The organism is Nocardiopsis sp. MG754419 (assembly GCF_018207095.1).
In the GTDB taxonomy this organism is placed as follows: Bacteria; Actinomycetota; Actinomycetes; order Streptosporangiales; family Streptosporangiaceae; genus Nocardiopsis.
Genome location: NZ_QOCZ01000018.1, coordinates 1 through 57,478 on the forward strand (window position 1 = coordinate 1; position 57,478 = coordinate 57,478).

Below are 57,478 nucleotides of genomic sequence, written 5' to 3' on the forward strand. Positions count from 1 at the left end.
GCCACTGGTTCTCCGAGCAGTTCCTGGAACTGCTCGGAGAACCAGTGGCCGGAGATCGGGGCGTTCGGCAGGGCCCCGCTCATGTTGTGACCATTGCGGGGGTTGCCCTCATAGGTCGGGTCGCACATCCGGTCGAACCCCTTGCCCTCGTCGTTGGGGATCTCCTCGCTGGAGCCGTCGGACTCACCCGGCGGCTTCATCCACACGTAGGCGTGGATGCCGGGCTCGGGTGCCGCGGTGGGCCGTTCGCCCAGGCCCGCGCCGGACTGGTTGCACCAGTTGCCGGACTGGATGCGCTGGTCGTAGCGGCCACCGTCGACGTAGGCGTCGACGTCGCTCTGTGGGCCCGGGCCGGTGGGCCGGTCGGAACCGCCCCAGCCGTTACGGGAGGTGTCGATGAGCATGCCGAGGTCGGAGTCGAACCCGAGGGAGACCAGCTCCGTACGCAGGGCCTGGGTGAAGGAGAGTTCGTCGACGTAATGGTTCCAGTCGACCCACTGCGACTGGCGCACACTGGTGCCGTTGACCTGGTCGGTGATGGAGAAGTGGTCCTCCCTCAGCGCCGAGTAGTTGGCCGTGTTGGAGATGAACCCGTGCACGTCGTCGGGGGAGGCCCCGTTGGCGTTGGCGGCCTCAAGGAACAGCCGGGCCGAGGGACCGAAGTTGTCCTCCCAGCCGATCCAGCCGTGGTGCCCGGCGTCCACGTAGTTGTAGACGTTCTCGATGGCCCCCAACCGTCCCAGGGCGTAGCCCACCCCGTCGACGTAGTTGCCGTTGGCGAGCATCTCGTCGCACTCGGGGGTGGCGGTCTCCCTGGGCGAGATGTTGGTGATCAGGTTGGGCAGGGAGTCGATCTCGATCGTGGTCACCACACGTAAGGAGGTGTCCTCGTAGTCGGCGAGGATGTCCGCGATCGGGTCGATGTACTCGGACTCGTATCGGTCGATCTCGTCCGGCCCCAGCTCACCGTTGGACGCCAGGGCGGCGCAGTCGCGGCCGGGCAGGTTGTAGACGACGAGTTGGAACACCAGCGGTTCGCCACCGGCCTGCTCCACCGCCTCGTCCAGGTGGTCACGGAGGCCCATGTCGCCCGTGGTGGGGCTGTCGTTGCCCTCGATGGCGCCGATGCGGTCCATCCACACACCGGTGGGTTGGTCGGCGATGGCCGCGCCGCCGGGTTCGGCGGCCGCGTTGGCCGACCAGATGGGGTTCACGTAGACGTCGGCGCCCACGTACGGATTCGCGACGCGTGCGGCGGCCGAGGCCTCGTCGGTGGTGGAGGCGGGATCGGCCAGTGCGGGAGAGGAGAGTGCGGTGAGGCCGGAGAGCACCAGTCCCATTCCGGTGGTCGCGGCCAGTGCGCCGCGGACGCGGGGTGTCATTTTCACGCGAGGGTCTTTTGTCATTTCTATTCTTCCTCAGGGTGAGCGGGACGCATTCACCAAGGAGCGATCGGAGCGTCGTGTCGACGACGCGGCGGGTCGCGGACGGCGCCGGGGTGATCCGGGAATGCAGGCGCCTGAACTGGGTGAATGCGAAGGTGGGAAGGGGGGATGGGCGGGATGAAGCGACTGGGAGCGCTCCCAGTCAGGGGATGGAACACTCGGTTCGGATAGGGGTGCGAGGTGTGCGTCCGGGTCGTCCCGCCGTTGTCGGGGGTCGATCCCGAGCGCTTTCCAGAACGTTAACCATCCAATAGTGATATGTAAACACCATGTGACGAACGTGTTTTTCGGCGATCAGCGCGTACTCGAATAGCACCAGGTGAATGCCCGATTGATGACTGTTCAGTAATAACGTGGAGTCGCCGGTCGGGCACACGGAGCTTCCGGGGCGTGCCCGGTCCGTTCGTCCGACCGGCGCGGGCTCAGGCCCGGCCCGCGGCGTCCAGGGGTCGCCACACCAGCACCGTCAGACCGTCTACGCACACCGCCGCGATCCGGAACGGCACCAGAAGCCCCCGACGAGAACAGCGGCGCGGGCAGGCGTTGGGCGGCGCTCGCGCCGGCCACCACGACGGCCGATCCGGTGAGGGAGGCGACCAGCAGAGGGCCCGCCGCGAGCAGGACACCATCCCCAGGTCGGTGACGGCCGAGGACCGCCACAGGCGGACGACGTCGGGTCCGAGTCGGTTCGGACCATCGGGGAAGGGTGCGCCGTGGTCCGGCGCGGGCGAGGACGACATGGGAGAACGCTCCTGAGGGCAGGGCGACGGCACCGATCGGCGCCCGGACGTGGCGGCGTGAGGCCGCCCGGCCCGCCTCGGCGGAGGGTTCTCGGTGATGGGTCCGTAGGGTCACGTGGGCCCGAGGACGAGGAAGGGTGTTGCCGAAGGCCCTGCGGGGAGGCGGGGGCGACGATCGGTCGCACGGTGGTTCTGTTCATGGGGTCCTCTCGGCAGGGGCGTCGAGGCACCGGGGGGTGGAGGCCGGCGGGTCGGCCGGTGCGCGCACGCCACACGTCGACGGGCCCCGGAACGAGTGGTCCTCGTCCCGGGGCCCGTCCCGAGGCGGTCACCTCTCGTGGTCGCACCCCTCGATCATGAGGGACAGTCCCGCGCCGAGCAGCCACAGGTCCTTGGACAGGCCGATGCCCTCGGGGGTCGGGGCCAGGCTGCGGGGTTTGTGCATGCCGGGGGTGCGCAGGTACAGCCCGACCAGACCGCCGGCGAACGCGCTCAGGCCTGCCCCCGCCACCTTGTTCGGGACGAACGGGATGAGGAGGGCGGCGCCCAAGGCGATCTCTCCGGCCGACAGCAGGCGCGTGAAGGTGACCGGATCCATCTTGTCCAGGAAGGGGTAGGTGCCGACCGCCATGCCGTGCAGGCCCACGGCGGTGTCCTCGTCGGCCCCGCGCTTGTCCAGGCCGGAGTTGAGGATCGAGGCGCCGGTTGCCAGGCGCAGGACCAGTTGGTGTGGGCGGACGGGCGACTTCATCGTGGCTCCCTGCCTGGTCGGTGGCCTCATGTCACGGCGGGTGATGAGAATGCTACGCACATGGGGCTCGGAAAGTCGCTCGTGCGCGCCGGGTGTCGGAGGTCGCGACTCTCCGTGAGTGCCTGGCGGGGCCGATCCGGGTGTGGTTTCCTACGCCCGCACCCATCGGACACACCCACAAGGGAAGCAGAACATGCGCAGAGTCATCGTCACCGGCGGCGGCAGCGGTATGGGTCGGGCCATCGCGGAACGGTTCGCCCGCGAGGGCGACGAGGTGCACATCCTGGGCCGCCGCGCGGAGAACCTGGAGCGGGTCGTCGCGGATCACCCCGCGCTTCGGATCGTTCCCCTGTCGGTGGACCTCACCGACGAGGACGCCGTGCTGGCGGCGGTCGAACGGCTCTCCGTCGAGCCCGTCGACGTGCTGGTCAACAACGCGGGAGGCATTCTCAAGGAGACCCCCGTCGACCTCAAGGGCACCTTCGACATCTACCGCCGCACCATCGACGCCAACCTCCTGTCGGCGATGATGCTCACCCAGGCGCTCTGGCCGCACCTGCGCCGACCGGGTGGCCGGGTCGTGAACATCAGCTCCATCGCCGCCCACCGGGGCGGTGGTGACGCCTACGCCGCGGCCAAGGCCGGTCTCTGCGGCTGGGGTCTGGACCTGGCGCGACGCGGTGGGCCTGACGGCATCACCGTCAACACCCTGACGCCCGGCTACGTCCAGGAGACCGAGTTCTTCACCAAGGAGGGGCGTTCCGCCCGCCACGACCGTCTCGCCGCCGAGACCATGGTCGGCCGCGCCGGTACCCCCGACGACATCGCCGCGGCGGTGGGCTTCCTCGCCTCACCCGAGGCGGGCTGGACCACCGGCCAGGTGATCGGGGTCAACGGTGGTGCCCTGCCCGGCCACTGACCGAGGCCCGGGGTGCGGGCACGCGGCGAGCGGTGAGGGCTTCGGGGGATTCTCGGGGGCGAGGGCGCGCGTGCACCCAGACCCGTTCGACGGGACCGTACGCAGTGATCGGAAGTCGCGCCGGCCCGGTCGTGTTCTCTGTGTCCGAAAGCCCGTGAAAGGAGCATGCCCGGCACCCCGACAGTACCGGATCGAGTCACGGATGCCATCGTCCACAGCGAGCGCATACCGGTACGGAACCTCCCATTCCACCCTCGGCCGTGCCGGTTTCTCGCCTGTCGGCGCGCGTGGAAAATCCATTTTTGAGCATGGGAAAGGAACGAACCGCGCCTATTGAGGAATGCATAACGAATGCGTTTCCTCGAGCTCTGTTGCTCCTTTTCCGTTGCTAGTGTTCCCGGAGCTGAAGAGCTGGGAGGCGATATGGAGTTCGACGAACGCGTGGCCGCGGTTGCGGCGAAGGTTCGACAGCAGCAGGCGCTGATCGAAACGGAGGAGGCCACGAAGAACGCCTTCGTGATGCCGTTCATTTCGACGGTCCTCGGTTATGACGTCTTCGACCCCCGTGAGGTTGTCCCGGAGTTCACCGCGGACGTGGGGGTGAAGAAGGGCGAGAAGGTCGACTACGCCGTCAAGCACGACGGTGAGGTGCGGATCATCATCGAGTGCAAGAAATCCAGGGGCGAGCTCACGGTGGAGAGCGCCTCGCAGCTGTACCGCTACTTCGCGGTCACCAACGCTCGGATCGCGGTCCTGACCAACGGTGTGGTCTACCGGTTCTACACCGACCTGGAGGCCCCCAACCGGATGGACTCCACACCCTTCCTGGTGCTGGACCTCAACGACATCGACGAGTCGCTTCTGCCGGAGTTGCGCAAGCTCGCCAAGGACGCGTTCGACCTCGACTCCGTGATCAACGCCGCCGAGAAGCTCAAGTACGTCGGGGAGCTCAAGCGGGCCTTCGCCACCCAGTTCAGCGAACCCGAGGACGAGTGGATCAGGTTCTTCACCACCAGGGTGTACAACGGTCAGTTCACGCGCCGGGTCCGGGAGCAGTTCACCCCGTTCGTCCGTGAAGCGGCCACCCAGTTCCTCAACGACCAGGTGAACAGTCGGCTCAAGACGGCGCTCAACACGAGCTTCGTCGCCACCGAGATCGATGACGAACCCGACGAGGAGGTCGTGGAGGAGGAGAACGTTCCCGACGACGGCATCACCACCACTCTGGAGGAGCTCGAGGGATATCGCATCGTCAAGGCCATCGCGTGTAGTGAGGTCAAGCCGCATAGAGTCGCTCATCGCGATTCCAAGTCCTACTTCGCGGTTCTTTTGGATGACAACAACCGCAAGCCCATCGCGCGACTGCACTTCAATGGTCGGCGACGCAAGTATTTGGGGACTTTCGATGACGACAAGCGGGAGACGAGGCATCTGCTCGGTTCGCTCGACGATATCTACCTGCACTCCGAACTCATTCGGCGAGCGGTGAGGACGCACAGCTCCTGAACGCGGCGCCCCGGCCGGTGAGGAACCGGCCGGGGCGCTCCGTCTTCGGGGGATCAGCTTTCGTCGGTGATCTGACCGCGGATCCCGTCCGCGGCGGTGCCCATCGGGTCCTCCACGACCCCGCCCAGTGTCTCGGCCTGGTCCTGGAACCCCTGCGCGGTCTCGGTCACCTCGCCGAGAGCGCCCTCCTGGGCCTCCTGGGCCAGGGTGTCCAACCCACTGTCCTGGGCGAACTCACCGACAGCCCCTTCGCCCAGACCCTCCACCGCGGCACCGGCCTGGTCGGCGGCCCCGCTCATCCCGTCCACCAGGTCGCCGGCGGTGTCGCCGAACAACCCCTTGAACCACTCGAACACGTCAGAGAGCATCGTCATCGTTCCGTCCCCGGGGGAGTGCGCTTCCCCCGCCCCTGTGCTGTCATCGCAAAGTGTGCTCACTCCGGGTAAGTAGGCGGTAAGGGGCGCTCGGTGACCGTGGGGTGGGAGGGCGCCCATGGTCACTCCGGGTCACACCACCCCTCTGGAGCCCCAACTCGGAGTGGCCGACTCCGTGCGGACCAGGGCCGATCCGGTGCTCGGTCCGGGACCGCCCCCGGCCCTCGGAGCGGGTCAGGACGACGAGCCGGACCCGGGGTGACGCCTCCACGGCCGGCATGGGACCCTTTCCGTGTCGAGCCTCCCTTCGGGCTGGTCAGAGCATGTGCGCTTGGTCACGGACGCTGGACCCTCCGGTTAAGGCGCATTTAATATCGGGAAAATAGGAAATCCGGGACATCTATTCCCGGCTCCGCCCGTACACGTCACACCCGAAGGACTCCCATGCGCCGCGCCGTCTTCGCCGTCCCCGCCGCCCTGGCCCTGTTGGCGGTGGCCGCCTGTGGCGCCCCCTCGGAGAACAACACCGAGGCGGCCGAGGGCGAGGAGCCCCTGGTCGTGGGCGCCACCGCCGTCCCCGCCGGCGACATCCTCCGGTTCATCGAGACCGAGCTCGCCCCGGAGGCCGGGCTCTCCCTGGAGATCCACGAGTACTCCGACTACATCGCGCCCAACGCCGCGCTCGCCGAGGGGCAGCTCGACGCCAACCTCTATCAGCACGAGCCGTTCCTGCTGGAGTACAACGAGGGCAACGGCACCGACCTCGTCGCCGTCGAGCAGATCTACCTGCCGCCGCTGGGTCTGTACTCCAAGTCCGTGGACGATGTCGCCGACCTGGCCGAGGGTGCCGAGGTCGCGCTGCCCAACGACCCCACCAACGAGTTCCGGGCGCTCCTGCTGCTGGAGGAGGGCGGACTCATCACCCTCGCCGAGGGCATCGACGAGGCGACCTTCAGCCTCTCCGACATCGAGGAGAACCCGCGCGACCTGGAGTTCCGCGAGGTCGAGGCGGCCCAGTTGCCCCGTTCGCTGGACGACGTCGACGCCGCGATCGTCAACAACAACTACGCCCAGGAGGCCGGGCTGGACTTCGCGGAGGACTCGATCCTGCTGGAGGAGGTCGAGGGGAACCCGTACGTGAACGTCCTCGCCTCGCGCTCCGACAACGCCGACGACCCCCGCGTCGCGGAGCTGGCCGAACTGCTGACCTCCCCCGAAGCGGTCCGCTTCATCGAGGAGACCTACGAGGGCAGCGTCATTCCGGCCGCAGCCGAGTGACGGACCACCCCTGGACGCCCCGGATCCGCACGGGTCCGGGGCGTCGTCGCGCTCGACGATCCTGGCCTGGGCGCGGGTCCGGCCACGCTCAAGGTGCGGAGAGGAAGGCGTCCACCGCGCTCAGCCACGCCTGGGGTCGGTCGACGTGCGCCATGTGTCCGGCGCCCTCCAACACGACCGCCCGGGCACCGGGCAGCAGCGCCGCCGCGCGTTCGGCGAAGGACGCGGGGAAGATCATGTCCGCGCGCCCGTGCAGGAAGAGCAGGGGCGCCCCCAGGAGGCGGAGCCGTTCTGGGCCGTTCTCCGGTCGGGGCGAGTCCAAGCGCCCACTCCGCCACACGTGCGACCACTGCGCCGACCACCGGACCCCCGACAACAGCTCCAGGTAGGCGGGGATCCGCTCCCGTCGGTGCACGTTGGCGGGCGCCCCCGCCACCGCGGCCTCCCGCACGAGTTCCGCCCCGGTCGCCCCGGACCCCGACCACACCCGGGCCTCGGCGGCGCGGTGGGCCTCCCGTTCGGGCCACGGGCCGAAGTCGGCGTCGGTGACCGGCCACAAGGTGCTCGACGCCACCACGGTGCGGCGTACGCGGTCGGGGGCCGACAACAGGATGCGCTGGGCGAGCTGTCCTCCGGTGGAGAACCCCACCAGGTCGAAGCGGTCCCAGCCGCGCCGGTCCGCCAGGAGCAGCAGGTCCTCGGCGGCGGCCGCGAAGGAGTATCCGTCCGGCCCCAGGCCACGGGTCGAACGCCCGCAGCCACGCAGGTCGGGAAGGTGCACCGGACGCCCCAGCCGGTCCAGCGGCCGGCGCAGGTACGTGTGGTCCCAGTCCGGACCACCGTGCACGACCAGCAGGGGGATGCCCGCGGAGGGGCCGAACGACGCGCAGAACAACCGGACCTCGGGCCGGTCGCGGACGGTGACGTGTGCTTCCGCTGCTCTCACGCCTTGAGTGTGGCAGTCGCCCGGGGACGTGCGCCGCGTGGAGGTCGGGACCACCGGGGTTGGGGGTCGGTGACCGCCGGGCCCCTCGCCGCAGCCCTCGTCGTCCGCCCCGTCCGCCCCGGAGGGGTCGTGCGCCCGTGGTGGCCACCCACACGAGGGCGTGGGCGGTCCGGGCCTCATCGGTGTGATCGGAGCGCGGTGAGGGCGTGCTCCATGGCCAGGGGCGCATGGCAGGTCAGGTCGGGGGCCAGGCCCGTACCCTCCCAGGTCGCCCCGGTGCGCGGGTCGGAGGGGGCTCCGGTGGAGACGAACACACTGAGCCCGGACGCGGTGGCGAAGTAGTCGCCCGGGTTGGCCGCGCCGGCGGTGCGGTGCCCGACCAGGGTGGCGCGCCCCAGGGTCCGCAGGGCCAGGGCGAAGCTCTCCGCCGCCGAGGCCGTGCCGGCGTCCACCAGGACGTACACGGGCAGGTCCGGCCGACGGGTGTGGTCCGGGTCGGCCGGGGTCCACGACCGCCGCACCCGGCCCTCGCGGGTGCGGAAGGCGACCACCTCGACGGGGGTGGCGGGCATGAGGTGGTCGATGAGGAACTCCACCATGCTCGGCGCGCCTCCGGGGGTGCCGCGCAGGTCGAACACGACGGCGTCGGCGTCGGCCAGCACGCGCAGTCGCTCCCGCGCGGTGGCGGCGGACCCGCGCCCCGCCTCGGTGTCGGGGTCCAGGTCCGCGAACTCGGCGACGTCGACCACGGCCACACCGTCGGCCCCGGCGGTCACGGTGAACCCCGCACCGTCCTTTGGGGGGCGGGAGGTGCGGGTGCGGCGTCGGACTTCGGAGGTGGGCAGCACACGGAAATGACCGTCGTGCGGGCGCAGGACCTCGGTGAGGGCGACCGCCACACCGCCGAGGGAATCCGCTCCGGGGAGGGACAGGGCACGGAGCTCGGTGGCGGCCCGTCGTGCCTCCGTCGGATGCACGTAGTGCTCCTCGACCAGGTCGGCCACCTCCATCACCGCCGCGTCGATGTCGAACCCCGCGGGGCCCGAGGTCCCGGTGTCCTCTCGCGGCAGGAAGGGGCGCCGTTCCAGAACGGCGAGGGCGGCGGTGACGGTGGCGTTCAGGTCGGTGTCCAGGTCCAGGTCCAGCCGTCGGGCGGCCGCCGCGGTGTGCCGCCAACGGCGTTCGATGGCGGGCAGCAGTTCCAGGCAGAGCGGGCCGAGTCGCACGCGCCGTTCCCGCCCGTCCGGGCTCGCGGCCGGGGCGAGCAGTTCGAGCCGGCGCATCTGGGCGACGGTCTGGCTGGTGGCCGACCGGGTCATACCGGTCTCCCGTGCGAGGTCGCCGATGGACAGGGACAGGTGTCGCAGGAGCGCCCGGGTCACCGGAGTGAACGCGGCGCGGAAGGGGAGTCCGTCGGCCTCGTAAGCGCGGTCGACCGCGCCGTCCAGAGAGGAGACGAGCCGTCTCAGGTTGGTGCCGAGTGTGGGGGAGGTCATCGGAAAATCATGACAGTACTGCCGCTTCTTCGGAAGGGGTGCCGAAAAACCTCTCGCGTGACCTCTCGGGGCCGCCCTAAGCTGGTCCGATGCACAACGACGCGTTCCGGCCGGCCGCCGTGCGGGTGCGGCCCACCCAGGGCCCGGTGGAGTTCGAGGCCCTCACCGAGGTGTGGCACGGCGCGGTGGTGGCCACGCACGACTTCCTCGCCCCCGAGGACGTCGCCCACTACCGGGAGCAGGTTCGCGAGCGCCTGCTCGCCCGGTTGGAGGTCCACGTCGCAGAGGACACCGAAGGGCATCCCCTGGGGTTCGTGGGCATGGAGGGCCACCATGTGGCGATGCTCTTCGTCGCCGACCGTGCCCGAGGTCATGGGGTGGGGACCCTGTTGCTGGACCACGTCGCCGCCCACCATCCGGTCCTGGAACTCGACGTCAACGAACAGAACCCCGCGGCCCGCGGCTTCTACGAGAGTCGGGGGTTCACGGTGACCGGCCGTTCCCCGCTCGACGGGGAGGGGCGTCCGTTCCCGCTGCTGCACATGCGCCGGAGCGGTGAGCGGCCGAGGCGCCGGCACGGCCCGACACGCGCATGAGGGGCCCGGCGTCACGCCGGGCCCCTCATGCGCTCTTCCCTCCGCTCCGGTCGGCACACCGGGGCGGACCCTGGTCAGGGCAGACGGACCGGTGCGCTCGCCGGGCTCTCGTGGTGCAGCCGGTCCAGCGCGGTCACGTAGTACGTCGTGTCCGACCCCTCGGACACGTCGAAGGTCGCCGCGCCGTACTCGTCGGCGCGGACCGTTCCCAGCATGGTGCGCGGGTCCTCGATACCGCAGCGGGCCTCGTCCGGGTCGGGTTCCCCGTCGAAGGCGTACACCGCGTAGTAGGCGGGGGCCTCATCCGCTCCCGGGGCGATCTCCAACGTGCCGTCGCCGCTCACGTCCGCCTCCGGCGCCTCGGGTGCGGCGCCGCCCAGGTCGTCCTTGACCGGGATCAGCGCCGGGCTGGAGTAGTGGTCGGCGACCAGGATCTCCGTGGCCTCCTCTGCGTTGGTGCGCAGGGAGGTCGCGCTGAAGTACACGTCGCCGTGCACCCCCGGGTGGTCGCGGTTGAAGTCCAAGTGGGAGGAGAGTTCGTTCGGGTCCTCCCAGGCGCCCGCGTTGCCGACCTTGTACGCGGCCTGCCCGATGTACAGGTGCGTGTCGGTGCCCGCGGCGACCTCCTCCCACCAGGGAACTAGGACCGCGTAGTCGGCCACGGGGAGCCCGATCTCCCAGTAGATCTGCGGGTTGATGTAGTCGAGCCACCCCTCGGTGACCCACGTGCGGCTGTCGGCGTACTGCCCGTCGTAGGACTCGAAACCGCTGGTGTCGGAGCCTTCGGGGTCGGTCGAGGAGTTCCGCCAGATCCCGAACGGGCTGATACCGAACTTCACGTGCGGCTTGGCGGCGTCGACCGCCTCGCTCATCTCCCGGACCATCGTGTCGACGTTGTCCCGTCGCCAGTCCTCGATGTCGTCGAACTCCCCGCCGTGCTCGGCGAAGGTGTCCGCGTCGGGAAGCTCCACGCCCTCCACCGGATAGGGGTAGAAGTAGTCGTCGAAGTGCACGCCGTCCAGGTCGTAGTTCTCGACCGAGTGCATCATCGCCTCGATGACGAACTCTCGGGCCTCGGGGATGCCGGGGTCGTAGTAGAGCTTGCCGTCGTAGTCGAACACCCAGTCGGGGTTCTGCCGGGCCGGGTGGGCCTCGACCAGACGCGAGGGATCGTCGTGCATGGCGATGCGATAGGGGTTGTACCAGGCGTGGAACTCCAGGTTGCGGGCGTGCGCCTCCTCGACGGCGTACTCCAACGGGTCGTACCCGGGGTCCCCGCCCTGCTCGCCGGTCAGCCACTCCGACCACGGTTCGTGGGGCGAGGGCCAGAAGGCGTCGGCGGTCGGTCTGATCTGGACGAACACCGCGTTGAGCCCGTTGTCGACGGCGCCGTCGTAGAGCTCGGCCAGTTCGGACTGCTGCTCCTGCGCGCTCAGACCCTGCTCGGAGGGCCAGTCGATGTTCTCCACACCGGCGATCCACTCGGCGCGCATCTGTCGCTTGGGCGGCGCCTCCGGGTCGGTCTCACAGGTGTTCCGCTCGTCCGTGACGGGTGTGGCGGCGGCCTGGGGTGCGTACAGGAGGGCCGCGGTGAGCGCGGTCGCCAGGGCGCCGGCGAACAGCGTGCCACGTGCGGCGGGGTGGGGGATCGGAACCGTGGATGGTCCGGTGCGCGCCCTGGGGCGGTTCCGGTGCGAGTACGCCAAGGTTGCTCCTTTACGGCTTTCTGTCGGGCGGGCAGGGTCCGAAAGGTCCTGGTGGGTCCGTTCCGGATGTCCTTGTGCGACGGTCAGCTCGGGCTTAGGAGAAAACCTTCATGATTTGACCCTTGAATGCAACACTCCTACGCCAGGTTGCTGCGAATGAGTCGTATGTGGCTTAAGTGTCGTTTGGGGTGTTTGTGGCGTATCAAGGTGGTCGGGACGCCGGTACTCTCGCGCGGCGCGTCCCGGCCCGGTCAGAGGGCCTCTTGGGTGAGCAGCAGCCCCGCGCCGGTCTGCAACCCCGCGCCGATCCCCTGGAGCGAGAGCTCTCGGAGTCGCTCGCCGTCCACGACGGTGGCGAGCCCCTCGAAGTGGTAGCGGGCCGGCCTGCCGCCCAGTCGCCGCCACTCCACCGAGGTCACGTCCATCGCCCCCGCGAGTCGTCCGTCCAGCCACGCATGGAACCCGGGCTCGGCCACGGGGACGCGCTTACCGCTCCTGCCGTCCTCACCGCGTCGTTCCGTGGGGGCCGTGATCAGCTCCCACTCGACCGTCTCGCCCTCCTCGTGCAGAGGCAGCGGGTGGAAGGTGGACGAGACCGCCCCCGGTACCTTGCCCCAGGCCGGAGCCGTGTCGGAACTGACCAACAGCATGTCCGGTGACAAGCGCGACCACAGCACCCGGGCCTTCGACGCGGGGTCCGGGTCGACGGCGCCGCGCACGGCACGACCCATCACCGTCCACTCCTGCATGCCGGGGGCGCGTTCGGGGTCGAGAACGATGTTGGTCAGGTACAAGGGGATCCGTTCCGGGTCGGCCCCGCCTGCGCGGGGGAGGCTCGTGTCCTGGCGGGGCCGGTCGGCCCGGCCCGTGCCGAGCCTCCCACTCTATGATCCGCCCGCGACCCGTGCGGCGGTCGTGGCCACGAGGAACGTCCTCAGGAGAGCGCCTCGTCGATCCGCGGTACCAGGGCGTCGAGTGCGTAGGGCACCGACAGCACCGAGTTGTAGGTGACCGCGCCCCGCTCGTCCAGGCTCGTGGTGACCACGGCGTCCTCGCGCACCACGTCGAGGCCGTCGAACACGGCGGCGCCCTCGGTGATGTCGAACTCCTCGTCGTCGCTCATGACCAGCAGCAGGTCGCCGTCCAGCAGGTCGACCCGTTCGGGCGACAGCTCCACGAAGAAGCCCTCGTCGTCACCGAGGTCCTCGACCGCCTCCGGCACCCCGAACCCGAGGGAGTCCAGGAACCGGCCACGCGCGTCACCGGGCAGGTAGGCGCCGTAGCGGCCCTCATAGGGCAGGACGGCGGTGCCGACCAGGCCGTCGAAGTGCGGGTGCCGCTCCCGCGTCCGCTCCAGCAGCGCCTCCGTCTCCTCGTTGAGGGCGGCACCCTCCTCCGGCCGGCCGAGCGCGGTCGCGATCATCTCCGTGGCGTCCTCCCTGGGCACCGTGTAGGCGGCGACCCCGGTCGGGCGCGCCACCACGGGCGCGATCCGGGAGAGGGTCTCGTACACGCCCTCGTCGAAGCCGGCGGACACCCCGATGATGAGGTCCGGGGCCAGCCCGGCGACCTGCTCCACATTCGGTTCGGAGTCGGACTCCACCCGGGTGAGTTCGGCGTCGCCCACCAGTGCGTCGGTCCAGGGCCCCAGGCCGGACGCGTAGAAGGTGTAGCCGGTGTTGCCCACCGGAACCACGCCCAGGGCCAGGACCGCGTCGGCGTCGGTGACCCCGAGCGTGACCACGCGTTCGGGGGCCTCGTCGATGGTGGTGCTGCCGAACTCGTGCTCGATGGTCACCGGGAACGCGCCCTCGGCGGCCGGTTCCGTGGGGTCGTCGGTGCCCGGTTCGGAGCCGGTGCCGCAGGCGGTGAGGAAGAGCAACAGGGGCAGGGCACGGGCGAGCGCCCGTAGGGCGGGGGACATGGGACTCCGTTCGGGTCAAATGAGGTATGCCTACCCTAATCAGCGCGGGTCGGGGTGGTCCCACCGGGTCCCGGGGGCGGCGGTGCGGGTCCGGTCATCGTCGGGTCGACCCGTCGCCGGGCCGATCCGGACGCCCGTCGAGCCGTCGTGGGCGTGACCGGATCCCTGAGCGCGGACCTGCGGGCGGAGGTGCGGCCCTGCCCACCCTCCGGGCCCCGGGCCTGGTCGCGCACGCCGCGACCATCCGTGCGCGGGGGTGCGGACGCCGCTCCGTCGCCGCCGTTCACCGGTCGGAGTTCACGGAGGCGCGCGCCCGGGGTGGTTGACAGTACGGGGGCGCATCCCTCACTGTCGGCGGTATGACTACCCCCTCGTCGCACCGACCGGCCGCTCGCCCGTGCCCCTCGGTCGACAGGGCGCGTCGCGGCACGCCGGGACTGGTCCTGCGCCGCGGACGCCTGGGTTCGCCTCCCCGTCGTTGATCCACCGGGTCCGTGTCCGGACCCGGTTCCACGCGCGTCGAGAACACTCCGCGCTGTGCCGAGACCTCGTTCCGCACGTCCCTTTCGGACGATCGCCGCTATTTCCTACCGGAAAGACATGAATATGGTCGCCACCGTGAACACCGCCGTGCCGGCACCACCCCGCCTCCGTGAGAGCGCCGCCGTCGACACCGCCCTGGTCGAGGGTCCGCGCACGCTGCACCGTCTCGCCGACGGAGCGCCCTCCCGTCCCTACACCCGCTTCGAGGTCCGTCCTCTGGGCGCGCTCATCGGCGCCGAGATCCACGGTGTCGACCTGCGCGAGGACATCGACGAGGAGCTGCGGGCCGAACTCCACCGTGCGCTGCTGGAGTTCAAGGTGATCTTCTTCCGCGACCAGCCCATCGACTCCGACCGCCAGCAGCGGATCGCCCGCCTGTGGGGCGAGCTGGAGACCAACCCCTTCATCGAACAGGGCGACGACGCCCATGTCGCCCGCTTCTCCAAGGGCGGGGCCCCGGCCGGCTACGAGAACGTCTGGCACACCGACGTCACCTGGCGGGAGGCGCCCGCCATGGGCGCGATCCTGCGCCTGGTCGAGGTGCCGCCGATGGGCGGGGACACGCTGTGGGCGGACATGGCCGCCGCCTACGACAACCTTCCCCAGGACGTCAAGGACCGCATCGAGGGCCGCACCGCCGTGCACGACGTCATCCCCGGCTTCGTCCGATTCCTCGACGAGGACCGGCTCCTGCAGTGGCAGGACCGCTTCCCGCCGGTCGAGCACCCCGTGGTGCGCATCCACCCCGAGACCGGGCGTAAGACGCTGTTCGTCAACGTCTCCTTCACCACCCGCATCGTCGGACTGCCGCAGCAGGAGAGCGACGAACTGCTGCGCTTCCTGTTCCAGCAGGCCCACGCCCCCGAGTTCCAGGTTCGCTTCCAGTGGGAGGCGAACTCCATCGCGTTCTGGGACAACCGGGCCACCCAGCACTACGCGGTGAACGACTACCACCCGCACCGCCGCGTGGCCGAGCGCGTCGCGATCGTCGGCGACCGCCCGTTCTGAACCGGGTGACCGTGGTGCCGGCCCCGCTTCGGCGGGCCGGCCCCACGGTCGGGGTCATCCGGACCGTGTGCGCGGGGCCGGGCTCACCGCTACGGCCCCCGGCCACCACCACGACGATCGCGTACACGGACGGGGCATCGCCACGAGGGTCGAGGCGAGCACCGCACCGGTGAGCGTCGGAAGGGTGGAGGTCCCGAGTGACTCCGCCACCTGCGGCGCCGAACTGTTCCGCCCCCGCTGTGCGGTCCTGGACACTGTCAGGACGGTGGTGCTGATCAGCGGACGGACCATCCCCGTTCCGACGGACACCGGCGCACGACCCGCCACCGCCACCGGTACGGGCAGAAGCCCGCCGACGGGCGCAGCGGACCGCGCCGGTCTGCTCACGAACCGGCCACCGTCATCCCGACCAGCCCGGTGGTCACCGCCGTCGCGAAGGCCGACGAGTACCACCGCTCCGCGCCCAGCTCCGGCGCGATCACCGGCAGCGCGGTGGTCACGGCGCAGGACTCGAAGGCGACGAAGGACATGAGGGCGAACACGCTCGGCACCCACGGCCGGTTCCCCGACCTCGGAAGACCGGCGGGGTCCCGAGGCCTTCCGCCGCGTGCTCACGATCCCTCACTGTCCTCCGACACCCGCAGGACGACCTTGCCCCTTCCATGGCCGGTCTCCACGTCCCTGTGGGCCTCCGCCACCCGTTCCAGCGGCAGCAGGTTCCGTACGGTGACGGCCAACGTCCCCCGGGCGCACAAGTCCAGAAGTGCGGCGAGTCGGGCCGTGGACCGGTCACTGGAGATCCACCGACACCCCAGCCGCTGCTGGAGCGCCCGGTCCACGCTCGTTCCGACCCGGTCCCGGTCGGCCACCAGCCGGACGGAGATGAGGAGGCCGTCGTGTCCCGCGACGTCCAGCGCCGCGTCCACACCCTGAGGAGCCGCCGCCCGAATCCGGTCCTCCTGGCCCGGCCCGTACACGACCGGTGCGGCGCCCAGCGAACGCACGTGGTCCTGGTTGGCGGCACTCGCGGTCCCCACCACCCGGGCGCCGCGTGCCACCGCCAGCTGCACGGCCATGGTGCCGACCCCGCCCGCGGCGCCGTGCACGAGCAGGGTCTCGCCCGCGATGACCCGCAGCCGTTCCAACGCGGTGTGCGCCGTCTGTCCGGAGGCGGAGAGCGCCCCCGCGGCGGGCCAGGGCACCGCCGCGGGTTTGCGCACCACCTGCGCGGCCGACACCGCCACATGGTCGGCGTAACAGCCCAGCACCCGGAACCCCACCACCTCGTCGCCGATCGCCCACTCCTGGACCCCGGGTCCGGTCTCCACCACGACTCCGGCGAACTCGTTGCCCAGGACCTGCGGGAACACGATGGTCGCGCCCGGTGGTGTCCACCCGCCACGGATCGCGGCGTCCGCCGGTTGGACGCCGGCCGTCCTGACCCGCACCAGCACCTCACCCGCGTCCGGACGTGGTCGGGGCACCTCGCGCACCTCCAGGACGTCGGGCGGGCCGAAAGCCTCGATCAGGGCGGCTCGCCCCCAGGGAGCCCCGCCGGGCTCCGCCGGGGGACCACCGTCGCGCACAGGGTCGGCCGACGCGCCCCGATTCCCTCGCGGCGCGCTCATCGGTCGCCCTCCTCGGGGGCCGTCGGTGCCCGGTGCCCGAAGTCCGCCAACGTGCCGCGCTCCTCCCGTGCGGGTGAGCCCTCCGGGTCCTCGCGCACCGGCTCCATGAGCTCCTCCACCGGCCGGGCCCCGCTCAACGCACTCCCACCGTGGACGACCGTCCGCACCGAACGCACCCCCGCCTCGACCGCCGCGCGATGGTCGGATCGGAATTCCTCTTTCATGCCCCGCGAGGTCGGTGCCGCCTCACGGACGGTTCCTCCCGGCCGTTCCGGTCCGGTGGGTTCCCCCGGGTAGCGCGCGCTTGAAACCGGCACCCTCCGGCCCATCCGCCCCGGGGCTTCGCACAGGTCGCGGTGCCCCCTCCGGCACCATGGGCGCCGAACGTCGGCCCACACGGTCACGGTCATGTCCACTCCTCGTCGCGGGGCGCATCGTCGCTCGGTCGCCCTCGTGAAGAGTCCACTTCATCAAGTGGACTTGAGGTCAAGGTCGGTCCGGGGACCCGCGTCACCGTGCCGGTACCGCACGCCGTGCCGGGGCGGGGTCGGGATCCGCCGCCTCCTCCCACCAGGCGCCCCGTGGGCGGCCCCCGCGCCGAACACCGGTGGGAAAAGTCTTTGTGCGTCCGGCCCCGCGTCCGCGATAGTGGCCCGGTCCGACACACCCACCCCCCATCGCCGATCCCGTCGAGGGCACGGCACCAGGAGGTCTCACGCATGTCCACCCTTCGGGTGACCGCCGAACGGCTCACGATTCTCGCGCACCCCAACGCCGACGCCCTGGAACTCGCCAAGGTCGGTCTGTTCCACGCCGTCGTGGCCAAGGGTGCGTACCGGACCGGGGACTGGGCCGTCTACATCCCGGAGAACGCGTTGCTCCCCGACGACCTCATCGAGGAGCTCGGGCTGACCGGACGCCTCGCCGGCTCCAAGGCCAACCGTGTCCGACCCCTGCGGCTGCGCGGGGAGATCTCCCAGGGCATCGTGTGTCGCCCCACCCTCCTCGACGATCGCGACCTGGCCGCCGAGCACGCGACGGGCACCGACTTCACCGAGGAGCTCGGGATCACCAAGTGGGTTCCGGTGGTGCCCACGCACATGGACGGCACCTTCGTGGCGGCCCCGGATCTGCTGCGGTGGATCGAGATCGAGAACATCAAGCGCTACCCGGACGTGTTCGTGCCGGGCGAGCCGGTCGTGGCGACCGAGAAGATCCACGGTTCGGCCTGTCTGTACACGCTGGTCACCGCGACCGGCGAGGAGTTCGTCTCCTCCAAGGGCCAGGGCGGCAAGAACCTCGCGTTGGTCGCCGACGACGAGAACCTGTACTGGAGGGCGGTGCGCACCCACGCGGTCGGAACGGCCGCCCGCGCCCTGGCCGAGCGGTTCGGCGCCCGCCGGGTGGGCGTGTTCGGCGAGGTGTTCGGCACCGGTGTCCAGGACCTGGGGTACGGCGAGGTCGGGCGCAGTGAGCGGCCCGGCTACGCCGTGTTCGACATCGCCCTGGACATGGACGAGGGGTGTAGGTGGGTGGACGCCGCCGACCTGCCGGGACTGCTCGCCGACGTGGGACTGCCCGCGGCGCCCGTGCTGTACGAGGGGCCCTACGACGAGTCGTCGCTGTTCGCGGCGGCCGAGGGCCGGGAGACCTGGAGCGGGAAGGAGCTCAACATCCGGGAGGGCCTGGTGGTCCGGCCGACCCGTGAGCGGTTCTCCGAGGTGCTCGTGGGACGGGCCGTCGCCAAGTTCGTCTCCGACGCCTACCTGACCCGCAAGGGCGGTACCGAGTACGAGTGAGGGGCCGACGGTCCCCGCGCGGCGCTCTCCCCGGACCGGGGAGAGCGCCGCGTCCGTTCAGGGACGCTCCTCCTCGGTGGGGGCCGGCGCGCCCTCGACCTCGGGGGCGTCCTCCCGGTGTCGCAGCGATGACAGGTACCCCAGTCCGACCGTGATCGTGCACCCGATCGCGGTGTACCAGGTGAAGCCGACCAGGTCCGGGGCGAACAGGAACAACCAGGCCATCGTGGCCACGGCCACGCCGAACGCGAGGGCGGCGTCGGCCTGCCGGGCCCGGCGCACCCACAGGCCCAGGAAGAACGCGCCCAGCAGCCCTCCGTAGGTGATGCTGGCCACGGACAACCCCAGCTCCACCACCGGACTGTCGGTGCCGGTGAACATCGCCGCGGCGCCGATGAACACCAGCCCCCACCCCAGCGTGAACAGTCGGCTCACCCGGAGCGCCTGTTCCTGATCGAGCCGACGATGGGCGAACCTCTCGTACAGATCGGCCATGGACGAGGACGACAGCGCCGACAGCGACGAGGACAACGTGCTCATCGCCGCCGCCATGATCCCCGCGAGCACCAGCCCGGCCAACCCGGGGGGCAGTCCCTCGGCGATGAAGACCGGGAACAGTTCGTCGGAGGTGCTCAACCCCAGCTGCTCGACCGTGGCGCGCTCGAAGTAGGAGTACAGCGCCAACCCCACGGTGAGGAACAACGCGAACTGGAAGAACACCACGACCCCGCTGACGATCACGGCCTTCTGCGCGTCGCGCAGCGTGCGGCAGCCCAGGAGCCGTTGAACGATGAGCTGGTCGGCGCCGTGCGAGGCGGTCGAGAGCAGCGCACCGCCCAGGACCGCGGTGATCGTGGCGTAGGGGGAGGAGATCGGGTCGGAGGTGAGGTCGAGGATCCTGGTCTTGCCCTCCTCTGCCGCCACCGTCAGGAAGTTCACGTCCAGGTTGCCCGTGATGATCACCAGGGAGATGATCCCGCCGACCAGCCAGACCCCCATCTGGAGGACGTCGGTCCACACGACCGCGCGGATCCCGCCGACGAGTGTGTAGAGGATGGTGACCACGCCCATGATCGCGACGATCACGAAGTACGAGATGTCCAGCCCGAGCGAGTCCAGGATGATCTTCATCGGGATGGCCGCCGCGAACAGGCGCACACCGTCGGCGAGCAACCGGGTGAACAGGAAGGTCACCGAGGCGGTGGCCTGCATGCCCCGACCGAACCGCAACCCCAGGTAGGCGTAGGCCGTGGTCATCTCGCCCCGGTAGTACCGCGGCAGCAGCAGGAAGGCCACCACGATCCGGCCGATGAGGTAGCCCACGGCGACCTGTAGGAAGGTGACGTCCCCCAGGTAGGCGATGCCGGGGACGCTGATCACGGTGAGCGCGCTGGTCTCGGTGGCCACCACCGAAATGCACACGGCCCACCAGGGCAGGTCGCGGCCGCCGATGAAGTAGTCCTTGACGTTGCGCTGGCGTCCGGACAGCTTCAGGCCCAACCAGGCCGAACACAACAGGTAGACGATGATGACGACGATGTCCACGGTCTGCACCGGGCGGCTCCTCCGGGCGGTCGGATGGCGGTCTGTGCGGGGGACGCGGCGAAACGGGGGCGAGGTCCGGGGTGCGTCGTGGTATCGGCGCGGTGACGGTGTGTCACCGCATGTGGTCGTGTCCGGGTCGGTGGGGGCGCGTACGTCGCGTCAGCGGGGCGGATCCTCGAAGCGCAGGCGTCGGGGGGCCGTGTCGGCGGGTGCGGGGACCCCGGGCGTGAACCGCCCGGCCACGGTCGCCCTGCGGGCCCCCGTGCAGCCGGGCACGACGCCGGGGATCCCGTGCCAGCTCAGGAAACCGATGAGCGCGAACAGGTAGGCCTCCTTGGCGTCCCCGTCCACCCCGATCGTGTCGCTGGGGGTCAACCGCGTGGATCCCAGGTGGGCCGCCAACCGTTCCATCAACACCGGGTTGCGGACACCCCCACCGGAGGCGATCACCTCCGCGACCCCGTGGGGGCGCAGGGCGTCGGCGACGGTGACGGCGGTAAGTTCGACCAGGGTGGCGAGCAGGTCCGCGTCCGCGGGACGTCCCGCCCGCCGCAGGGCCTCCTCCAGGTAGCCGGGGCCGAACAGTTCCAGTCCGGTGCTCTTCGGCGGTTCCGACCGGTAGTAGGGCTCGGCGAGCAGGTACTCCGTCAGTGCGGGGTCGGGGGTGCCGGTGCGCGCGAGCGCCCCGTCCAGGTCGAGGTCGCGCTCACCCCCACTGACCAGACGCATGGCGGCGTCGATCAGGGCGTTGGCGGGGCCGGTGTCGAAGGCCAGGGGCGGTGCCCCGTCCCCGACCACCGTGACGTTGGCGATCCCGCCGAGGTTGAGCGCGGCGGTGGGTTCGGGCCGGTCACCCCACAGCAGGGTGTCCAGGAGGGCCACGAGGGGAGCGCCCTGCCCACCCGCGGCCACGTCGGCGGTGCGCAGGTCGGAGACCACCGGCAACCCGGTGGCCTCGGCGATCCAGGCGGGTTGGCCCATCTGCAGGGTGCCGTGCACGGTGGTACCGGTGACCCAGTGGAACAGGGTCTGACCGTGGGAGACGACCAGGTCCGCGCGGCCCCCGCAGAGGTCCCGCACGGCGTCCTGTGCCGCCGCGCCGAACTCCTGACCGATGAGGGTGTCGACCCGGCACACCGTTTCCAGGGTCGTGGTGGCCGGGGGAAGGGCCGCACGGATCAGTGCGCGCGCTTCGGCGGAGTAGGGGCGGGTGAGATGCCCCAGAGGGGTCAGCCGGACCAGGTCCGCGTCCAGTTCGATCCGGGCGGCGGCGACGTCGATTCCGTCGGCCGAGGTACCGGAGGACACACCGATGACGATCATGCGGCTCCTCTGTCGTGGGGGAGAGCGGGGGAGTCCGATCCCGCTCGCGGCCTCGACCCCGGCCACCACCGTTCGGCGAACTCACCGAGTGCCAGCGGTATACCGTGCGTCTTGGCCACGTCAACCCCCCACATCCCCTGGGCCCCTCACCTCCGACCTTCCGTCAGGGTGTTCTCCTTCGGCCGCCGCCGTCGCTCGGGCCCGTGTCCGGGTGCCCCACTGTGGTGCGGACCTCCAGGGCCTCCAGAGGGGAGGGTTCGTCCGTCGCACTCCCACCTTCGGCCCCTCCTGGCGTTCCGGGGGGCACCACCGCCGGAGCCCGCACCGAAGAACACCCTTCCGTGGTCTGGACAGGCACGGCCCCGGGCACCCGGTTCGCGGCGGACGCGGGTGCTGATCTCCGGGTCGTCGATGTGACGTCCCTTGTTGGCAAGAGCGCCGTGGACAGGATCACCGCCGGGCGCCCGCCGTCCGCCTCACGGACCCCGCCCCGATCGGTGCGCGGACCGTGGCCCGGTCGGGGCGGGGTCCGTGGAGGCCGGTGGTGGAGCCGTCAGCGCCGCCGGCCCGTACGCGTGCCGTATCCGGCCGAGTGCAGGGCGAGGAAGAGCAGACCGGCCAGGGTGAGGGTCCAGGGGGTGACCAGGTCGGGGTAGCTCTGGCCGATGATCTCCAGCAGCAGGGCGATCCCGAACAGGACCGCGGCGATCGTCGCGAACATCGTGTCTCCCAGGGGTGACGGGGGCGGAAGTGCCGTCGTGGTACCCCTTGATGCGCGGACCAACCCGGCGGATCACGGGGTTCGGACGGGAGCCCTGGTCAGGGTGGGGGATGACGAGGCTCACAGGATCGGATCGCCGTCCGAATTGCATGTTCATTCATATGGGTGCATGCTTATATTCATGTCCAAGGTACTCACTTCCCTTCCCGCCGGCGAGCGCGTCGGAATCGCCTTCTCCGGAGGCCTCGACACCTCGGTCGCGGTCGCGTGGATGCGCGAGAAGGGTGCCGTCCCGTGCACCTACACCGCTCACATCGGCCAGTACGACGAGCCCGACATCGAGTCGGTCCCTGGGCGCGCCAACGACTACGGGGCCGAGATCGCCCGCCTCGTCGACGGCCGCGCCGCCCTGGTCGAGGAGGGGCTGGCTGCCTTGGCCTGCGGCGCCTTCCACATCCGTTCGGGTGGGCGCCCCTACTTCAACACCACCCCCCTGGGTCGCGCCGTCACCGGCACCCTGCTGGTCCGCGCCATGCTCGAGGACGGCGTGCAGATCTGGGGCGACGGCTCCACCTACAAGGGCAACGACATCGAGCGGTTCTACCGCTACGGTCTGCTCGCCAATCCGTCCCTGCGCATCTACAAGCCGTGGCTGGACGCCGACTTCGTCAACGAACTCGGTGGCCGCAAGGAGATGTCGGAGTGGCTGGTCGAGCGCGACCTGCCCTACCGGGACAGCACCGAGAAGGCGTACTCCACCGACGCCAACATCTGGGGCGCCACCCACGAGGCCAAGTCCCTGGAGCACCTCGACACGGGTATCGAGATCGTCGAACCCATCATGGGCGTGCGTTTCTGGGACCCCGAGGTCGAGATCGCCCCCGAGGACGTCTCGATCGGCTTCGAGCAGGGGCGGCCCGTCTCCATCAACGGCAAGACCTTCCCGTCCGCCGTCGACCTGGTCATGGAGGCCAACGCCGTCGGCGGCCGCCACGGTCTGGGCATGTCCGACCAGATCGAGAACCGCATCATCGAGGCCAAGAGCCGTGGCATCTATGAGGCCCCCGGCATGGCCCTGCTGCACGCGGCCTACGAGCGTCTGGTCAACGCCATCCACAACGAGGACACCCTCGCCGCCTACCACAACGACGGTCGCCGTCTGGGTCGGCTGATGTACGAGGGTCGCTGGCTGGAGCCGCAGGCCCTCATGATCCGCGAGTCCCTCCAGCGCTGGGTGGGCACCGCCGTCACCGGAGAGGTCACCCTGCGGCTGCGGCGCGGCGAGGACTACTCCCTCCTCGACACCACCGGCCCGGCGTTCAGTTACCACCCGGACAAGCTGTCCATGGAGCGCACCGAGGACTCCGCCTTCGGCCCGGGCGACCGCATCGGCCAGCTGACCATGCGCAACCTCGACATCGCCGACTCCCGCGCCAAGCTGGAGGACTACTCCCGACTCGGCATGGTCGGCAGCGAGCACCCGACGTCGATCGGTGCCGCCCAGGCGGCCTCGACCGGCCTCATCGGCTCGATGCCCGAGGGCGGCGCCGAGGCCATCGCCTCGCGCGGCTCCGTCGACGAGGACGAGTGGCTCGACCACGCCGCGATGGAGTTCGGCACCGACTAGTCGCACGCCTCGCATACGCACACCGCCGGCCGCCCCGCACGCACGGGGCGGCCGGCGGCGTCGTCGCACCCTGAGGTGGTCTTGCGCGGGGGTGCCCGCCGCGTGCGCCCCTGCTCCGCCCGCCGGTGCGCGTGCGAACGGAGGTCCGCGCGGAACGCGTCGGTCGGCTCGTTCCGGCGCAGGCCGCGGACGGACGCTCCGGTGCGACGGTCCCGCGCGCTCCGGACCGCGTTGCCCGTGTCCGTGGTCCTCCCGCGCCCCGGGCCGTGTGCGCGACCGCCGTCGAGGAGCCGGAGCGGTGCCACACCGTCCCCGGGCTCCGGTGCGGGGCCGATTCCGGCGCGCGAGGGAGAGCCCATGGAACGTCGACCGATGGATCTGGCCGCCTACACCGAACGGTCCCGAACGGGGCCGTGTTTCGTCTGCGCGTTCCTCTCGGGCGACCCGGACCACCGGCACGCGACGGTCTACGAGGACGACGACCACGTGGCCTTCCTGGACCGGTATCCCACGCTGCCCGGCAAGGTCCTGGTCGCCCCGAAGGCCCACGTGGAGCACGTGGTCGCCGGTCTGGACGAGGGGGCCTACACGCGCCTGATGTTGCTGGTCCGCGAGGTGGCCCTGGCCATGGAGAGCGCGTTCGAGGTGGAGCGCACCTATCTGCTCAGCCTCGGCAGTCAACAGGGCAACTCCCACCTGCACTGGCACGTCGCCGCGCTGCCGCCCGGGGTGCCCTACGAACAGCAGCAGTACCACGCCCTGATGGGGGAGAACGGTGTCCTGGTGCCGACCCCGGGGGAGGTGGAGTCCCTGGCCGAACGCCTGCGTGCGGCGATCCGGGACCGCCGGCGAGCGGGTTGAGGCCGTTCGGGCCCCTTCCGCGACCGCGCGAGGACCCTGGTGCCCGATGCCCGGGTCGCCCGAGGACGGGGACCGAGGCTCGTGGAAGGACGCGGTGGTCTTCTGCGCCTCGATGGAGGTCCGGCGTCGGGGGCCGACACGCCCGGGGAGCAGGCAGGTCGACGGGGCGTCTCAGCAGGTCGATCGTGGTACGACCCTCATTATGGACGCACCCCATAACTTGACTGGTTCCAGAAAACTGGGCAGACTGAGGGCATGCCAACCCCTTCGGATTTCGAGCAGATGCTGCGCGAGTCCGCTCTGCGGGTGACGGGCCCTCGGTTAGCTGTGCTTACCGCCGTGCACGACAACCCGCACACGGACACGGAGTCGATCATCGACGTCGTGCGCGGGAAACTCGGCGCGGTGTCCAACCAGGCCGTCTATGACGTTCTCAAAGCGCTGACCGGCGCGGGGCTGGTGCGACGCATCCAGCCGCAGGGAACCGTCGCCCGTTACGAGACACGGGTCGGAGACAACCACCACCACGTCGTGTGCCGGTCGTGCGGTGCCATCGCCGATGTCGACTGTGCCGTCGGACACGCGCCGTGTCTCACCGCTTCGGACGACCACGGTTTCGCGATCGACGAGGCCGAGGTCGTCTACTGGGGCCTGTGCGCCGAGTGCTTCGGTACGCAGGGCCCCTGAACCACACACTTGCACGAACCACACAGTCCACCTCTTCCCAAGGAAGTCGATGTCTGAGAACAACGAGGTCGTCGCCCCCACGCCGCAGGAGACCGGCGGCTGCCCGGTCGCGCACGGTCGGGCCCCGCACCCGACCGAGGGCGGCGGTAACCGCGGTTGGTGGCCCAACAAGCTCAACGTGAAGATCCTGGCCAAGAACCCCGACGTGGCGAACCCGCTCGGCGCGGGCTTCGACTACGGCAAGGCCTTCGAGGCGCTGGACCTGGACGCCGTGAAGGCGGACATCGCCGAGGTCCTCACCACATCCCAGGACTGGTGGCCCGCGGACTTCGGGCACTACGGCCCCCTCATGATCCGCATGGCCTGGCACAGCGCCGGCACCTACCGTTCGCACGACGGTCGCGGCGGCGGCAGCGCCGGGCAGCAGCGCTTCGCCCCGCTCAACAGCTGGCCCGACAACGGCAACCTCGACAAGGCCCGCCGTCTCCTGTGGCCCGTCAAGAAGAAGTACGGCCAGAACATCTCGTGGGCCGACCTGTTCATCCTCACCGGCAACGTCTCGCTGGAGTCGATGGGCTTCACGACCTTCGGCTTCGGTGGCGGACGTGAGGACGTCTGGGAGCCGGACGAGGACGTCTACTGGGGCCCCGAGACCACCTGGCTCGACGACGAGCGCTACACCGGCGACCGTGAGCTGGAGAAGCCGCTGGCCGCCGTCCAGATGGGTCTGATCTACGTCAACCCCGAGGGCCCCAACGGCAACCCGGACCCGATCGCCGCCGCGCGGGACATCCGCGAGACCTTCGCCCGCATGGGCATGAACGACGAGGAGACCGTCGCGCTCATCGCCGGTGGTCACACCTTCGGCAAGACCCACGGCGCCGCCCCGGACAGCAACCTGGAGGCCGAGCCCGAGCGCGCCGGTCTGGAGATGCAGGGTCTGGGCTGGAAGAACAACCACGGCACCGGCAAGGGCCCCGACACCATCACCTCGGGCCTGGAGGTCACCTGGACCACCACGCCCGCCGAGTGGAGCAAGGGCTTCTTCCGGAACCTGTTCGAGTTCGAGTACGAGCTGGAGCAGAGCCCGGCCGGTGCGCACCAGTGGGTCGCCAAGGACGCCGAGGAGATCATCCCCGACGCCCACGACCCGAACAAGAAGCACAAGCCGACCATGCTCACCACGGACCTGTCGCTGCGCTTCGACCCGGTCTACGAGCAGATCTCGCGCCGCTACTACGAGGACCACGAGGCCTTCGCCGACGCGTTCGCCCGTGCCTGGTACAAGCTGACCCACCGTGACATGGGCCCGAAGGGCCGCCTTCTCGGCCCCGAGGTCCCGGCCGAGGAGTTCCTCTGGCAGGACCCGCTTCCCGCCCGTGAGGGCGAGGTCGTCGGTGACGCCGAGATCGCCGCTCTGAAGACCAGGATCGCCGCGACCGACCTGACCGTCGCGCAGCTGGTCACCACCGCCTGGGCCTCGGCCTCGACCTACCGTGACAGCGACAAGCGCGGCGGTGCCAACGGTGCCCGTATCCGCCTTGAGCCGCAGATCGACTGGGAGGTCAACAACCCGGCCGAGCTGCGCGGTGTCCTGGCCACGCTGGAGGGCGTCGTGGAGGAGTTCAACGCCTCCTCCGCCACGAAGGTCTCCCTCGCGGACGTCATCGTGCTCGCCGGTGGTGTCGGTGTCGAGCATGCCGCCGAAGCGGCCGGCCGCAAGCTCACCGTTCCGTTCACCCCGGGCCGCGTGGACGCCACCGAGGAGCACACCGACGTCGAGCAGTTCGCCTTCCTGGAGCCGGTCGCGGACGGGTTCCGCAACTACTACGGCAAGGGCAACCGTCTGCCCGCCGAGTACCTGCTGCTCGACAAGGCCAACCTGCTCGGTGTGAGCGCTCCGGAGATGACCGCCCTGGTCGGTGGCCTGCGTGTGCTGGGCGCCAACCACGACGGCTCGGACCTGGGTGTGCTCACCGACCGTCCGGGCACGCTGACGAACGACTTCTTCGTCAACCTGCTCGACCTGGGCATCACCTGGGCCCCGACCGGCGCGTCCTCCGAGACCTCGGGGACCTTCGTCGCCAAGGACGACGCGGGTGTGTCCAAGTGGACCGGTAGCCGTGCCGACCTGGTGTTCGGCTCCAACTCGGAGCTGCGCGCCGTGGCCGAGGTGTACGCCTCCGACGACGCCGAGGACAAGTTCGTCCAAGACTTCGTCGACGCGTGGACCAAGATCATGAACGCGGACCGTTTCGAGGTCTGACGGTGATCGCCTCGGGGTGAGACCACCCCGGAACGGAGCCGGCCCGAGCGATCGGGCCGGCTCCTTCGCGTTCGCCGTGGTCGGGCGCGCACGAACGTCGGCCCTTTCCACTCACCGTGTGGAAAGGGCCGACGTTCGTCGTTGTTCGGGGGTCAGCGTTTCCCGACGCGCAGATCACGCACGGTGGCGCGCACCGAATCCTTGAGGTCCGAGGTGCGCGACAGCGCGCTCCCCTTGAACTGCTCGAAACGGCCGCGTGTGCGCAGGCGCCGGTTCCCGGTGGCGCGTCCCGCGATCTCCTTGACCTTGCCCGTGGCGCGTGTCGTGTGCGCTCGGAGTTTCTCCGACCGGCTCATGAGTACTCCTCCTGCTTCGGATCGGTGGCGTCGCCCGCCTGTCTCTCACCGCCATTACTTCCTTTTTCACGCCGGGTCATGCGAGATCGACCCGAGATAATGATGTGGCATGGGCCACACGCGATATCGACGTGGTTCCTGAATAACGCCCATCGGCGCGGGAAGGGCCGCTGTACAGGCAGAAGACACCGTAGGTTCCACGAACCGAATGAGCGGAGTATCGAGCATGGATCTGACTTTCCTCCAGCCCCTTTACGACCGACCCGCACCTATGGCGTCGCTGTTCATCAACGTCTCCCGCGACTCGGAGGACGCCGAACACGCCATTCGACTGCGCTGGGACCAGGCGCGGTCCGCGCTGGCGGAGGAGGGTGTCCCCGAGGCGACGCTCGCCGCCATGGACGGCGCGGTCGGACGCACCGAGGGAGTGCCCGGACCGCACGGACAGGTGGTGTACGCGGCCGGTGACGAGGTCGTCCACGACGCCGTCGTGGCCCGACATCCCCAGGACTTCGAGGTGAGCGTGGGCCGCTTCCCCGACCCGCTGCCCTACATGGTCGCCGACCACCGGCGCGTGCCGCACGTCCTCGCCGTCGTCGACAGCATCGGCGCGGATGTGACCGCCGAGTACGCCGACGGGCGGACCGTGGTGCGCAGGGTCGATGGCGATGACAAGCCCGTCCACAAGGTCCGGGAGGGCGGTTACCACCACAACCAGATGCAGCGCGCCGCCGACGAGCGAGTCGACCAGAACACCGGCCTGATCGCGGAGACGGTGGCGCGGCTCGCCGACGCCGGCGGCGCCGAGATCGTCGCCATCGCCGGTGACCCACAGGTGCGCGGACTGGTCGCCGACCACCTGCCCGAGCACCTGAAGACCAAGGTGGCGGACCTGGAGGCGGGTTCGCGCGCGCCCGGCGCCGAGAACTCGCCCGTGGACGAGGAACTCGCGGAGAGGCTGCGGGTCGTGTCCGAGGAACACGTGCGGGAGTCCCTGGACGCCCTCGGTCGCGGACGTGCCGACGGTACCGCCGTCGAGGGTATGGGCGCCGTGGTGAGCGCTCTTCAACGCGGTCAGGTCGAGACGCTGTTGTGGAACGACGACCTGGCCGGTGCCGACCGACCCCTCCACGTCGGCCCCTCCGGCGAACAGGTGTCCACCGACGAGCGTCGGCTGAAGGACATGGGCGTCACCGAACACTGGACCGAACCCGCGCGGTCGGCGCTCACCCGTGCCGCCGCCACGACCGGGGCCGGTCTCGAACTCGTGCCCGTGGAGGAGGCACGGTTCGACGAGGGCATCGCGGCCGTGCTGCGTTTCGCGACCCCGGCCTGATCCGGACCCCGAGGGGTGCGGCCCGACCGCCATGGTCGGGCCGCCCCTCGACCGCTGTTGATACCCGAGGACCACTCCCGCCTTTTCAGCGACCTTTTTCCGCGCGAAAGTCCCTATGTGCGGTCGAAGGATAGGTTGGAAGCACGGAAAGGTCGCTTCGGGAAAGGCGGGAACATGCGAATATTGGTCACCGGTGCCACCGGTAACGTGGGACGCGGCGTGGTCCGCGGGCTCGTCGATCGGGGCGTCGACGTCCATGCGCTCGGCCGCCGGCCCGAGCGTCACGCCTTTCCCGCGAAAGTCCGGAGCCACCATGGCGACCTGGACCACCCGGACACCCTCGCCGAGGCGCTGCGCGGGGTCGACGCCCTCTTCCTCTTTCCGGTGCCCCGGACCGCCGAACGGGTGGTCACGCTGGCCCGGGACTCCGGCGTCCGGCGGATCGTCGTCCTGTCCTCGGGGGCGGTGACCAGCGGCGACGACACCGATCACCACCTTCCGGTGGAACGCGCCGTGGAGGCCTCCGGGCTGGAGTGGACGCACGTGCGCCCCGGCGAGTTCGCGATGAACAAGCTCGCCCTGTGGGGCCCCATGATCCGGGCCGAACGCGCGGTGTACGACCCCGCTCCCGACTTCGGCTGGTTCCCGGTGCACGAGGCCGATATCGCCGACGTCGCGGTGCTCGCGCTCATCGAGGACGCTCACGTCGGCCGGGCCCACACGCTCAACGGCCCCGAGTTCCTCACGCATCGGCGCCAGGTCGAACTCATCGCCGAGGCCCTCGGCGAGGACGTCCGCCACGTGTCGGTCACACCCGAACAGGCGCGGGAGCGCTACCGGGGCCAGGGCGGTTTCGCCGCCGACAACGCCGACTTCCTCCTCGGCTTCGAGGACTACGGCGGCGGGGAGACCGACCCCGGCGGCGCGGAGGCACCGGCCGTCCCCGACGCCGGGGCGATGCCCACCGCCGCGGACGTCACCGGTCGCCCCGCACGCGACTTCGCCCTATGGGCCCGTGACCACGCCGCCGCGTTCCGCTCCTGATCCTTGGCACGGGGCGGACCCCCGTGCCGCGTGCGCCTTCCCGATCGAAGAACCGGGGCCATCTCCGTCGCCGGTGCCCGGGCGCGCCACGGCCCGCACGGGGGACCGCGGGGCGACCTCGGTCCGGGCTCAGACGGTGGCCCGGGGCAGGCCGATCGTCACCGACGTGCCCTCCGGGCCGCTGTCGAGGTCCACCCGCCCACCCTGGGCCCTCACCAGCGACCGCACGACCGCCAACCCCAGCCCGGCGATGCGCCCCGCCTCGCCCACACGGGTGGTCACGAACGGCTCGAACACGCGCGGCAGCACGTCCGGATCGATCCCCGGTCCGTCGTCGCGCACCACCAGAACGATCTCCTCCTCCGTACCGCGCGCCGACAACGTGACCCGGGTCCCCGGCGGATTGTGGTCGATCGCGTTGCCGATGAGGTTGGCCAGGCACTGCTCCAGCCGGTTCTGGTCGCCCAGGAGCACCTGGGGCGGCGGATCGGTCACCGTGACCGCCTCCCGCGCGGACAACGCCTCGGCGCGCGAGCGCACCTCGTCGAACAGATCGGGGAGGAAGACCGGGCCCCGTTCGGCGTCGACCTCGTCGCCACCGCGGGCCACCGCCATGAGGTCCTCCAGCACACGCCGGAGCCGGACCAGTTCGGCCCGCACGATCCGTGCCTCCTGGCCGCCCAACAGTTCCAGGTGGCCCTCGGCGACCGCCAGGGGGGTGCGCACCTCGTGGGAGATGGCCGCCAGGTACTGGCGGCGCTCGGCGTCGGCACCCTCGATCCGGGCCAGCATGCCGTTGATCTCGCCGGCCAACTCGGCGATCTCGTCGCGTGTGTCCGGCACCGGCACCCGTGTCGCCAGTCCGGTGGGGGAGATGGCCTTGGTGGCCACCGAGACCTCGCGTACCGGGCGCAGCGTCCGCCGCACCACGAGCCACAGCGCGACACCGCCCAGCCCGAGGCCGACCGCCCCGGCCACCGAGGTGAACAGCAGGACGGTCGCGGCCGTGTCGTGCGCCGTTTCCAACGAGGAGACGAGCGTGACGACCGCGATCGTGCCGTCGGTCTCGTCGACGAGGGTGGTGTCCAGTACACGGAGCCGACCGATCTCGGTCTCCACCGTGCGGACCGACCCGGGCTTCGCCACGGGCGCGTCGCCACCCCGCATGAGGGCCGCCACCCGGGAGGGGCCTCCGGTGCTCTGGAGGCGGACACCGTTGATGTGGACCAGGGAGACGTGCCGGGCGCCGCTGGGTCGGATGGCCAGGGCCTGGCGGGCGCCGTGTTCGGCCTCGGGACCCGACACGACACCGTCCCGGCCCGCCGCGGCGGGGATCTGGTCTCCCAGGGCCGTGCTGAGGAGCTCGGCCTCCTCCCGCAGGAGGTGGTCCACGTCGGCACGACCCGAGGCCAGGACGAGCTCGTGGGTGAGGACGGTGACGCCGCCGAGCACCAGCACCATGACCAGGAGCGACCGCAGGATGAGCCGTCCGGCGAGGTTCATCGGTCGCCGCCGGCCAGGCGGTACCCCACCCCGCGCACGGTGTGGATGCGCTCCGCTCCGATCTTGCGCCGCAACTGGCTGACGTACACCTCCACGACGTTGGAGGCGCCGTCGAAGTCGTACCCCCACACCAGATCCAGCAGTTGCGGCTGGGAGAAGACCTGTCCGGGGTGGCGGATGAACACCTCCAGCAGGGCGAACTCACGGGCCGACAGGGACAGGGTGGCGCCGTCCACCGACGCGGTGTGCGACCCCAGGTCCAGGGTCACCCCGCCCGCGCTGAGGGCGTCGCCTCGTTCCTGCCCCTGCCCCCGGAGCCGGGCCCGCACCCGCGCCAGGAGTTCGTTCACGCTGAAGGGTTTGACCATGTAGTCGTCGGCCCCGGCGTCCAGGTTGGCGACGCGATCGCCGACGGCGTCCTTGGCGGTCAGGACGATCACCGGGACCGAGGGGCGGCGTCGGCGCAGCCGCCGCAGCAGCTCCTCACCGGGCAGACCCGGCAGCCCCAGGTCCAGGATGACCAGGTCGACGTCGGGGGAGACCGCCATGACCAGGCCGTCGATGCCGTCGTGCGCGACCTGCACCTGGTATCCGGCGTTCTCCAGTCCGCGCCGCAGGAAGGAGACGATGCCCTCCTCGTCCTCCACCACCAGAACCGCCAACGTCGTCTCCCCCGTTCCGACCACCGCGGTGTGGTCCCGTTCAGCGTGTCGGTGAGGGCTGAGCCCCACCTGAGGCCGACCTGAAGGCGATCCTCAGGTGCGTTTCAGGTTTCCATCATCGGTCTCCCGCAGAATGGGGATCCGCCACCCAGCCGCCCGCCCCGACCCGCCCGAAGGAATCGATGATGCGACGCCGGACGATGCTTCTCTCCCTCTGCGCCGCGGTCACGTTGTCGGCCGTCGGGGTGGCCGGATACCTGCTCGTTCAGGATACGGACGAGACGGTGGAGGCGATCAGGCTGGACGGGTTCTCCGTCGCCCCCACCATTGAACCCTCGGCGGAGGAGGGGCGATCGCGGTCGGTGGACGGTCTCGAACAGCTGGTCGGGGTCCTGCACGCCGGTGACGACGTCGACGACTGGTACGTGGCCGGGGTGGAGGTGGACTTCGGCCCGGAGGAGTGGCTGCTCACCGACCCGGTCGTGGACGACTTCGATGGGGACGGCGTCGCCGACCCCCTGCCGGAGGAGCTGAGCGCGCTGGAGGGGACCGAGGTCACGCTCGGCGTGCGCTACGACGACGATGACGACACCGACCGCGACGACGCGCGGGTGTTCACGGTCAACGGGATGATCCTGCGGGACACCGCCGGGGGCCCGGCGCCGTGGGAGTCGGGTGAGGACGCGGTCGAGGCGGACCGCGCGGCCGTGGCGTCCGCGGCGGAGGCCGCCGTGGGGGAGGGGGCGCGGGTCGTCGACGTCGAGCGCACCGAGGAGGACGGCTGGCAGGGCTGGGAGGCGGACGTGCGCGGCGGCGACGGACGTGAGTACGACGTCATCCTCGACCTCTCCGGCGAGGTCGTGGACGTGCGTCAGGACGACTGACCCCGCCATCGGGACGGTGCCCGGGACCGACGCCGCTCCCGCGCACCGTCCCGTTGCCGCGCGCGTGTCCGGGCGACCCTCCCGACCGGACCCGTCCGCGCAGGCCCGACCCCGGCCGGTCGCACGGCCGCGCAACGGCCGGGCCGAGGTGCGCCCTCCCTCGTGGTCGCCGGTCGCACGTCCTCCGTGGGCCGGTGGTCGCCTTCCGCCCGCGCGATGGAGAGGCCGCCGCCATCGACGCGACCGGGCACGGACCGACGCTCGGTTCGGCCTCCGGTGACCCCTCGGCCCGACCGGGTCCCGCGACCCGGCTGAAAGAGAGCTGAGGACGACCTTCAGACCGACCTCAGGCTGCCATCAGCCCGCGGACGCAGAGTGGTCGTAGGCGGCGACGGGCCGCGCACCCCACCCCTACACGCACATGGAGAGTCGACATGAACCGCCGAACCACGATCATCCTCTGCTGCGCCGGCGCCGGACTCCTGGTCGTCGGTGTCGGCGGCTACCTGGAGATCCGCGACACCGCCCACCCCCTGGAGAGCATCCGCCTCGAAAGCGCGACCGAGATCGCGCCAGCCACCCCGGCGGCCGGGACCGCGCCCCGGACGGGAACGGTCGAGGGGCTCGAACAGCTCACGGGCCGGCTCGGCGCGGGCGAGGACGTCGACGATTGGTACGTGGCCGGGGTGGAGGTGGACTTCGGCCCGGAGGAGTGGCTGCTCACCGACCCCACCCTGGAGGACTTCGACGCCGACGGCACCGTCGCCCCGGTCCTGGACGAGTTGCGGGCGCTGGAGGGGACCGAGGTCACGCTCGGCGTGCGCTACGACGACGATGACGACGACGATGATGACCGGGACGACGCCGACGTGTTCACCATCGGCGACGTGACCTACCGCGACCCCGAGGGTGGCACCCCGCCCTGGCGGAGTGACGGCGCGCGCGAGACGACCGACCGGGGCGCGGTCGCCCGGTCCGCCGAGGAGGCGGTGGGGGAGGGCGCCCAGGCCCTGGAGGTGGACCACAGCGACGAGGACGGCTGGCAGGGCTGGGAGGTCGAGGTGCGCGACGCCGACGGGGTCGAGCACGACGTGCTCCTCGACGCCGCCGGTGACGTCGTGGACGTGCGCGTCGACGACTGAGTGAGGCGCACCGGCGGTCGCTGCACCGTCGCGGAGACGGTCCCGGTCGGTCGGCCGTGCGCGGGCGCGCACCGGATCGTCCACCGGGTGCGTCGTGAGGGCGGGTCCCACCCCGGGGCCCGCCCTCTTCGCGTGCTCTCGCAGGGGGCGCGGCGGTCGACCGTGCCCACGCGCGGTCGCCCCCGTCGAGCACCTTCGGCGGTGCGCTGTGTGTCAGGCCGTGCCGTTGAGGACGGCGTCCGCGGCGGCGAACAGGGTCGCGTTCTCCGACACGAGGGCCGACTCCGAGCGTGGCAGCGCCCTCTCGAACGTGAGGCCGTTGACCACGGTGAGCAGGAACTTCGCGCGTTGGGAGTGGTCGCCGTCGGGGAGCGCCCCTTCACCGGCCAGCAGCGACAGCCAGTGCTCGACCCGTTGTCGCATCTGCTGCTCGATGACCTGGTACGCCTGGCGCTGCTCCTCGGTCGGTTCCTCGGCGATCAGTGACGCGTAGGCCCGGCCGACGGTCTGCCGTGCCTGTTCCCCGGCCCCGGCGGGCGCCAGGATCTGCCGCAGACAGGCGACCAGGCGGTCCCGGGGCGGCAGGTCCGTGTCGCGGATGGGTTCTCCCGGAAACATCACGTCGTAGATGCCGGTGAGCACGGCGTCCTGCAGAGCGTGCTGCGTCGGGAAGTGGTGCCGGAGCGATCCCGTGCTGACCCCGGCCTTGGCGGCGACCGCCCGCACGCTGAGTCGTGCGGTCGGATCCTCGCTCAACATCGTCGCGGCGGCCACCAGGATTCTCTCGCGAGAGCTCGGCTTCGCGCCGGCTGATTCAGTCATCTCTACCTCCGTCGCCAGCATACCAATACACCGTACTAATACAGTGTGTTAGTCTCATTGTGGCACCAATACAGTGTGTTGGTCGCCGATCGGCTCGGGACGGAGGAGGACCATGCTCGACCAGTGGCGCCGCGGCCGCGCGGAACGGCGGATCCAGGCCGGGGACGGACACGCGCTGCGACGTTTCCGCCGGTGGCAGCTGTTCGGACGTTCCCTGCTCTCGCTCCGGCTGCCCCTGGACGACGGTCGTGAGAGGGAGTACACGATCGACGTCCGGCATTGGGGGGAGCGAGAGGACGGCGAGATCTGGGCGCACCTCTACGTCGACGGCGTGCATCACGCCCGGTCCCGGACCCCCGCCGCCTTTCCCGTCCCGGGCGGTCACATCGAGGTCGCCACGAGCGACTTCGGCATCAAACGCTGCCACTACGTCACCACCGACGACGCGGAACGGCGGCTCACCCCGGACGCCCGGTCCGCGGAGGGGCGGCGCGCCCGCCTCCACCGGAGGCGCCCGACCCTGAGCCGCTGGATCGGCTGCGTCTCGGTGCTCCTGCTCGTGATCGGGATCGGTCTGAACCTCCTCCAGGTGCTCGAACCGATCTCGCTGATCCCGCCGGTGCACGAGGTGGTCGGGACCTTCACGTCCCCCGTCCGGCTGCCGCTCTGGCTCAATCTCGCACTCGGCGTCGGCGCCGCGCTGGCCAGCGTGGAGCGTGCGCTCCGGCTGCGCTACTCGTGGCTGCTCGACGGCGTGGGCAACTGACCCCTCACCGAAAGGACACCATGACCACCCGCAACCCCGATCCCGCGCCGGCCCCGGCGCACGGCGGATCCGTGCGCTCCACCCCGCTGGCGGAGAGGTCCCTGGCACCCGACCTCGCGCGGGGCATGATGCTGCTGCTCATCGCTCTGGCCCACGTGCCGTGGTTCATCTACGACGCCCCCATCGGCCTCGCCCTGCTGCATCCCGCCGACGGGAACCTCGCCGACCGGATCGCCCAGGCGTTCACCCTGATCGTCGTCGACGCCCGTGCCTACACGTTGTTCGGCTTCCTCTTCGCCTACGGGATCGGGCAGATGTACGCCCGGCAGATGTCGCGGGGCACCGCACCCGCCCACGCGCGCCGCCTGCTGCGCCGACGGCACCTGTGGATGCTCGTGTTCGGCGCGGTCCACGCCCTCCTGCTCTGGCAGGGCGACATCATCGGCACCTACGGCCTCATCGGGCTCATCATGGTCCCGCTCTTCCTGAGCCGTGACGATCGCACCCTGAAGATCTGGATCGGCGTCCTGCTCGGCCTCGGCGCGCTGTTCAGCGTCGCCACGGCCGCGATCGGCCTGGCGAACCCGGTGGTCACCGGGGACCCCGCCGCCGACCTCCAGCGCCTGAGCATCGCCGAGACCGGCTACCTCCTCTCCGCCGCCGTGCGTCTGCCGACGTGGGTGTTGACGCTGTTCTCCGGCCTGATCACCCTCGCGCTTCCCACGGCGTTCCTCATCGGGCTCCTGGCCGCCCGTCACCGCCTGCTCGACGAGCCGGCGCGTCACCTGCCGCTCCTGCGCCGCCTCGCCGTCGTCGGTATCACCATCGGCTGGCTGGCCGGTGCGCTGATCGCCCTCCAGCACGTCGGTGTCATCGGGACGGCCTACGCGCCGGTGGTCGCCGAGTTGCACGTGTTCACCGGGATCTTCGCCGGTGTGGGCTACGCCGCGCTGTTCGGACTCGTCGCGCATGGGCTCGCCGGCCGGGGACCGCGGCGGTCGCTGCCGGTGCGGGCACTGGTGTCCCTGGGGCGCCGGTCGCTGAGCGGCTACCTGGCCCAGTCCGTGGTCTGGGGCCTGTTCCTGGCGGCGTGGGGGCTGGGGCTGGGCGTGCACCTCTCCAGCTGGTCGGCGGTGCTGGTGGCCGTCGTCACCTGGCTGGCGACCGTCGCCGGGGCGCACGCGCTCGACCGCGCCGGCAGGCGTGGACCGGCGGAGGTGCTGCTCCGGACACTGACCTACCGGGGGGTGCGATCCGGCGACCGCTGACCGGTCCGCGCCGGCCGGTGCGGTCACTCGGCACCGTGAGCGTCAGTGGGCCGCCGCGTGCGGGCCTCGGCCGTGTCGGCACCGACGGGGGCGACCCGGTGTGCTCCGGCGCCCGGGTGCCCGGCGCGGGCCCCCGGGCCCGCGGCCGTGGAGGGACCCACCCCCCCCGACGGTGCCCACAGAAGTCGAGGCCTCCCCGCGGAACGGGCCCCGGGCCCGCCGTGTGCACACCCGCCAGGCCGACGGTGACCGACGTCGAGGGCCCCTCCCTGCGGAGGGGCCCTTCGCCGTGTCCGCCCCCCGGAGCCGGTCGTCCGAGCCTCCCACCAGGGGCGGAGCCCGCCGTATGACACCACGTCATACACGCTCCACAGGAATGTCATGACGACGTGTTGACGCCGCGGCACTGCGCACCGAGCGCCCCGAACGCTTGAATCGAAGAGCAGGAGCACAGACCCGACACCGCCGGTGGAAGGTCCACCTCCCACCGGTCCGAGGTCGCCGTGGAACCGACCCGTGCGCCCCGGAACACGTGTTCGGGACCCGCACCGGCACGGTCCCCCGGAGGGCCGCTCGACCCCACGTTCGCAACCCAGGACAGGAACGACATGGCACTGCCCGCACCGCACACCATCGAGGACCTCTACGCGCCGGCCGAGCGCAGCCGCGCGACGATCTCTCCGGACGGCACGCGGATCGCTTTCCTCGCACTGTGGAAGAACCGGCTCAACGTCTGGGTCCAGGATCTGGACTCCGACGCCGAGGCCCGCCCCGTCACCGCCGACGAGACCCGTAGCGTGCAGAGCTACGAGTGGGCCGACGACTCGCGTCGACTGCTCTACGTCCAGGACGACGGCGGAGACGAGAACTGGCACCTGTACCGGGTCGACCTGGACGCCCCCGACGCCGCCGCGGTCGACCTCACCCCCTTCCCCGGTGCCCGTGTCCTCGGCTTCGAGCCGTCCCTGGGGCGGCCGGGCAGGGTGACCCTCGTGATCAACGCCCGCACCCCCACGGAGTTCGACACCTACGAGCTCGAGGTGGCCACGGGTGAGCTCACGATGCTGGCGGAGAGCCCCGGACCCGGCAGGACGCTGTTCCAGGCCGGCGACGGCGACTGGTACTCCTCCGAGCTCACCGCTGAGGGCGACCTGGCCTTCTTCCACCTGGACCGGGAGTCCGGCGAGCAGCGCCGGGTGATGGTGATGGACGGCCACGACTACCCGCTGGGCCCGTTCCCCCTCCAGATGACCCCCGAGGGCGACGGCATGTGGATCGGCTCCAACCGGGGCACCGACCGCACGCGCCTGGTCCACTTCGCACTGGCCACCGGCGAGGAGACCGAGGTCGACAGCCACCCGACCTTCGACCTCGACACCCGCGCGCTCGTCGACCCCTCCCTTCCCGCACCGCTCATCCGCGACCGTCGCGGCGCGCTGCTGGGCGTGCGCTACCTCGGTGAGCGCCAGGTCGTCCACGCCCTGGACCCGCACTTCGCGGAGGTCCTGGCGCACCTGGAGCAGGTGTCCGACGGGGACCTCGCGGGGGTCTCCTCCGACGACACCGGCCGACGGTGGGTCGTCTCCTTCACCCACGACCGCGACCCGGGGGTCACCTGGTTCTACGACCACGCCACCGGGGAGTCCCGGCTGCTGTTCCGGCCGTACCCGCACCTGGACCCGGACGCGTTGGCCCCGATACGCCCGATCACGATCACCGCGCGTGACGGTCTGCGGCTCCCGTCGTACCTGACGCTGCCCGTCGGGATCGATCCGACCGGCCTGCCGATGGTGGTCATGGTCCACGGCGGCCCCTGGTCGCGGGACGCCTGGGGCTTCAACCCCACGGTCCAGCTGTGGGCCAACCGCGGCTACGCGGTGCTCCAGGTCAACTTCCGCGGCTCGACCGGTTACGGCAAGGCCCACACCCAGGCCGCGATCGGTGAATTCGCCGGCAAGATGCACGACGACCTGATCGACGGGGTCGAGTGGGCGGTGGCCCAAGGGCACGCCGACCCGGACCGGGTGGCGATCTTCGGTGGCTCCTACGGCGGTTACGCGGCGCTGGTGGGCGCGGCCTTCACCCCGGACCGCTTCGCCGCCGCCGTCGACGCCGTCGGTATCTCGGACCTGGCCAACTTCCTGCGGACCCAGCACGAGTTCGTCCGCCCGGGGCTGGTCAACAACTTCTACCGCTACGTGGGCGACCCCGAGATCCCGGAGCAGGAGGCGGACATGCTCGCCCGCTCACCGATCACCCGGATCGACGACATCCGCACTCCGCTGTTCGTGGTCCAGGGTGCCAACGACCCCCGGGTCGTGCAGGCCGAGTCCGACAACATCGTCGCGTCCCTGCGCTCCCGCGGCGTCGACGTCGAGTACCTCGTCTTCGACGACGAGGGTCACGGCGTCGTCAACCCGGAGAACTTCATCACCCTGTTCGGCGCCGTCGACCGCTTCCTCGCCCAGCACCTGGGAGGACGCGAAGACCACTCCTGAACCTGACCGCACCGACCCGTTCGACACCTCGAACCCCCTGGGAGCACGTACCCGCCATGAACGATCACCACAGCCCCCGCCCCGACCGGACCGCGATCGACGACCTCGACGGGAACGACCGTCCCGACCGTTCCGAACAGCCCGTGGACCTGAAGCAGGAGGTGCTCAAGGGCATGGGCGGTCCGTCGGGGATGGTGTACTCCACCCTGCCGGTGGTGCTCTTCGCGATGGCCGTTCCCTTCCTCCCCCTGTCCATGGCGGTGGGTGTCGCGGTCGTGGTCGCCCTCGCGCTGGGCGTGTTCCGGTTGTGGCGCGGAGAGCGGCTCGCCACCGCGATGGGAGGGGTCATCGGCGTGGCGGCGGCCGGAGGGATCGCGGCCATGACCGGGTCGGCCAACGACTTCTTCCTCATCGGTATTTGGGTCTCCCTGGCGGGAGCCGTGGTCATGCTCGTCTCGCTCCTGGCGCGGCGACCGCTGACCGGCGTGATCTGGAACGCCGTGCACGGGGGTGCGCACCCCTGGCGTGAGGACCGGCCCTCGCTGTTCGTGCACGACCTCGCCACCTTCGCGGTGACGGCCGTGTTCGCCGCCCGGTTCGGTGTGCGGCAGTGGCTCTACCTCGCCGACTCCACGACCGGGCTCGCCATCGCCGACACCGTGACCGGCTTTCCGTTGACGGTGGTCGCCGCACTGGTGGTCATCTGGGCGTTCCGCCGCACCACCAAGCGGCTCGTCCGCCCCGCCGGCACCCCGGACGGTTCACGGAACTGACCACCGCTCGCGGCGACGGCCCCGCGGGGCGTGGCGCCGACCGACCCGATCGTGCGTGTCCACCGTCGTGGACACGCACGATCATCACCGACAGGAGGTGGGCCACGGTGCGCCGGAGCCCGACGATCTACTTCACCTCGTACGGCCTGTCCCTGCTGGGCGGCGGCGTTTCGAGCGTCGTGATGCCGCTGCTCGTGCTCGATCGGACCGGCGACGTGCTGGCGGCGGGACTCATGGCGACGGTGGGGACGGCCGTCGCCGCCGTGACGGGCTTCTTCTCGGGGCTGCTCGTCGACCGTGTCGACCGGCGCGTGGTGTCGGTGGCCTCCGACCTTCTGGCCGCGCTCTCCATGGTGGGGCTGGTGGTCGTCGAGGCCCTGTGGGGCCTGGACCTGGCCTGGTTCCTGGCACTGGCCGTCGTCGGGGCGATGATCCGGGTTCCCGGGATGACCGCTCGGGAGACCCTGCTCCCCGCCCTCGCCCGGCTCGGCCCCACGGGGGCGGGGGACGGTGCGCGCCCGGCCCGACTGGATCGGCTCGTCGCCGTCCGCGAGACCGTGGGCAACGTACTCCTGTTGGCCGGGCCCGGACTGGGTGGGTTGCTGGTCGCCGTGGTCGGACCGTCCCCGACGGTCCTGTTGGCGACCGCCGCCACCGGCCTGCTCGCCGCCCTGTCCACGCTCGTCCTCGACCCGAGGGTCGGCCGGGTCCCGCACCGCGCCCCCGTTCCGTCCGGGGCGACCGGCGGTGCGCTGCGCCGGGCCGCCGCCGACCTGGCCGACGGGTGGCGGTTCCTCGCACGCAGTCGACTCGTCCTCGGCGCCACCCTGATCAGCGGGGTGTTCATCGCGGTCCTCAGCGTTCTCCAGACCACGCTCATGCCCGCCTACTTCACCGCCGAGGACCTCCCCGGACTGACCGGACTGACGCTGAGCGCGATCGCCGCCGGCAGTATCGCCGGCTCGGCGCTCTACGCCGTCTGCGCGGACCGGGTCCGCAGACGGGTCTGGTTCGTCATCGGGATGGTCGGTGCACTCGTCGGCTTCGGCCTGGTCGGCAGCATGGTCGCACCGTGGCTGGTGCTGGGCGCCGCCGGTCTGGCCGGGTTCCTCTACGCTCCGGCGGCGGCCGTGCTCGGTGTCCTGACGATCGAGGCCACGCCGGACGCCATGCGCGGTCGGGTCCTCGGCGCGCAGAACACCGTGATGCTCTCCGCCCCGGCCCTCACCAGTGCCCCGCTCGCGGCGCTCGCCGCCGTGGCCGGGCTTCACGTGGCCGGAGTCGTGATCGCCGTCCTGGTGGGGGCGACGGCGCTGGCGGCTCTCGCCGCTCCGGTGTTCCGCACGATCGACGAACCGGGACTCGAGGAACGCGACGACCACGCCCTGGAGGGAGCGGCCGGTGCCGTGTCCGGACCGCCATCGGCGGGGGACGACGCCGACGTGTGAGGGGCCCGCCCCACCCGAGGCGGTGCGTACCGATGTGCCTCATGGGGCCGGTGCGCAGGCGGGGGGAGGGGCGGCCCGTCAACGGTGGTCGCCACCCGCCGGGGGACTCCGTATGACGAATGGGCTGTCGTCGGATGAAATCTGGAAAGGCGGGGCCCGGTCGGGCCCCGCCTCCACGCCGTGGGTGACCGGCCGTCGGCGCAGGTCGCCGTCGCGCGGGGCGATCCGGGGTCCAGGATCCCCCCGGAATCGGCGCGCGTTCACTTCCTACACAATCGATCGGCTGAGTGGTAGGAAGTTCACGCATAGGGTTCCCCCGCTGTCCCCCACCCGGAGGCTTCCCATGAACCGTCGGTGGTCCATCCGCTCACACACGTTCTCCGCCGTGGCCGCGGCCTGCGCCACGGTCCTCATCCTCACTCTCGCTCCGGCCGCGGGCGCGAGCACGACGCACGACGACCCGCGTCTGCGCACCGGGTTCAGCGAGACCGTCGAGATCCCCCCGGACGGTGCGGTTCCCCAGGCCACGGAGCCCGAGCCGCGACTGGAGACGTTCGACACCGAACGCCCGGTGGCGCCCGGGGTCACGCTGACCTCGTTCGAGGCCTACGGGCCGGACGCCTACACCGGGACGCCCACCTGGCTCCAGGCCGACCTGTTGACCACCGACCTCACCGGAGGCGTCGAGGTCGACTACCTGTTCCCCGGACGCGTCTCCGAACGGGAACCGTTGAGCGTCCAAGCGGACCGGGCCGAGGCGGTCGCCGCGGTGAACGGCGACTTCTTCGACATCAACGCCTCCGGAGCGCCCCAGGGCGTGGCCGTGCGGAACGGTGAGGTGATCCAGTCCCCGATCGCCGGCGACCACCGTGCGTCCGCCGCGATCTTCACCCCGGACGGACTCGGTTCGATCGGCGAAGTGTTCTTCGAGGGGACCATCACGCTGCCGACCGGAGAGACGCCCGCACTGGACGCGATCAACAAACCGGCACTGGGCGTCGACGAGATCGCCGCGTTCACCCCGCTGTGGGGGTCGTACTGCCGGTGCCGGGCGGTCGAGGACGCGGCCGAGACCCAGGAGGTCGTCGTCACCGACGGTGTGGTCACCGAGATCGTGGAGGAGGCGCGCGAGGGCGAGATCGCCGACGACGCCTTCGTCCTGGTCGGCCGCGAGGACGGCGCAGCGACCCTGTCCGAGCTGGCCGTGGGCGATGCGGTCGGTATCGAGTACGACGCACGGGCCGCCGAGGACCAGGAGATCCACGCCGCGCTCAACGGCCGTCAGTTGCTCGTCGTCGACGGCGAGGTCCGGCGGGCCGCGGAGAGCCACAACACTCCGGGCGCCCCACGGACGGCCATCGGGTTCTCCGCCGACGGTGCGCGCATGTACCTGCTCAGCGTGGACGGTCGCCAACCGTCCTTCGCCGAGGGCGTCGGCCTCGACGAGTTGGGCGCGATGATGGTCGAGGCCGGTGCGCACACCGCGCTCAACCTCGACGGCGGCGGTTCGACCACCATGGTGGCGCGGACCCCCGGCGCGGATCGGGTGCGGGTCGAGAACCGTCCCTCGGACGGAGAGGAGCGCACCGTGCCCAACGGGCTCGGTCTGTTCGCTCCGGAGGGCAGTGGTCGGCTCGACGGCTTCTGGGTCGAGACCCTGCTCGCCGCCGAACGCGTCGACGGCCCCGCCTACGTCCCGCCCGCGCGTCCCGACCGGGTGTTCCCCGGCCTGACGCGGACGCTCACCGCGGCCGGCCACGACGAGACCTACGCACCGGTCGAGGCCGACCCGCACTGGCGTTCCGACGACCAACGGGTCGGGACCATGGACCGCGAAGGCGTCTTCACCGCCCATGCGACCGGGACCGCCACCGTCACCGCCGGTCGGCGGAGCGCCACGGGCGACACCGCGTTGACCGTGTTGGGCGAGCTCACCCGGATCGAGACCACACCCGAACGGGTGGGTCTGGCCGACTCCGAGGCGTCCACCGTGATCGAGGTGGTCGGTCACGACGCCCACGGGTTCGCCGCACCGGTCGAGGCGGCCGACGTCGAACTGACCATCGACGAGACCGTCGCCCGGGCCGAGGTGACCGAGGACGGACGGTTCGAGATCCGGGCCACCACGGACAGCGGCGCCACGCTCGCCACCCTGCGCGTCGCCGACGTCGAGACGACCCTCGCGGTCACCGTGGGGCTGGAGGAGCTCGTCGTCGCCGACTTCGAGGACGCGGCCGACTGGACCTACTTCGGTGAGCGCGCCGACGGGGACGTCGCGGTGACCGAGGGCCGGGACGGCGACGCCGTGAGGTTGACCTACGACTTCACCGCCTCGACCGGGACCCGCACCGGCGGTGCGCTGCCCCCCGGTGGGGAACGGGAGATCCCCGGCCAACCGCAGGAACTGCGCGCCCGGGTGCACTCCGAGGGCAACGGGGAGTGGGCCAGTCTGCAGGTCTGGGACGGCGCCGGACAGTTGCTGCCCGCGCTGCGCGCCGGACACCTCGACGAACCGGGGTGGCGGGAGCTGGTCTTCGACGTACCGCCGGGCACGCGGTATCCGCTGTCGCTGCGCCGTGTCTACTTCGCCGAGACCGAACCGGACGCGAGCTACCACGGTGAGGTGATCGTCGACGAACTGACCGCGATGGTGCCGCCCCCGGTGGACGTGCCCCCCGCGCGGCCGGTCGTCGATCCGGTGGTGGCCTCCGGCGCCTCCGTGGCCGGCCGGGACTGGCGGTTCGCCGTGGTGTCCGACGCGCAGTTCGTCGCCCGCGACCCCGACAGCGAGATCGTCGCCTACACCCGCCGCGCGCTCCGCGAGATCCGGGCCGGCGACGCCGAGTTCCTCATCATCAACGGCGACTTCGTCGACGAGGCGGAGCCGGAGGACTTCGCGCTGGCCCGACGGATCCTCGACGAGGAGCTGGAGGGGGAGCTGCCCTACTACTACGTCCCCGGCAACCACGAGGTGTCCGAGGGCACGTTGGCGCACTTCCGCGAGGCGTTCGGGGACACACAGCGGGTGGTCGACCACCACGGCACCCGGTTCATCCTGCTCGACACGGCACGGTTCTCCTACAAGGCGGGCGACTGGTCGCAGCTGCCGTTGCTGCGCGAGGAGCTCGACCGCGCGGCCGAGGACCCCACCGTGACCTCGGTCGTGGTGGCCCAACACGTGCCCTTCCGCGATCCGCTGCCCTCCAAGGCGAGCGAACTGTCCGACCGCAAGGAGGCGGCCACCGTCGAGGGTTGGCTGGCCGACTTCCAGACCGGGTCGGGGAAGGGGGCGGCGTTCATCGGCGCGCACGTGGGCGTGTTCCACGCCGACCGCGTGGACGGCGTGCCCTACGTCATCAATGGCAACGTCGGCAAGAACCCCTCGGCCGGGCCGACGGACGGGGGCTTCACCGGCTGGTCGTTGTGGGGCGTGGACACCGACGGCGCGCCCGAGGACTGGGTGTCCACCGAGCTACGGCCCCACGTGGACGGGCTGGAGGTGGACGCGCCCACCTCCGTCGAGGTCGGCGCGCAGGTGGACGTCACCGCGACGGTGGACAACGACGGCGTCGCCGTGCCGGTGGCCTACCCGGTGAGCGCGGACTGGTCCGGCTCCGACGACGTTCACATCGGACCGGCCGAGGAGGCCGAGGCCGACCACGTCGCCGCGTTCGACCCGACCTCGGGCCGCTTCAGTGCGCTGGGGGAGGGGACCGTCGACCTCGGTGTCACCGTGAACGGCGTCACCGAACAGGTCACCATCACGCTGACGTCCTGACGCCGGATCACCGGGGTCCACGGCCGTGCCCGTGGGCCCCGCCGGGGTCCCGGCCCGGAGACGGGGTCGGTGTCGGGTGCGCGGTGCGGGGCATCGTCACCACCCACAGGAAGTCGGCGACATCGGTGCCCGCCTCGAACGTGTGGTCCACGGTGGTCTCGATCCGCGTCGACCCTCCGGCCTCGACGTCCAGATCGCAGGAGTCCGAGCGCACGCGGAGCCGGCCCCGCAGGACGTGCGCCATCGAGTCGGGCGCGCCCACGATGGGGGAGGCGTGGTACCGGTCGCCCTCGACCAGGCGCCACTTCCACATCTCGACGAACACCTGGTCCGTCTCGACCGCCTGGAGGAGACAGGCCCAACTGCCGTTGGGGGTCGACCACACCTCGACCCCCTCGGGTGAGGGCTGCTCCAGCACACCGACGAGCGCGGGGAACGTCGTCCCCAGCGCCGACGCGATCCGGTCGACCGTCGCCAGGCTGGGATTGGCCTGCCCCAGTTCGATCTGGGTGAGCATCCGTCGGCTCACGCCGCTCAGCTCGGCGAGCCGCACCACGCTCCAGCCCCGGCCCTGGCGCACCGAACGGATGCGCTCGCCCACGAGAACGACGACCTCGGGTCGAATCTGCTCGGCCATGCGCTCCTCAACCGATACCGGTGCCTCGGGTGACGTCGAAATGAGCACTATAATGCTCACGACCCCTGGTTCGGCCGCCGGGTCGACCGGCCCGCCGTCCCCGTACGTGAAGGTGAGAGGCGCGCATGACCCGGACCGAAGCGATCCCCCCGTCGCCGAAGACGGGTACACCGCAGCCCAGGACCGGCATCCTACGATGGCAGGCCGCCTACGGCACCCTCGGCGTGCCCCAGGCCGCCGCACCCATCGCCTTCGGGCTGATCGCCCTCCCCCTCACCGGCTCGGTCGAGTCCGGCGCCGCCATGGTCTTCGCCATGACCACGGCACAGGTGCTCGGCGCCGTCCCCGTCTCGCGCCTGGGCCGTCGGTTCAACGGCGTGCACTACCTGCGGGCCCTCATCGCCGTGCGCACGATCGCCCTCGCCGCGGTCACCGTGCTGGCGGCCGTGGGCGCTCCGTTCGGGTTCCTCATCGCCGCGGTCGTCGCCGCGGGCGCCGTCAACGGGGCCGCCTACGGTTACCAGCGGCTCCTGCTCAACCACCTGGTCACCCCGGAGCGGTTGCCCCGGGCACTGGGCGTCGCCGCGACACTGAACGAGATCAACTTCGCGCTGTCCCCCGTGCTCGCGTCCCTGCTCGGCGCGGTCTCCCCGGTCGGGGCGATGGCCGCCATCACCGTGCTCGGGGTGGGGCCCATGCTCCTGATGCCCCGGATACCGGAGGCCCGAGGAACCAAGGACGGCGCCGCCGCCGGCACGGGCGGGAAGGTCTCCGCCGAGGTGCTCCTCTGGCTGTTCTGCGCGGCGGCCGGCGGTGGTGCGGTCGCCGCCGTCGAGGTCGGCGCCGTATCCTTCGCCCTCGCCTTCGGGCTGGAACCGGGCTGGGCGTTCCTGTTCGCGTCCGTCCTGTGCGTCGGTTCCGTCCTCGGCGGTGTCTGGGTCAGCCTGCGCAACCGCATGCCGGAACGGTGGAAGGTCGCCTCCTTCCTCGTGGTGAGCACCGCGGCGTCCGGGGTGATCCTCGCGGGCGGGCACATCGCCCTGACCCTCGCCGGCGCGGCGGTCCTGGGCTTCTTCCTGCCGTTCCTGGGCACGTTCTACTCGCTGGTCCTCGACGAACTCGCACCACCCGAACGCCGGGCGGAGATGTTCGCCTTCCTCCGCACCGCGAGTTCGCTCGGTGTCATCGCCATCAGCGGGCTGCTCGCCCTCCAGGGGCTCCAGGCCGCGCTCATCGGCAGCACGGCGCTCCTGCTGCTCGCGTCGTGCCTCGCCGCGCTCCGCCCCCTCCTCGCCCGCCGTGGTCACCGAACCTCGTCGCGGGACCGAAAGGACGGCTGACCCGGGGGAGCCGTACCGGGTACCCACGCCCGCCGCGTGTGCCGAGCTCCGGCCTCCGCGCGACGCTCTCCTCCCGCGCGTGAACGCGCCGGGCCTCGCTGAACGTCGATACCGCCCACCGACTTTCGTCGATGACACACCACTCCGGACCGCCGAGAGGACCGACCATCGCCACACCCGGAATCGTCATACGGGTGGATCCGTCACGGGGGTCGCGCTCACTAGATTGCTTCCCACACCCCACCGAGAACCCGCCCCCGACCACCGCGACACGAGGTCGGTGGGCCCCCGACCAGACAAGGACTGTGCAGTGGGTAAAGCAGCCCCATGGACGGGCGCGGGAGCCGTCGCCGTCACGACCGGCCTCGCGCTCTCCCTCACCGGTGCCCTCCCGGCCGCCTCCGACGACCAACGGCAGCCCACCGACGACCGGGCACTGGCCGCCTTCCACGACCAGGACGTGGACTGGGCCGCCTGCGAGGACTTCTACCTCGAAGGCCTCGACTGCGCGACGGTCGAGGTTCCGCTCGACTACGGCGACCCCGAGGGCGAACGGATCCACGTGGGGGTGAGCCGCAAGCCCGCCGAGGTCGACGCGGAGGACCACCAGGGCGTCCTGTTCACCAACCCCGGCGGCCCCGGCGCCACCGCACGCCTGCACGCCGACCAGATCGGCTCCACCGAGGCGGGTCGGGCCTACGACGTCATCGGCATGGACCCGCGCGGACTGGGCGCCTCCACCCGGCTCGAATGCGAACAGGACCCGCCCCTCCTGGGCACGCATCCCACCGACGAGGAGATCGAGCAGATCTTCGACCTGCAGCGGGAGTACGCCGAAGGATGCGACGAGGTCGACGGTGACCTACGGCCGCACATCACCACCGCCAACACCGCCCGCGACATGGACGTCGTCCGCGCGGTCCTGGGCGAGGAGCGGATCGACTACATCGGCGCCTCCTACGGGACCTACCTGGGCGCGGTCTACGGCACGCTCTTCCCCGAGCACCTCGACCGTGCCGTGCTCGACTCGGCCGTCGACCCGGACGGGGTCTGGCGGGAGAACTTCCTGATCCAGGCGTCGGCCCACAGCGACAACGTCGAGCGCTACACGGACTGGCTGTCCGAGCGTGACGAGGTGTACGGGCTCGGAACCACGCACGACGAGATCGTCGCCACGTTCGAGGAGACCGCGGAGCTGCTGAGCGAGGAGTCCCGTGAGGGCCAGGGCGGGATCGTCTACGACGAGGGCTACTTCCGGAACCTGGTGACCATGTCCGCGGCGGACCAGGGAGCGTGGGACGAGTCGGCCCTGCTGTTCCAGGCCCTGTTCGAGGGGGCGCCCCTGCCGGAGGACGCGGAGGAGCCCGAGAACCCCGACGCGCCGGACGTTCCGGACCTGCCGCAGCCGCCGGAGGACCCGGAGGAGGCCCAGGAACAGCTGGAGCGTCTGAACGGTCCGCCCCACCTGACCCCGGCGCTCATCTGCGAGGCCGAGTGGCCCACGGACCCGGAGCAGTACCGGTCCGACATGCGTGAACTCCGGGACGCCCACACCTTCGGTGCCGGCGCGTCGCAGGCCGGACCTCCCACCTGCCTGTACTCCGAGCGACAGCCCACCGAGCCCGTGGCCGACCTGACCCGCGAGTGGGACACCCCGGCGCTCGTCATCGCCGGTGAGTTCGACCCCAGGACCCCCCACGCCGGTGGGGTCGCCATGGCCGAGCGGCTCGACAGCCCGTTGGTGACCGTCGTCGACGACGGTGGCCACGTCTTCTACAGCCCCGGCGGCTCGGGCAGTGACGGGGAGGCCAGGTACCCGTGCGTGGCCGATGCGGTGGAGTCCTACCTCCTCGACGGCCAGGACCCGCAGGACACCGACTGCCACGACCGTCCCCGACCCGACGACGACACCCTCTGACCCGCGGGCCGGGCGGGACACACCCGCCCGGCGCGAGGAACGCGACCACCTCGCCACGGAACGGATCGTGCACTGGACGGGCCCGGCCCCGAGACCGCCACCTCGGGGCCGGGCCCGTCCCTGTGCGATCCACCGGGGCCGCACCACCACGGGCGCGCACCGGGCACCCGACCGAGCACCCGGTGTCATCGCTCGAACGGCACACCCTGGGCACCGCGACGCCGGCACGGTGAGGCCGGCCCGCGGGTCTTGGGGCTGCGCGCTCCGTCCGGCGATCAACCGGGTGCGTACCGAGGCCGCGCCATCCTGTCCCCGATGCCGCGCAGGGCGTCCTTGTGCGCCCGCACCCGCTGGAGAACGTCGTGCAGCCGCTCGGGGAAGCGCGGGTCGCGCAACCACTTCGCGTGGACGAACACGGCGCGCTCGAACACCCGCGCGGAACCCTCGTAGGTCAGACCGGTGTCCTTGGCCACGTGTGTCCACCCAGGGTCGCCGTGGGTGGGACGGAAGCCGGGTTCGGCGTGGATCCCCTCCGCCCACAGCACGACACGGAGGTCCTCCGGGGACAGGCCGAGCTCCTCTTCGAGAGCGTCCAGGCACATCAGATACAGCGCGAAGAACGGCGGGTACTCGGCGTCCATCGGCGGGTTCCAGAGCACCGGTGTGGGGAAGACGCTCCGGTCGCGGAGCAGCTCCCCGACGAGGCGTCGGTTCTCCCGCATCTGCAACCGCTCATGCAGGGCCCGCAGCCACTGGACGAGCATCAGGGCGGCCGGGTGCTCGCCCAGGCGCTGGTTACCGGCCGGGATCACGGGATGGTCGGCGTAGGGGATCGGGTCGAGACGCCCGGCCCCGTGGCCGGTGTCGGTGTCGGCGCGGATCCACCAGGCGAGGTCCGGGTCGCTGCTCAGCGTCAGGCCGGCCTCACCGGCGGGGGTCGCCTTGCCCTCGCCCTGGCCGGAGATCGACGCGGTCACCGCCCTGCGCCCGTCGTACCGTGCCGCCCCACCGTGCGCGTCGTCGTGATGGCCGGCCACGTCATGGCGTGCGGCCAGTTCCGCGATGCGCCCGACCTCGCCGAAGTTGCCGTACATCGTCGCCGACACCACCCCCAGCACCCGATCCGCGTGCCGGGACAGGTAATCCTCGACGGCCGCCTCGTCCATCGTCGCGTCCGCCTTCGCGTCGATGGGGATCAACGTGGGCGTGCGACCCAGGTGAGGGGCGAGACCGACCAGCACGCCGTGGTGGGCGGAGGCGTGGGTCAGATCGGGGACGAGCACCCGGTCGCGCCCGCGTGCCCACTCCGTGCCCCGTGCGATCAGCTGTGCCCGCAGTCCGCTCGCGATCGCCAGGGTGCCGTTCGGCTGGCCCACGCCGTAGCGGTACCCGGTCGTGTCGGCGACGACCTGTTCGAGGACGGCACGCCACTTCGCCGGCTTGTGGCTGAACCCGTACCAGCGCGATTGTTCGGTGATCTCGGTCAGAATCGCCGATTCCACCAGGCCCACCGGGGGCCACACGGGTGCGTCACCCGGTGCCACGACGGGTGGACCACCGAGCGCGGCGGGCAGCTGCGTGCTGTTCATCGACCATCACTTCCTTGTCGTCGGCTTGCCTTCGTGATGTGGCTCCGACTCACCGTGTCTCGGTGAGCATCGGCCCCTCCGCGCCCCGTATTCGCGCTTCCTTCGCGGGGCGCGGAGGAGGTTCCCTCGGTGTCGGACCGCGCCCGTCGTGATCACGGACGGGCCGGGCGTGTCCGTCCAGGAGGCCGTGGGTCAGGACGAGCCCCTCCCGTTCCGCGCCGTCGCGCACAGACCCAGCGCCGACGACACGACCACCAGCGTGAAGGTCAGGGGGAGTGGCACCAGCTCCGCGACAAGCCCGATGAGAGGAGGTCCGGCCAGATAGGCCGTATAACCGGCGACACTCACCTTCGCCGCCATGGAGGCGGCGTGAGCAGGATCGACGCGACTCGCACGCGAGATCGCCACGGGGAACAGAGGGCCGATGAGAACCCCGAGGACGACCAGGGACAGACCCATCGCGGTCGGGGTGTGGAGCATCGTTCCGGTCAGGATCACCACGGGCAGGAGGACACCCGCCGCCGTGATGACGCCCCTCTCGGTGAAACGCAGGAGCAGCGCGTCACCGCACGCCCGGGACAGGAACATGGCGAGACCGAAGAGGGTCAGGGCCAGCGCGCCCTGAGAGGGGTCGGCCCCGAGGTCGCGCGTGATCAACAGCGCCGACCAGGCCGTCACCAGGCCCTCGACCAGGAGACAGGAGACGGCCAGAACGGCCACCGACACCGGTAGACGTCGCCTCGCCCGTTTCTCCTTGTTCCCGCGGGGTCGGTTCGCGCCGGGGGCGGACCGGAGAGGGGCGGGCGCGGCCCCCAGGACCAGGACGACGAGCAGCGCCGAGGTGACCATGAAGTGCGCGGAGACCGAGGCTCCCAGGTGCGTGGCGACGGTACCTCCCCCGACGCCGGCGAGGACACCGAGGCTGTAGCCGCCGTGCAGGCCCGAGAGCACCGGTCGCCCCGCAGCCGCCTGCCGAGAGAACCCGGCCGTGTTCATCGCCACGCCGAGCGCCCCGCCGGTGACCCCGAGCACGAAGAGAACGGCCGTCAGTTGCGCGATGTCCCCCGTCACCGGGATGAGCGGCAGGGCGGCGCCGAACCCGAGCGCGGAGATCACGCAGACGTGCGTGTCCCGGACGTGCCGAAGAACCCTCGCGGTCAGAAGAAGTGCCGGAACGGAGCCGCCCGCGATGCCCAGAAGCGCGAGTCCGAGAGCGGCGTCGGTCAGCCCGAGGGCATCCTTCACCTCGGGTACGCGAGGTGCCCAGCTCGAAAGAAGCGCACCGTTCACGAAGAAGATCAGCCACAGTCCGGCGCGCGCCGAGAAAAGCCGACGGTCAGGCATGGGCCCCTCAGGCCGCCCTACCGTGTGCAGTCCGCGCTCGCCCCGGACGGGTGAGGAATCGCGCTGGATCCTGGTCCAGTATGGGGGACCGGCCACGAGCCTCACAAGGCCCCCGTCGCGCTCGGTGACAGGGGCGCATGCGAGCAGCGATGTCCGCCGGTGCCGCTATCCCCGGCGCGGGACCCAGCCCGCTGGGCGACCCCGACCGGCGGGCCTGGTCCTGGCCTCGCAGCCCTTGATCAGACCGGTCTCCCGGGCCACCGCCAAGGCCGCGGGCACGTCGAACTCGTCCTCCCCACGGTGCACGTACTGCGAGTCCTGACGCGAGGCGAAGCCCAGGGCCGCGTCCAGGACCTGCCGCCACTCCTCCTCGGTGCCGGTGCCCCGCTCGGCCAGCTCCAGTACGTGGAGGACGAGGGGCGACCCTTCCTCCCACGCGGGCGAGCCGGACCGTACCTCGAGAAAGCCCAGCACGCCCTCGGCCGCTCTCTCCGCCGTGGACAGGTGCGTCAGCAGTAGGTCCAGACCGTCGTTGTCGATGATGTCGGGGTAGTCGATGCGGTCCCAGGCCGAACCGTCCCACCAGTACGCGAACCCTTGTTCACGCTGCTGCTCCAACGTGGTGAACCAGGTCCACGGCAGCCAGTCCGGGCCCGAGTAGGGGTCGTAGCCCTCGATGTCGACGTGTTCGTCGCACTCGTGGTCGGCGCCGACGAGGACCCCGCGCCCGCCTTCGACGCGCGTGAGTCGCCACTCGTTGCCGCCCGCGTCGTCGTGGTGCACGACCGTGTCGGCGTAGTCGTGGTGGTTCTTGCTACCGCCCGCCTCCAAAGAGGCCAGCGCGGCGGCGCGGGCCCAGAGGACATCGAACGGAGGAAGGTCGTCGGGTCGTCCAGGGGTGTGGAACCGCATGGCGGGGTCCTTCACACGGAGGAGAGTCTGTCGCGCCGGCAACCTACACCGCCACGGTGACAGGCGGAACGCTTCCGTGCACGCCCGGTCCACGTGCTTCGGCGTCGCCCTCCACCACACGGCCGCGCCCCGGAATCGAGGGTCGCGGGCCGGTTCGGCCCAGGAGCGCGCCTCTAGACTCAGGCCATGCCGCGAACCCTGTATCTGGTCCTGTCCGGAGCCACCGCGTCGGAAGGTGCGGGCGAGCTCGTCCGGGCCCTGCACGGACACGACTGGCGTGTGACGGTGCTGTGCACCCCCACGGGTACCGACTTCCATGACCAGGACCGGCTCGCGGAGTTGACGGGTGAACCGGTCCGCGTCACCTTCCGCAAACCCGGCCAGGGCAGGTCACTCCCGCCCCCCGACGTGGTGGTGGCGTGTCCGCTGACCTTCAACTCGACCAACAAGTTCGCCCAGGGATTGGCGGACAACTTCGCGATCGCCCTGCTGTGCGAGATGGTCGGCTTCGGGGTACCCACCGTGGTGGTGCCGTACTGCAAACCCCAGCTCGCGACCCACCCGGCCTTCGTCCGCTCCTTGGAGACCCTGCGCGCGATGGAGCCGGTCACCGTCCTGCACGACCCCGGTGCCCCCGACGGCGGCCACCTGCCTCCGTGGCAGCAGGTCGTCGACACCGTCAACCGCCTCTGACCGTCGGCCACGGCGTGGACCTCGGTCCGTTCCCAGGGAGAGGACGGTCGTGGTGTGCCAGGTGCGTCGCCGCGGGAAGTGGGGCGCGCGCTCACCGCGGACCCGGAACGGGCCGCAATCCGGGTATCAGGTGGTGGCGATGACGTCGAGGATGTCGATGACGTACACCAGGGTCTCATCAGGGCCCACGTCCACTGCCGCGTTCCCTCGGGATCCGTACCCGGACTCCGGCGGGACGGTCAGCATGACGCGGCTGCCCGCGCGTGCTCCCTCTAGACCGTTGAGCCAACCTTCGATCACCGAGGAGGGTTCCAGCACGAAGTCCTTGGGTACCGCCCCGTACTCCCACGTGGAGTCGAACTCTGTCGCGTCGGCCCATGTCAGTGCCTGGAACTGGGTGACGATGGTCGAACCGGCCGTGGCGGTTTCCCCGTCCCCCTCGATCATGAAGGTCGTGGTCGGTTCGTCGGGGGGAGCGGTGTCCGGGATGGACACCTGAGGTGGTCGCCCACGCGAGGCACGAACGTCCGGCAGTTCACCGGCCCCATCGAAGACGGTCTCGTTCTCCTTCTGATCGACGGTCGACCTGGCTTCGTACCGGTCCAGAATGTCGAGAATGAACAGCGTGGATGTGTCTTCGTTGTCGTTTTTCCCTTCGGTTTCCGTGCCGGGGGAAAGAGGAGAAGAGGAATCCGGGAAGACCATGGCCAGGCGCGTCCCCACCTCTACGCCCGCGAAGGCCTCGGCTATCTCGGGGGCTATTTCCGTCAGGGCGGAAACGGAGATGAGCAGGGGAGCGGCATCGTGGCTGGTGTAGGCTTCGCGGGCGGACCCATCGGGTCCCCATTCATAGATCACCTGGTGCGAGGCCACCAAGTCGTGTCGGGTGACCGTGTCTCCGGATCCGTTGGTGATGACCAGACTTTCCACCTGTTCGGCGTCGGCCCCCTCGGTGAACTCCACCACCGGTGTTTCTCCGACCTTCCCGGAGATCGCGGGGAAGTCGGCGGTGGTGTCCGGTGAGGGCGCGTCGCTGGAAGTGCACCCGGTCAGCGCGACCAGCAGGAGCGCGATGGCGCCTATGGGCGGGCGCGAAGCCGCGACGGCTCGCGACGCGAACGCCGGGCCAGGATCGTCGACCGCACCTACCATCCGATCTCCTCCGTCACTGCCCACACAGAAACCCGTTCTCCTTCGGGAAAGCTGAAAACAGCGCTGCGGTCGACATTCTCGCCTTGCTTCACCGACGTGCATCTGATGGGGTCGATCAGTTCCGCATCACCGATGAAGTGCCGCTCGTGTTCTTCCTCCGTCAAGGCACCGGCCGATACGGCACGGTAGTTGCCGATGTCTCCGCTGGCGCAGAAAGCCGCCGCCTCCTCCTCGTCGGGCAGGGTGAAAGTGGCGACATAGGTAGGAAACGTGTCGGCGTCGCCGACGGAGAAGATGTCGACGGACTCGGCGGAGTCGGGAATCTCGGCCCCGGAGAGTGCCTCGAAGTCACCCGGATCGGCCGCCGCGGTCGCATCCGCGGTGGGCTCCGTGGTGGGTTCAGAGACGCCTTCGTCCCTGGAGCAGCCGACCGGGAGCACCATGAACAGAGCGGCCAGCACAGAGGTGACGCCTCGTGCTGTCATCGTGGCATTCACCTGGTCCCCGGCCCGCTCGCGGACTCCTCGTCCAGTCCCTCACCGGAATCGTGGGACCCGGTGCGAACGACCGGGGCGGAGGCCCCGTACATGGTGTACTCCTGGGCCAGACCCGCTCGTGCGAGCTCCGCGAGTTCCTCGTCGTCCACGTCGCCGATGAAAGGGATCGTGACTCCCAGGTTCTCGTCGTCGGCTCCATGCCAGTCGTACTGATCTCTCATGTGGACCTGGGTCTCCATTTCGTATGACCAGCCCCCGTCATCCGCGCGGCCAACGGTGATCTCTCCGGTCTGACTGTAGCTCCAGCTGCCCGAGGCGAAGTACCAGTCATCCCCGTCTTCCTCTTGGTTTCCTCGATGCAATGTCCAATCAGTCCTGATGGGGAAAGTGTAGGGGCCGCTCCCGCCTTCTGCATCGGCCCTTTCGATAGCCAGGTGTATCATTTCCTGTTGTTCCGTCTCGGCGGCAGAGCTGAATCTATGGACGGAATTCAGCATATCGTCCACGTTCTGTTCGAGTGGTTCTCCGCTGTTCTGAAGGAAGTGCCTCATGTTCTGGGAGGCATTCCCCCGGCCGGACAGGCCGGCCATTGTTGCGATCCACGTCCAGGTGTTGTGGGTGCTTTCGTGTTCCTTCGTGGTGTCCACGGAGCCGTGTTCGTTGTGAGCATGGGGTGCGGTCCACTCGGGCGGGTGTATTTGCTCCCCTGTCGAGGATCCCTCGAAAAGTGGACCCAGGCCCGCATCATCAAAAGCCTCGTCCGGGCCGCTACCGGCGGTCCCGTTCTCAGATAATTCCGTCTCGTATCCACCCTCATTCCGAGGATTGATGCCGTCATCACCGACCGCCTGGACCACGGCATGGTAGGAATCGTGTGTCGGTGTCACCCCATTGCCCGATTCCGGCTGATAGAAGAGCGGCTGCGCTTCGTGGGCATCGACATCGCTCGCGAAAGGCAGGGGCGCAGACTCCCCTCCTGGGACTGATTCGCCGGGGGTGTCTTCAGTGAGGTGCGGGTGCTCGGTGCCTACCGGGCCGGGACGCGACCCGGGAGCATCAGCCGTAACCGAGTCGGCGGCTCCGAACACATGGCCGACCGCGCCCCCCAGTCCATCACTGATGGCTCGTGGCAGGCCTGTCAGGAAGGAGGCGGATGAGATCGCGGTCACCAGCACGATGACCGCGGCGTATTCCACGAGGGAAGCGCCGTGATCGGAGTCATGAATGCCGCGCAACACAAGAGAGATCCGCTCACAGGGGGGACTGAGGGGCGGCCGTCAGGCTATGGTCCGGATGTCGTGCTCGCAATATTTATCAATGGCCGATAGCGGCCATCGATGAAAATCAAGGCAGCCTATAGAGGTATATAATAAGAGATCACCTTATTGCAGGTGAGATGGTGCTTGTAGGGATTTCCGCGGATGATC

The 57,478-nt window shown here is 70.7% G+C and carries 49 protein-coding genes; 24 read left to right on the plus strand and 25 right to left on the minus strand.

Annotated features, from left to right (window positions below; genetic code table 11):
* Nucleotides 1-1,382 (minus strand): glycoside hydrolase family 6 protein (locus DSY14_RS05415; protein WP_211715394.1); only part of this gene is annotated, 1,382 nt, incomplete at its 3' end.
* 1,131 nt (nt 1,383-2,513) lie between these two features.
* The gene (locus tag DSY14_RS05420) at nt 2,514-2,936 is read right to left on the minus strand and encodes a hypothetical protein (RefSeq protein ID WP_211715343.1); all 423 of its coding nucleotides are present in this window, start codon (nt 2,934-2,936) and stop codon (nt 2,514-2,516) included.
* 193 nt (nt 2,937-3,129) lie between these two features.
* On the opposite strand from DSY14_RS05420, the gene DSY14_RS05425 reads away from it, so the two are divergent.
* Complete coding sequence (locus DSY14_RS05425; RefSeq protein ID WP_211715344.1) at nt 3,130-3,855, plus strand: SDR family NAD(P)-dependent oxidoreductase; 726 nt, start codon at nt 3,130-3,132, stop codon at nt 3,853-3,855.
* Nucleotides 3,856-4,278: 423 nt separating this feature from the next.
* Entirely contained in the window at nt 4,279-5,361 is a 1,083-nt protein-coding gene (locus DSY14_RS05430) for a type I restriction endonuclease (protein ID WP_211715345.1), read from the plus strand.
* Nucleotides 5,362-5,414: 53 nt separating this feature from the next.
* Here DSY14_RS05430 and DSY14_RS05435 read toward each other — a convergent pair whose 3' ends face one another.
* On the minus strand, nt 5,415-5,735 hold the full coding sequence (locus tag DSY14_RS05435; protein WP_249187364.1) for a hypothetical protein: 321 nt from the start codon (nt 5,733-5,735) through the stop codon (nt 5,415-5,417).
* A 118-nt stretch (nt 5,736-5,853) separates the two neighbouring features.
* Between DSY14_RS05435 and DSY14_RS05440 the strand changes: the two genes are divergently transcribed.
* Nucleotides 5,854-5,997 (plus strand): hypothetical protein, encoded by a 144-nt coding sequence (locus tag DSY14_RS05440; RefSeq protein WP_211715346.1) that lies wholly within the window; start codon nt 5,854-5,856, stop codon nt 5,995-5,997.
* 182 nt (nt 5,998-6,179) lie between these two features.
* Nucleotides 6,180-7,013, plus strand: coding sequence for a MetQ/NlpA family ABC transporter substrate-binding protein (locus DSY14_RS05445; RefSeq protein WP_211715347.1), 834 nt, complete (start codon nt 6,180-6,182; stop codon nt 7,011-7,013).
* Nucleotides 7,014-7,101: 88 nt separating this feature from the next.
* Here the strand turns inward: DSY14_RS05445 and DSY14_RS05450 are convergent, their stop codons facing one another.
* On the minus strand, nt 7,102-7,959 hold the full coding sequence (locus tag DSY14_RS05450) for an alpha/beta hydrolase (RefSeq protein WP_307851133.1): 858 nt from the start codon (nt 7,957-7,959) through the stop codon (nt 7,102-7,104).
* Nucleotides 7,960-8,135: 176 nt separating this feature from the next.
* Nucleotides 8,136-9,455: a S41 family peptidase gene (locus tag DSY14_RS05455; RefSeq protein WP_211715349.1), complete on the minus strand. Its 1,320-nt coding sequence runs from the start codon at nt 9,453-9,455 to the stop codon at nt 8,136-8,138.
* Between the two features lie 89 nt (nt 9,456-9,544).
* On the opposite strand from DSY14_RS05455, the gene DSY14_RS05460 reads away from it, so the two are divergent.
* Nucleotides 9,545-10,051: a GNAT family N-acetyltransferase gene (locus tag DSY14_RS05460; RefSeq protein ID WP_211715350.1), complete on the plus strand. Its 507-nt coding sequence runs from the start codon at nt 9,545-9,547 to the stop codon at nt 10,049-10,051.
* A 74-nt stretch (nt 10,052-10,125) separates the two neighbouring features.
* Here the strand turns inward: DSY14_RS05460 and DSY14_RS05465 are convergent, their stop codons facing one another.
* The 3 genes from DSY14_RS05465 to DSY14_RS05475 form a co-directional block, all read right to left on the minus strand.
* Nucleotides 10,126-11,757 carry a glycoside hydrolase family 10 protein gene (locus DSY14_RS05465; protein WP_211715351.1) on the minus strand — a complete coding sequence of 544 codons (1,632 nt, stop codon included), beginning with the start codon at nt 11,755-11,757 and terminating at the stop codon, nt 10,126-10,128.
* 251 nt (nt 11,758-12,008) lie between these two features.
* Nucleotides 12,009-12,551: a type I-E CRISPR-associated protein Cas6/Cse3/CasE gene (locus DSY14_RS05470; protein WP_211715352.1), complete on the minus strand. Its 543-nt coding sequence runs from the start codon at nt 12,549-12,551 to the stop codon at nt 12,009-12,011.
* Nucleotides 12,552-12,691: 140 nt separating this feature from the next.
* Entirely contained in the window at nt 12,692-13,681 is a 990-nt protein-coding gene (locus DSY14_RS05475; RefSeq protein ID WP_211715353.1) for an ABC transporter substrate-binding protein, read from the minus strand.
* Nucleotides 13,682-14,287: 606 nt separating this feature from the next.
* Between DSY14_RS05475 and DSY14_RS05480 the strand changes: the two genes are divergently transcribed.
* Entirely contained in the window at nt 14,288-15,232 is a 945-nt protein-coding gene (locus tag DSY14_RS05480) for a TauD/TfdA family dioxygenase (protein ID WP_211715396.1), read from the plus strand.
* Nucleotides 15,233-15,615: 383 nt separating this feature from the next.
* Here the strand turns inward: DSY14_RS05480 and DSY14_RS05485 are convergent, their stop codons facing one another.
* Genes DSY14_RS05485 through DSY14_RS05495 form a run of 3 tightly spaced genes read right to left on the minus strand, consistent with a single transcriptional unit; the run spans nt 15,616 to nt 17,084 of the window.
* A complete protein-coding gene (locus DSY14_RS05485) occupies nt 15,616-15,783 on the minus strand; it encodes a hypothetical protein (protein ID WP_211715354.1) in 168 nt (55 codons plus the stop codon).
* 60 nt (nt 15,784-15,843) lie between these two features.
* On the minus strand, nt 15,844-16,860 hold the full coding sequence (locus DSY14_RS05490; RefSeq protein ID WP_211715355.1) for an NADP-dependent oxidoreductase: 1,017 nt from the start codon (nt 16,858-16,860) through the stop codon (nt 15,844-15,846).
* The gene (locus DSY14_RS05495) at nt 16,857-17,084 is read right to left on the minus strand and encodes a hypothetical protein (protein ID WP_211715356.1); all 228 of its coding nucleotides are present in this window, start codon (nt 17,082-17,084) and stop codon (nt 16,857-16,859) included. Before DSY14_RS05495 ends, DSY14_RS05490 begins: the two co-directional genes overlap by 4 nt.
* 495 nt (nt 17,085-17,579) lie before the next feature.
* Between DSY14_RS05495 and DSY14_RS05500 the strand changes: the two genes are divergently transcribed.
* Nucleotides 17,580-18,659: an RNA ligase (ATP) gene (locus tag DSY14_RS05500; RefSeq protein WP_211715357.1), complete on the plus strand. Its 1,080-nt coding sequence runs from the start codon at nt 17,580-17,582 to the stop codon at nt 18,657-18,659.
* A 57-nt stretch (nt 18,660-18,716) separates the two neighbouring features.
* Here DSY14_RS05500 and DSY14_RS05505 read toward each other — a convergent pair whose 3' ends face one another.
* From DSY14_RS05505 to DSY14_RS05515, 3 genes are all read right to left on the minus strand, one after another.
* Nucleotides 18,717-20,213, minus strand: a complete 1,497-nt coding sequence (locus tag DSY14_RS05505; protein WP_211715358.1) for a sodium:solute symporter — start codon at nt 20,211-20,213, stop codon at nt 18,717-18,719.
* Nucleotides 20,214-20,363: 150 nt separating this feature from the next.
* Nucleotides 20,364-21,527 carry an anhydro-N-acetylmuramic acid kinase gene (locus DSY14_RS05510; RefSeq protein WP_211715359.1) on the minus strand — a complete coding sequence of 388 codons (1,164 nt, stop codon included), beginning with the start codon at nt 21,525-21,527 and terminating at the stop codon, nt 20,364-20,366.
* A 553-nt stretch (nt 21,528-22,080) separates the two neighbouring features.
* Entirely contained in the window at nt 22,081-22,248 is a 168-nt protein-coding gene (locus tag DSY14_RS05515) for a hypothetical protein (protein ID WP_211715360.1), read from the minus strand.
* 181 nt (nt 22,249-22,429) lie between these two features.
* Here DSY14_RS05515 and argG point away from each other — a divergent pair, with 181 nt between their 5' ends.
* From argG to katG, 4 genes are all read left to right on the plus strand, one after another.
* Nucleotides 22,430-23,875, plus strand: a complete 1,446-nt coding sequence (gene argG, locus DSY14_RS05520) for an argininosuccinate synthase (RefSeq protein ID WP_211715361.1) — start codon at nt 22,430-22,432, stop codon at nt 23,873-23,875.
* A gap of 357 nt (nt 23,876-24,232) precedes the next feature.
* Nucleotides 24,233-24,736 (plus strand): HIT family protein, encoded by a 504-nt coding sequence (locus tag DSY14_RS05525; protein ID WP_249187366.1) that lies wholly within the window; start codon nt 24,233-24,235, stop codon nt 24,734-24,736.
* Nucleotides 24,737-24,991: 255 nt separating this feature from the next.
* Nucleotides 24,992-25,423 (plus strand): Fur family transcriptional regulator, encoded by a 432-nt coding sequence (locus DSY14_RS05530; protein ID WP_211715362.1) that lies wholly within the window; start codon nt 24,992-24,994, stop codon nt 25,421-25,423.
* Nucleotides 25,424-25,472: 49 nt separating this feature from the next.
* Nucleotides 25,473-27,689: a catalase/peroxidase HPI gene (katG, locus tag DSY14_RS05535; protein ID WP_211715363.1), complete on the plus strand. Its 2,217-nt coding sequence runs from the start codon at nt 25,473-25,475 to the stop codon at nt 27,687-27,689.
* A gap of 152 nt (nt 27,690-27,841) precedes the next feature.
* Here the strand turns inward: katG and DSY14_RS05540 are convergent, their stop codons facing one another.
* Complete coding sequence (locus DSY14_RS05540) at nt 27,842-28,045, minus strand: CsbD family protein (protein ID WP_211715364.1); 204 nt, start codon at nt 28,043-28,045, stop codon at nt 27,842-27,844.
* Nucleotides 28,046-28,271: 226 nt separating this feature from the next.
* Here DSY14_RS05540 and DSY14_RS05545 point away from each other — a divergent pair, with 226 nt between their 5' ends.
* Nucleotides 28,272-29,381, plus strand: coding sequence for a Vms1/Ankzf1 family peptidyl-tRNA hydrolase (locus DSY14_RS05545; protein ID WP_211715365.1), 1,110 nt, complete (start codon nt 28,272-28,274; stop codon nt 29,379-29,381).
* Between the two features lie 174 nt (nt 29,382-29,555).
* Nucleotides 29,556-30,425 (plus strand): NAD(P)H-binding protein, encoded by an 870-nt coding sequence (locus DSY14_RS05550; RefSeq protein ID WP_211715366.1) that lies wholly within the window; start codon nt 29,556-29,558, stop codon nt 30,423-30,425.
* A gap of 129 nt (nt 30,426-30,554) precedes the next feature.
* On the opposite strand, the gene DSY14_RS05555 is transcribed toward DSY14_RS05550, so the two are convergent.
* Nucleotides 30,555-31,928, minus strand: coding sequence for a HAMP domain-containing sensor histidine kinase (locus tag DSY14_RS05555; protein ID WP_211715367.1), 1,374 nt, complete (start codon nt 31,926-31,928; stop codon nt 30,555-30,557).
* Nucleotides 31,925-32,590 (minus strand): response regulator transcription factor, encoded by a 666-nt coding sequence (locus DSY14_RS05560; protein ID WP_211715368.1) that lies wholly within the window; start codon nt 32,588-32,590, stop codon nt 31,925-31,927. The genes DSY14_RS05555 and DSY14_RS05560 overlap by 4 nt, the downstream gene beginning before the upstream one ends.
* Nucleotides 32,591-32,772: 182 nt before the next feature.
* Here DSY14_RS05560 and DSY14_RS05565 point away from each other — a divergent pair, with 182 nt between their 5' ends.
* Together DSY14_RS05565 and DSY14_RS05570 are read left to right on the plus strand one after the other, a co-directional pair.
* Nucleotides 32,773-33,474: a PepSY domain-containing protein gene (locus DSY14_RS05565; protein WP_211715369.1), complete on the plus strand. Its 702-nt coding sequence runs from the start codon at nt 32,773-32,775 to the stop codon at nt 33,472-33,474.
* A 434-nt stretch (nt 33,475-33,908) separates the two neighbouring features.
* Entirely contained in the window at nt 33,909-34,616 is a 708-nt protein-coding gene (locus tag DSY14_RS05570; RefSeq protein ID WP_211715370.1) for a PepSY domain-containing protein, read from the plus strand.
* A gap of 213 nt (nt 34,617-34,829) precedes the next feature.
* Here DSY14_RS05570 and DSY14_RS05575 read toward each other — a convergent pair whose 3' ends face one another.
* Entirely contained in the window at nt 34,830-35,438 is a 609-nt protein-coding gene (locus tag DSY14_RS05575) for a TetR/AcrR family transcriptional regulator (protein ID WP_211715371.1), read from the minus strand.
* Nucleotides 35,439-35,550: 112 nt separating this feature from the next.
* Here DSY14_RS05575 and DSY14_RS05580 point away from each other — a divergent pair, with 112 nt between their 5' ends.
* The 6 genes from DSY14_RS05580 to DSY14_RS05605 all read left to right on the plus strand — a co-directional run bounded on the left by DSY14_RS05580 (nt 35,551) and on the right by DSY14_RS05605 (nt 45,969).
* Entirely contained in the window at nt 35,551-36,204 is a 654-nt protein-coding gene (locus tag DSY14_RS05580) for a hypothetical protein (RefSeq protein ID WP_211715372.1), read from the plus strand.
* A gap of 20 nt (nt 36,205-36,224) precedes the next feature.
* On the plus strand, nt 36,225-37,472 hold the full coding sequence (locus DSY14_RS05585; protein ID WP_249187367.1) for a DUF418 domain-containing protein: 1,248 nt from the start codon (nt 36,225-36,227) through the stop codon (nt 37,470-37,472).
* Nucleotides 37,473-38,080: 608 nt separating this feature from the next.
* A complete protein-coding gene (locus DSY14_RS05590; protein ID WP_211715373.1) occupies nt 38,081-39,970 on the plus strand; it encodes a S9 family peptidase in 1,890 nt (629 codons plus the stop codon).
* Nucleotides 39,971-40,026: 56 nt separating this feature from the next.
* The gene (locus DSY14_RS05595) at nt 40,027-40,743 is read left to right on the plus strand and encodes a DUF3159 domain-containing protein (protein WP_211715374.1); all 717 of its coding nucleotides are present in this window, start codon (nt 40,027-40,029) and stop codon (nt 40,741-40,743) included.
* 107 nt (nt 40,744-40,850) lie between these two features.
* A complete protein-coding gene (locus tag DSY14_RS05600) occupies nt 40,851-42,191 on the plus strand; it encodes an MFS transporter (RefSeq protein WP_211715375.1) in 1,341 nt (446 codons plus the stop codon).
* A 343-nt stretch (nt 42,192-42,534) separates the two neighbouring features.
* A complete protein-coding gene (locus tag DSY14_RS05605) occupies nt 42,535-45,969 on the plus strand; it encodes a phosphodiester glycosidase family protein (RefSeq protein WP_211715376.1) in 3,435 nt (1,144 codons plus the stop codon).
* A 7-nt stretch (nt 45,970-45,976) separates the two neighbouring features.
* Here the strand turns inward: DSY14_RS05605 and DSY14_RS05610 are convergent, their stop codons facing one another.
* On the minus strand, nt 45,977-46,606 hold the full coding sequence (locus DSY14_RS05610; RefSeq protein WP_211715377.1) for an XRE family transcriptional regulator: 630 nt from the start codon (nt 46,604-46,606) through the stop codon (nt 45,977-45,979).
* A gap of 125 nt (nt 46,607-46,731) precedes the next feature.
* Between DSY14_RS05610 and DSY14_RS05615 the strand changes: the two genes are divergently transcribed.
* Both DSY14_RS05615 and DSY14_RS05620 read left to right on the plus strand, forming a co-directional pair.
* On the plus strand, nt 46,732-47,946 hold the full coding sequence (locus DSY14_RS05615) for an MFS transporter (protein WP_249187368.1): 1,215 nt from the start codon (nt 46,732-46,734) through the stop codon (nt 47,944-47,946).
* A gap of 310 nt (nt 47,947-48,256) precedes the next feature.
* Nucleotides 48,257-49,864: an alpha/beta fold hydrolase gene (locus DSY14_RS05620; protein ID WP_211715378.1), complete on the plus strand. Its 1,608-nt coding sequence runs from the start codon at nt 48,257-48,259 to the stop codon at nt 49,862-49,864.
* Between the two features lie 275 nt (nt 49,865-50,139).
* Here the strand turns inward: DSY14_RS05620 and DSY14_RS05625 are convergent, their stop codons facing one another.
* The 3 genes from DSY14_RS05625 to DSY14_RS05635 form a co-directional block, all read right to left on the minus strand.
* On the minus strand, nt 50,140-51,453 hold the full coding sequence (locus DSY14_RS05625; protein ID WP_211715379.1) for a DegT/DnrJ/EryC1/StrS family aminotransferase: 1,314 nt from the start codon (nt 51,451-51,453) through the stop codon (nt 50,140-50,142).
* A gap of 192 nt (nt 51,454-51,645) precedes the next feature.
* Entirely contained in the window at nt 51,646-52,698 is a 1,053-nt protein-coding gene (locus DSY14_RS28635) for a hypothetical protein (protein ID WP_249187370.1), read from the minus strand.
* 264 nt (nt 52,699-52,962) lie between these two features.
* Entirely contained in the window at nt 52,963-53,709 is a 747-nt protein-coding gene (locus DSY14_RS05635; RefSeq protein ID WP_211715380.1) for a hypothetical protein, read from the minus strand.
* 186 nt (nt 53,710-53,895) lie between these two features.
* On the opposite strand from DSY14_RS05635, the gene DSY14_RS05640 reads away from it, so the two are divergent.
* Nucleotides 53,896-54,402: a flavoprotein gene (locus DSY14_RS05640; RefSeq protein WP_211715381.1), complete on the plus strand. Its 507-nt coding sequence runs from the start codon at nt 53,896-53,898 to the stop codon at nt 54,400-54,402.
* 126 nt (nt 54,403-54,528) lie between these two features.
* Here DSY14_RS05640 and DSY14_RS05645 read toward each other — a convergent pair whose 3' ends face one another.
* The 3 genes from DSY14_RS05645 to DSY14_RS05655 are packed head-to-tail and all read right to left on the minus strand — an operon-like array spanning nt 54,529 to nt 57,247.
* Nucleotides 54,529-55,578 carry an FKBP-type peptidyl-prolyl cis-trans isomerase gene (locus DSY14_RS05645; RefSeq protein ID WP_307851134.1) on the minus strand — a complete coding sequence of 350 codons (1,050 nt, stop codon included), beginning with the start codon at nt 55,576-55,578 and terminating at the stop codon, nt 54,529-54,531.
* Complete coding sequence (locus tag DSY14_RS05650) at nt 55,548-56,051, minus strand: hypothetical protein (protein ID WP_211715382.1); 504 nt, start codon at nt 56,049-56,051, stop codon at nt 55,548-55,550. Before DSY14_RS05650 ends, DSY14_RS05645 begins: the two co-directional genes overlap by 31 nt.
* Nucleotides 56,048-57,247 (minus strand): hypothetical protein, encoded by a 1,200-nt coding sequence (locus DSY14_RS05655; protein WP_211715383.1) that lies wholly within the window; start codon nt 57,245-57,247, stop codon nt 56,048-56,050. Before DSY14_RS05655 ends, DSY14_RS05650 begins: the two co-directional genes overlap by 4 nt.
* Between the last annotated feature and the right edge of the window lie 231 nt (nt 57,248-57,478).

Excerpts from the sequence above, each read along its gene's own strand:
- DSY14_RS05420 (WP_211715343.1), bottom strand. The coding sequence starts at position 2,936 with ATGAAGTCGCCCGTCCGCCCACACCAACTGGTCCTGCGCCTGGCAACC.
- DSY14_RS05425 (WP_211715344.1), top strand. The coding sequence starts at position 3,130 with ATGCGCAGAGTCATCGTCACCGGCGGCGGCAGCGGTATGGGTCGGGCC.
- DSY14_RS05430 (WP_211715345.1), top strand. The coding sequence starts at position 4,279 with ATGGAGTTCGACGAACGCGTGGCCGCGGTTGCGGCGAAGGTTCGACAG.
- DSY14_RS05435 (WP_249187364.1), bottom strand. The coding sequence starts at position 5,735 with ATGACGATGCTCTCTGACGTGTTCGAGTGGTTCAAGGGGTTGTTCGGC.
- DSY14_RS05440 (WP_211715346.1), top strand. The coding sequence starts at position 5,854 with ATGGTCACTCCGGGTCACACCACCCCTCTGGAGCCCCAACTCGGAGTG.
- DSY14_RS05445 (WP_211715347.1), top strand. The coding sequence starts at position 6,180 with ATGCGCCGCGCCGTCTTCGCCGTCCCCGCCGCCCTGGCCCTGTTGGCG.
- DSY14_RS05455 (WP_211715349.1), bottom strand. The coding sequence starts at position 9,455 with ATGACCTCCCCCACACTCGGCACCAACCTGAGACGGCTCGTCTCCTCT.
- DSY14_RS05460 (WP_211715350.1), top strand. The coding sequence starts at position 9,545 with ATGCACAACGACGCGTTCCGGCCGGCCGCCGTGCGGGTGCGGCCCACC.
- DSY14_RS05475 (WP_211715353.1), bottom strand. The coding sequence starts at position 13,681 with ATGTCCCCCGCCCTACGGGCGCTCGCCCGTGCCCTGCCCCTGTTGCTC.
- DSY14_RS05480 (WP_211715396.1), top strand. The coding sequence starts at position 14,288 with ATGGTCGCCACCGTGAACACCGCCGTGCCGGCACCACCCCGCCTCCGT.
- DSY14_RS05490 (WP_211715355.1), bottom strand. The coding sequence starts at position 16,860 with ATGAGCGCGCCGCGAGGGAATCGGGGCGCGTCGGCCGACCCTGTGCGC.
- DSY14_RS05495 (WP_211715356.1), bottom strand. The coding sequence starts at position 17,084 with ATGAAAGAGGAATTCCGATCCGACCATCGCGCGGCGGTCGAGGCGGGG.
- DSY14_RS05500 (WP_211715357.1), top strand. The coding sequence starts at position 17,580 with ATGTCCACCCTTCGGGTGACCGCCGAACGGCTCACGATTCTCGCGCAC.
- DSY14_RS05510 (WP_211715359.1), bottom strand. The coding sequence starts at position 21,527 with ATGATCGTCATCGGTGTGTCCTCCGGTACCTCGGCCGACGGAATCGAC.
- DSY14_RS05515 (WP_211715360.1), bottom strand. The coding sequence starts at position 22,248 with ATGTTCGCGACGATCGCCGCGGTCCTGTTCGGGATCGCCCTGCTGCTG.
- argG (WP_211715361.1), top strand. The coding sequence starts at position 22,430 with ATGTCCAAGGTACTCACTTCCCTTCCCGCCGGCGAGCGCGTCGGAATC.
- DSY14_RS05525 (WP_249187366.1), top strand. The coding sequence starts at position 24,233 with ATGGAACGTCGACCGATGGATCTGGCCGCCTACACCGAACGGTCCCGA.
- DSY14_RS05530 (WP_211715362.1), top strand. The coding sequence starts at position 24,992 with ATGCCAACCCCTTCGGATTTCGAGCAGATGCTGCGCGAGTCCGCTCTG.
- katG (WP_211715363.1), top strand. The coding sequence starts at position 25,473 with ATGTCTGAGAACAACGAGGTCGTCGCCCCCACGCCGCAGGAGACCGGC.
- DSY14_RS05540 (WP_211715364.1), bottom strand. The coding sequence starts at position 28,045 with ATGAGCCGGTCGGAGAAACTCCGAGCGCACACGACACGCGCCACGGGC.
- DSY14_RS05545 (WP_211715365.1), top strand. The coding sequence starts at position 28,272 with ATGGATCTGACTTTCCTCCAGCCCCTTTACGACCGACCCGCACCTATG.
- DSY14_RS05550 (WP_211715366.1), top strand. The coding sequence starts at position 29,556 with ATGCGAATATTGGTCACCGGTGCCACCGGTAACGTGGGACGCGGCGTG.
- DSY14_RS05555 (WP_211715367.1), bottom strand. The coding sequence starts at position 31,928 with ATGAACCTCGCCGGACGGCTCATCCTGCGGTCGCTCCTGGTCATGGTG.
- DSY14_RS05565 (WP_211715369.1), top strand. The coding sequence starts at position 32,773 with ATGATGCGACGCCGGACGATGCTTCTCTCCCTCTGCGCCGCGGTCACG.
- DSY14_RS05570 (WP_211715370.1), top strand. The coding sequence starts at position 33,909 with ATGAACCGCCGAACCACGATCATCCTCTGCTGCGCCGGCGCCGGACTC.
- DSY14_RS05575 (WP_211715371.1), bottom strand. The coding sequence starts at position 35,438 with ATGACTGAATCAGCCGGCGCGAAGCCGAGCTCTCGCGAGAGAATCCTG.
- DSY14_RS05580 (WP_211715372.1), top strand. The coding sequence starts at position 35,551 with ATGCTCGACCAGTGGCGCCGCGGCCGCGCGGAACGGCGGATCCAGGCC.
- DSY14_RS05585 (WP_249187367.1), top strand. The coding sequence starts at position 36,225 with ATGACCACCCGCAACCCCGATCCCGCGCCGGCCCCGGCGCACGGCGGA.
- DSY14_RS05590 (WP_211715373.1), top strand. The coding sequence starts at position 38,081 with ATGGCACTGCCCGCACCGCACACCATCGAGGACCTCTACGCGCCGGCC.
- DSY14_RS05595 (WP_211715374.1), top strand. The coding sequence starts at position 40,027 with ATGAACGATCACCACAGCCCCCGCCCCGACCGGACCGCGATCGACGAC.
- DSY14_RS05605 (WP_211715376.1), top strand. The coding sequence starts at position 42,535 with ATGAACCGTCGGTGGTCCATCCGCTCACACACGTTCTCCGCCGTGGCC.
- DSY14_RS05610 (WP_211715377.1), bottom strand. The coding sequence starts at position 46,606 with ATGGCCGAGCAGATTCGACCCGAGGTCGTCGTTCTCGTGGGCGAGCGC.
- DSY14_RS05615 (WP_249187368.1), top strand. The coding sequence starts at position 46,732 with ATGACCCGGACCGAAGCGATCCCCCCGTCGCCGAAGACGGGTACACCG.
- DSY14_RS05625 (WP_211715379.1), bottom strand. The coding sequence starts at position 51,453 with ATGAACAGCACGCAGCTGCCCGCCGCGCTCGGTGGTCCACCCGTCGTG.
- DSY14_RS05635 (WP_211715380.1), bottom strand. The coding sequence starts at position 53,709 with ATGCGGTTCCACACCCCTGGACGACCCGACGACCTTCCTCCGTTCGAT.
- DSY14_RS05640 (WP_211715381.1), top strand. The coding sequence starts at position 53,896 with ATGCCGCGAACCCTGTATCTGGTCCTGTCCGGAGCCACCGCGTCGGAA.